Origin of the sequence: Streptomyces sp. NPDC091972, from assembly GCF_044756385.1 — a bacterium.
Lineage (GTDB): Bacteria > Actinomycetota > Actinomycetes > Streptomycetales > Streptomycetaceae > Streptomyces.
Genome location: NZ_JBIVSV010000012.1, coordinates 170,657 through 226,926, shown reverse-complemented (window position 1 = coordinate 226,926; position 56,270 = coordinate 170,657). Strand labels below are relative to the sequence as shown.

Below are 56,270 nucleotides of genomic sequence, written 5' to 3'. Positions count from 1 at the left end.
GATGACGACCGTCCGTGCGCTTCCGATCCCGAACCTGCGCACAACTTCGCGAAGAAAGCGCATTTCTTTCCGATAAGGCGTCAATTGCGACGGGGTGAGCGATCACCCTTTCGTGTGCTTTTCACCAAAGACCTCAAGGGAGTTGGGGGCGGCGCCGACAAAGGATCCGTGAGTACCCTTGCGCACACCATGATGACCGCCGCCCGCTCCGCCGACTCCGGTCTGGCCGGCCCGGGCGATCTCGACCGCTACCCCTATGCCGAGGCCCCGGCCGCAGGCCGCGTCGGAGCCCCCGTCTGGGACGGCTCGGACCCGGAGCTGGGCCGCGTGGGCCGACGGGCCGCGGGCAGCCGCGGGCGCGGACTGCACGGCCAACTCGTCCAGCAGCTCGGCCAGATGATCGTCTCCGGTGACCTGGGAGCCGACCGGCCGCTGGTCCCCGAGGAGATCGGCCAGCGTTTCGAGGTCTCCCGCACCGTCGTCCGCGAGTCGCTCCGCGTTCTGGAGGCCAAGGGCCTGGTCAGCGCCCGCCCGAACGTCGGCACGCGCGTGCGTCCCGTCAGCGACTGGAACCTCCTGGACCCGGACATCATCGAGTGGCGGGCTTTCGGGCCGCAGCGTGACGACCAGCGCCGCGAGCTGAGCGAGCTTCGCTGGACGATCGAGCCGCTCGCCGCGCGCCTGGCCGCGGGACATGGCAGGGAGGACGTCCAGCAGCGTCTCGGTGACATGGTCGAGATCATGGGGCACGCCATGAGCCAGGGTGACGCGCTCACCTTCTCCCGTGCCGACGCCGAGTTCCACTCCCTGCTCATCCAGCTCGCGGGCAACCGCATGCTGGAGCACCTCTCCGGGATCGTCTCGGCCGCCCTCCAGGTCTCCGGCAGCCCGGTCACCGGCTGTGACCGGCCGACCGAGTCGTCCTTGGCGCACCACGGCCGGATCGTCGACGCCCTAGCCACCGGCGACGCCGCGGCGGCCGAGGCGGCCATGCGGCAACTGCTCACCGTTCATCCCGAGGTGGAGCGTGTGGTGCCGGCACCGCGCGAGCACTGACCGCGCACCGCGGGCGGCGCGGTCGAGGATGCCCTTCCCCTTGCGGCACCGTTCGGCCGCCGAACCGTCCCCGTCGGACCCCGCAGGATCTCCAGCGATCCTGCGGGGTCCGACGGTGCGGCGCGGTGACGGTTCCCGGCGCTCTGCTGGTCCGGACGGGCGGGTGACCTCGTCTGTCCATGTCTGACCTTTTTTGTTCGCTTACGGGGTGTGACTCGGGCCACGCAGATTGGGCGTAACGCTCGCGGGAGCAGCGCGATGACCTAAGAGGTGACAGCCGCGGAGGGAATACGGACGCCGTTTCAGGCGCTGTGAATCCTCCCGGCCCCCCGCCCGCGCCGTCGGCCACTCCCAGGCCGGTGGTCGGCTCCTGTCCGCTGTGGACGGGGCCGGAAGCCGTTTCCAACGTTCCGAGAGGTTGTTCGTGTCGGCCAGCACATCCCGTACGCTCCCGCCGGAGATCGCCGAGTCCGTCTCTGTCATGGCTCTCATTGAGCGGGGAAAGGCTGAGGGGCAGATCGCCGGCGATGACGTGCGTCGGGCCTTCGAAGCTGACCAGATCCCGGCCACTCAGTGGAAGAACGTACTGCGCAGCCTCAACCAGATCCTCGAGGAAGAGGGTGTGACGCTGATGGTCAGTGCCGCGGAGCCCAAGCGCACCCGAAAGAGCGTCGCAGCGAAGAGTCCGGCCAAGCGCACCGCCACCAAGACGGTCGCGGCGAAGACGGTGACCACGAAGAAGGCCACCGCCACCGCCACCCCTGCGGCTCCCGCCGCTGAGCCCGCAGTCGAGGGCGAGGCGCCCACGAAGCCCGCCGCGAAGAAGGCCGTGGCCACCAAGAAGGCGGCCGCGAAGAAGACCGTCGCCACCAAGAAGACGGCGGCGGCCAAGAAGACGACCGCCAAGAAGGACGACGCCGAGGCCATCGAGGAAGAGGTCCTCGAAGAGATCAAGCCCGGCGAAGAGGAAGAGGAGGGAGCCGAGAACAAGGGCTTCGTCCTCTCCGACGACGACGAGGACGACGCGCCCGCCCAGCAGGTCGCCGTGGCCGGTGCCACCGCAGACCCGGTCAAGGACTACCTCAAGCAGATCGGCAAGGTCCCGCTGCTCAACGCCGAGCAGGAGGTCGAACTCGCCAAGCGCATCGAGGCCGGTCTGTTCGCCGAGGACAAGCTCGCCAACGCCGACAAGCTCGCCCCCAAGCTCAAGCGCGAGCTGGAGATCATCGCCGAGGACGGCCGTCGAGCCAAGAACCACCTCCTGGAGGCCAACCTCCGCCTGGTGGTCTCCCTGGCCAAGCGCTACACCGGCCGCGGCATGCTCTTCCTGGACCTCATCCAGGAGGGCAACCTCGGTCTGATCCGCGCGGTCGAGAAGTTCGACTACACCAAGGGCTACAAGTTCTCCACGTACGCCACCTGGTGGATCCGTCAGGCGATCACCCGCGCCATGGCCGACCAGGCCCGCACCATCCGTATCCCGGTGCACATGGTCGAGGTCATCAACAAGCTCGCGCGTGTGCAGCGCCAGATGCTCCAGGACCTGGGCCGCGAGCCCACCCCGGAGGAGCTGGCCAAGGAACTCGACATGACGCCCGAGAAGGTCATCGAGGTCCAGAAGTACGGCCGTGAGCCCATCTCGCTGCACACCCCGCTCGGCGAGGACGGCGACAGCGAGTTCGGTGACCTCATCGAGGACTCCGAGGCCGTCGTCCCGGCCGACGCGGTCAGCTTCACGCTCCTCCAGGAGCAGCTGCACTCGGTCCTCGACACCCTGTCCGAGCGTGAGGCGGGCGTCGTCTCGATGCGTTTCGGTCTCACCGACGGTCAGCCGAAGACCCTCGACGAGATCGGCAAGGTCTACGGCGTCACGCGTGAGCGCATCCGCCAGATCGAGTCGAAGACCATGTCGAAGCTGCGTCACCCGTCGCGTTCGCAGGTGCTGCGCGACTACCTCGACTAGGCCGTAGTCGTACGGAAGGCCCGGTTCCCCTCTTCGGGGGCCGGGCCTTCGTGCTGCGCGCGCAGGCGCCCTGCATGACTCTGGGTTTCCGATCACCACGCGGAGTGAGGAGCATGCATGCGTCACCCCATTGCCCGGGCGCTGGCCCGGCCGCTGGTTCTGGCGGCCCTGGCGGCGGCCATACCGCTGGCGTCGGCCGCCCCTGTGGCCGCCGACAGCATCGTCGTCGGGGGATTCCCGGTCGACGTCTCCAAGGCACCCTGGACGGTGGCCCTGTCCAGCCGTGACCGGTTCGGAGGTACGCGCGCCGGGCAGTTCTGCGGCGGAGTCGCCGTCGGCCCCACCACGGTGCTCACCGCGGCCCACTGCATGGGCGAGGACGTCCTCGGGGCCCCGCCCGAGCAGGTGAGTGACTTCCGTGTCATCGCTGGCCGTACGGATCTGCTCTCCACCCAGGGCAAGGAGATCGCCATACGTCAGGCCTGGGTGAATCCCGGCTACGACCCGCAGAGCAACGCCGGGGACTTCGCCGTCATCACCCTCGCGGAGCCGCTGCCGCAGAGCGCGGTCATCGCCATGGCGGCCGAAGGCGATGCCGCGTACGAGCCCGGCACCGAGGCCACGGTGTACGGCTGGGGCGACAGCACGGGCGGCGGCGACTACGCACGCAGTCTGCGGGCCGCACGCGTGCACGTGCTGGCCGACGCGGGCTGCGAGGCGGCCTATCCGGGGGGCGCCGACGGCACCTTCCGCGCCGACAGCATGCTGTGCGCCGGAGAGGACCGGGGCGGCCGGGACGCCTGCCAGGGCGACAGCGGCGGGCCACTGGTCGCCAAGGGCAAACTGATCGGGCTGGTGTCATGGGGGAGCGGCTGCGGGCGAGCGGGCCGGCCCGGTGTCTATGCCCGCGTGTCCGAGGTCGTGCGAACGCTGGGCCCGGACGGTCGCAATGCCGCCGGGGGAGGCCGAGGGGCCGCGTGACAGTGACGAGCGGCTCCCGGTGCCTTACAGCGTCATGAGGCGTCGTGAGCCCTCGTAAAACCACGAGCAAAGCCACGAGCAAGGGCGGCTGCCCCTGGGATCAGGGGCAGCCGCCCTTGTGCCGGCCTGTGCCGGAGCTGGCTCGTCGTGGACGCGAAGTGTCAGCGCTCTTCTTCTGAGGCGGATGCGGGAACGGCCGTGAGCCGCTCCGTCTCGTCCTGTATCTCAGCGGCGATCTTCTTGAGTTCCGGCTCGAACTTGCGACCGTGGTGGGCGCAGAAGAGCAGCTCTCCGCCGCTGAGCAGGACGACGCGCACGTACGCCTGGGCGCCGCAGCGGTCGCAGCGGTCAGCGGCCGTCAGCGGGCTCGCGGGGGTCAGAACAGTAGTCACGTCGCCTCTTCTCTAGCTCGACGAGCTGTCGTACCAGGGTCAACATCCAACCAGCCCCAAAACGTTCCCGCTCGAGGCTTCTCCCAGAGAGAAATTTTCCGGACGGCTGGCTGCTGCCGGTTTGGCGGCGAATGTGCCGTATTGCGTGTCTATGTGTCTTACGGTTTCGCGCTGTCGGTCAGGGGTCGGTCCTCCCGGCTGGGTTGCCGGTTGTTCATGAGGACGTGCCCGGAGCCTAAATGGTTCATGCCCCCAAGGGAACGTGATATGTACTTCACCCCATCGAGGGATCGAACAGGCATGCGACTCTGGACTACTCTGTGTTTCCGCACGAGGGTGGCGTTACAACGGCTCTACCAGGCCTCGGTACCCTCATGGCGGCTACCGAAGCCGCGCCCTTACCCACAAGGGCCCCATCTGAAATTCAGCGAGGAGCGAACCGCGTGACCGCCGAGACGTCCGTGCCGTCCACAGCTCTGCTGGCAGGAGCAGACCGGGACGGTTCCAACTACACCGCGCGGCACCTGCTCGTCCTCGAGGGGCTCGAGGCCGTACGCAAGCGCCCGGGTATGTACATCGGATCGACCGACAGCCGTGGCCTGATGCACTGCCTGTGGGAGATCATCGACAACTCCGTCGACGAGGCCCTGGGCGGGTACTGCGACCACATCGAGGTGATCCTCCACGACGACGCCTCCGTCGAGGTCCGGGACAACGGCCGGGGCATCCCGGTCGACGTCGAACCCAAGACGGGCCTGTCCGGCGTCGAGGTCGTCATGACCAAGCTGCACGCCGGCGGCAAGTTCGGCGGCGGCTCGTACGCGGCCTCCGGCGGTCTGCACGGCGTGGGCGCCTCCGTGGTGAACGCTCTGTCCGCGCGGCTGGACGTCGAAGTGGACCGTGCCGGCAACACCCACGCGATCAGCTTCCGGCGCGGCGTGCCGGGTGCCTTCGCGGGGAACGGCCCCGACGCCAAGTTCGAGGCCGCGAGCGGCCTGCGCAAGGCCAAGAAGATCCCCAAGACCCGGACCGGCACGCGCGTGCGCTACTGGGCCGACCGGCAGATCTTCCTCAAGGACGCCAAGCTGTCCCTGGAGAACCTCCACCAGCGGGCCCGCCAGACCGCGTTCCTGGTGCCCGGCCTGACCATCGTCGTCCGTGACGAGTACGGCCTGGGCGAAGGCGGCAGCAAGGGCGAGGAGTCGTTCCGTTTCGACGGCGGCATCAGCGAGTTCTGCGAGTACCTGGCCAGCGACAAGCCGGTCAACGACGTCCTCCGCTTCTCCGGCCAGGGCACCTTCAAGGAGACCGTCCCGGTCCTCGACGACCACGGCCAGATGACGCCCACCGAGGTCACCCGCGAACTCGGCGTGGACGTCGCGATGCGCTGGGGCACCGGCTACGACACGACCCTGCGGTCGTTCGTCAACATCATCGCCACGCCCAAGGGCGGCACCCATGTCGCCGGCTTCGAGCAGGCCGTCACCAAGACGATGAACGAGGTGCTGCGCGCCAAGAAGCTGCTGCGTGTCGCCGAGGACGACATCGTCAAGGACGACGCCCTGGAGGGCCTGACCGCGGTCGTCACCGTGCGCCTCGCAGAGCCCCAGTTCGAGGGCCAGACCAAGGAGGTGCTCGGCACCTCGGCGGCCCGCCGCATCGTGAACACCGTGATCTCCAAGGAGCTCAAGGCGTTCCTGACGTCCACGAAGCGGGACGCCGCGGCGCAGGCCCGGGTCGTCATGGAGAAGGCGGTCGCCGCCGCCCGCACGCGTATCGCGGCCCGGCAGCACAAGGACGCGCAGCGCCGCAAGACGGCTCTGGAGTCCTCCTCGCTGCCCGCCAAGCTCGCCGACTGCCGCAGCGACGACGTCGACCGCAGCGAACTGTTCATCGTCGAGGGCGACTCCGCGCTCGGTACCGCCAAGCTCGCCCGCAACTCCGAGTTCCAGGCGCTGCTGCCCATCCGCGGCAAGATCCTCAATGTCCAGAAGTCGTCCGTCACCGACATGCTCAAGAACGTCGAGTGCGGTGCGATCATCCAGGTCATAGGAGCGGGGTCCGGCCGGACCTTCGACATCGACGCGGCCCGGTACGGCAAGATCATCATGATGACCGACGCCGACGTCGACGGCTCTCACATCCGATGCCTGCTGCTGACCCTGTTCCAGCGCTACATGCGCCCCATGGTCGAGGCGGGCCGGGTGTTCGCGGCGGTGCCGCCGCTGCACCGCATCGAGCTCGTCCAGCCGAAGAAGGGGCAGGACAAGTACGTCTACACGTACTCGGACCGTGAGCTGCGCGAGAAGCTGCTGGAGTTCCAGAGCAAGGGGGTCCGCTACAAGGACTCCATCCAGCGGTACAAGGGTCTCGGCGAGATGGACGCGGACCAGTTGGCGGAGACGACGATGGATCCTCGGCACCGGACTCTGCGGCGGATCAACCTCGCCGATCTGGAGGCCGCCGAGCAGGTCTTCGACCTGTTGATGGGCAACGACGTGGCGCCCCGGAAGGAGTTCATCTCGGGCTCAGCGGCGACGCTCGACCGGTCGCGTATCGACGCGTAGGGAGGCTGGGCCGGGGCCGGCTGTCCGACAGGCCCCGGCTACATGTCGGGCCCGTTTCGCTGGGCCCAGGCTTCGGGTCGGCTGGTTCTCCGGCTGGGCTCCGTCTCTCCACGTCTGAGGAGTCGGCGCCCCGTGGTCGCACAGTCCTGAGGCCTTCGCGGTCGGCCGAGGGCGGGTCGCGTGGTCTCCCTGCGGCCACCCACGGCGGTCGTACGGTGGCGGCAGCACTCGTGGGCGGGTGGCGGCGGTCGTGTACGGCAGGGGGCGGCGGGCAGCCTACGGTGGTCATGCGCGGTGGCCTACAGAGGTGGTTCGCTGCGGCGACAGCGGGTCATGCGCGGTGGCCGACAGCGGTCGTTCGCTGCGGCCGACAGAGGTTCATGCGCGGTGGCTGACACCGGTCGTTCGCTGCGGCCGGCAGCGGGTCACGCGTGGTGGCCGACAGCAGTCATGCACACGGCCGACGGCGGTCAGGCCCTGCCGGCCAGTGGCGATCGGCACCCGACCCCGCACCCCGCAGGCTTGATGGCGGCGCTCTCCACCCGTGGGTGGAGCGTCCGCCCACCTGAGAATCCACCCGTGATCCACCTCGGCTCCGATCTCCCGACCTGCGGATCTCCGTAGCTTCGAAGGTGTCGGCGGCGTCCGCTGCCGGCAGACCCTTCCTTGCCCACGGAGGCTGTGATGTCCGGGCTCGTCGACGCGTTGCTGATCGTGGTCGCGGTGATCGTGGTGATCGCCCGGCAGTTCCGGGCGAGCCGGATCGACACCGACCGGCGCTGGTGGCTGCTCCCCGTCGTTCTGGCCGTCGTGGCCCTGCGTGAGCCGGGGCTCGTGGACGCCCATCACCGCACGGCATCGATCACCCTGCTCATCGCCGAGCTGCTCACCGGCCTCGCCATAGGGGCCGGCTGGGCGTGGACGAGCCGGATATGGACGGAGCCGGACGGCGCGGTATGGAGCAGGAGCACCAAGGCGAGCGGGGCCGTGTGGGCCGTCGGCATCGCACTGCGCGTCGGTCTCTTCGCGCTCGGCGCGGCGATCGGTGTCCACCAGGACTCCTCCGCATTGCTGCTCGCCCTGGCGGCCACCCTGCTCGTGCGTTCCGGGACCCTCGTCCGGCGAGCGCACTCCCTGCACCCCGCCCCCGCCCCCGCTCCGGCGTACGGTGAGCCCATGGTCAGGTCCACGGGGAAGGAACGTGTGTGACGGCCAATACCTGGACCCGCTGGCCCTCCCGGGAGGCGCTCGCGCGTGAGGCGACCACGCGTCCTCGGCGCCTGCTCGGCTGGATCACCAGGTCGCTCGTGCTCGTCGTGCTTCTCTGGGGCGCGTTCAACAGCAGCCATGTGCGCGGCTGGGGCGTGCTCGGGGCGGTGGCGGGAATCCTCCTCTGCGCCGCCGTCGCCTGGGCGCTGTTCCGCACCACTCTGGCGCACCGCCTCTGGCCCTCACTGGCGCTCTACGGCATCCTCCTGGCGATCGCGGTCGCCGCCCAGGCCGCAGACTTCAGGGCCATCGCCCTCGTCATCTGGTGCGGCTGCGCCATCACCGCTCTGGAGCGGCTGCCCATCGCCGCCGCCCTGCCCGTGACCGTGGTCGCCCTCGCCCTCTACGCCGCCGTCAACGACGACGTGTGGCTGACCACCCTGGCCACGACCGCGGGACTCGCCCTGGCCGGCTACGTCCTGCGGCTGGACGCGGAGGCCCGTGGCAACGCCCAACGGCTGCTCAACCAGGAGCGGGCCGCGCGGGCGGCCGAGGCGGAGTCGGCGGCACTCGCGGAGCGGGCCCGGATCGCCCGCGAGATCCACGACGTGCTGGCCCACAGTCTCTCGGCCCAGCTCGTCCACCTGGAGGCGGCCCGGTTGCTGATCGAGGGCGGCGCGGACCGGGACCAGATACTCGAAAGGGTGGTAGCCGCCCGGGGCATGGCCCGGGACGGTCTCGCGGAGACACGGCAGGCGCTCTCGGCTCTGCGGGGGGACATGACCCCGCTGGAGGAGTTCCTGAGCCGGCTCGTCGGGACGGCCGACGGAGCCGAGGCCACCATTTCGGGTGAGCGCAGACCGCTGCCGGCCGAGGCGTCGCAGGCGGTGCGCAGGGTCGCGCAGGAGGCCCTGACCAATGTCCGCAAGCATGCGCCGGGGGCCAAGGTCCGGATGCGGCTGGAGTACGGCGAGGAGCAGGTGACGCTCGTCGTGCGGGACTCGGGCGGTTCGGCGGGCGAACTCACCACCAGCGGCGGGGGGTACGGTCTGCTGGGCATGCGGGAGCGGGCCGAACTGCTGGGCGGTTCGCTGGACGCCGGGCCGGACGACGAGGGGTTCGTGGTGACGTTGAAGGTGCCGGTATGACGGTGGGGGCGGAGACGAAGCCCGCGCGGGTGGTGGTCGCGGACGATCAGACCGTGGTGCGCGAAGGCATCGTGATGTTGCTCGGACTGCTGCCCGGTATCGAGGTCGTGGGCGCTGCCGGGGACGGCGAGGAGGCGGTGGCGCTCGTCGCCGAACTCGCCCCGGACGTGGTGCTGATGGACCTGCGCATGCCCCGCTGCGACGGGGTGGAGGCGACCCGGAGGATCCGGGCCGAGTATCCGGGGACGCAGGTCGTGGTGCTGACGACGTTCGGGGACGACGAGTCGCTGTTCCCCGCGCTCAAGGCGGGGGCCCGCGGATATCTCACCAAGGACGCGGGAGGCGAGGAGATCGTGCGGGCGGTGCAGAGCGTGCTCTCCGGTGACGCCGGGCTGTCGCCGAGCGTCCAACGGCGGCTGCTGGAGCGGCTGGCGGACCCCGAGCCCCCGCAGCCGGCCCCCGCGGAGGCGCCCGACGGGCTCACCGCCCGGGAGGTCGAGGTGCTGGCGCTGATCGCCGAAGGGCTGACCAATCAGGAGATCGCCCGCGAGCTGCACGTCTCCACCGCCACGGTGAAGACCCACATCAACAACCTCTTCGCGAAGACGGGCATCAAGGACCGTGCACAGGCGGTGCGTTACGCCTATGCGAACGGGCTTGTAAGGCCACCGACGAGAGGAATCACCTGATGGGGTGAAGAGCGCTGGGAAGAAGAGTCGGGGATCTTCCCGTTCTGTCCATCCTTGGGCATGCAGTCAAGCAACGCTCGTCCCCGCGGAAGCGGGGGTGATGCCGAGAGCCCGGCCGAGAACCACGACGGTCACGACGTGACCCGCGCCGAAGCGTCCGCCGGGGTCCGGTACGACGACCCCTGGTACGACGAACTCGCCTCCGGCTGGGGCGAGACGGCCGGGGACGGCACCTCCGTGGTCCCGGTCCCGACGGCACGTGAGGCGCGCGAGGAGCGGGCGGCCGCGGCGGCCGACGTCTACCTCGAGGTGCAGCGCAGCGCGGCCTTCCAGGAGGTGCGCAGCAGGTACCGGAGGTTCGTGGTGCCGGCGGGCATCGGTTTCTTCGCCTGGTACGTGGCGTACGTCGTGACGGCGACGAGCGCACCGGGACTGATGGCACGCCCGGTGGCCGGCGCGGTGAACGTGGCGATGCTCGCGGGACTCGGGCAGTTCCTCACCACCTTCCTGCTGACCTGGGCCTACGCCCGGCACGCGAGGCTGCGCCGGGACCGGGCCGCCCTCGAACTGCGGTGGGACACCCAGGAACTGACGCGCACGGCCCGGGGCGGTGCGTCGTCGTGACGGGGGACCACCAGACTCTGGCGCTGCTGCTGTTCAGCGCGTTCGTCGCGGTCACGCTGGGGATCACGACGTGGGTGAGCCGCCACCGGCACGGTTCGGCGGAGGAGTTCTACGCGGGCGGGCGTTTGTTCTCGCCGATGGAGAATGGTTTTGCCATCGCGGGCGACTACATGTCGGCCGCGTCCTTCCTGGGCATCTCCGGACTCATCGCGCTCTTCGGGTACGACGGGATGCTCTACTCGGTGGGCTTCCTCGTGGCCTGGCTGGTGGTGCTGTTCCTCGTCGCCGAACTGGTGCGCAACTGCGGGCGGTTCACGCTCGCCGACGTGGTCGCCGCGCGGATGAGCGAGCGGCCGGTGCGGATCGCGGCGGGAACCTCCTCGGTCACCGTGTCCGTTCTCTACCTGGTGGCCCAGATGGTGGGCGCGGGCAGCCTGGTCGCGCTGCTGCTCGGCGGCACCAGCGAGGCGGCCCAGTCCTGGACGGTCATCGCCGTCGGAGCCCTCATGGTGATCTACGTGTCCCTGGGCGGGATGCGGGCGACGACCTGGATCCAGATCGTCAAGGCGGTCCTGCTGCTCGGTGGGACGGTCGCGTTGACGGTGCTCGTGCTGGTGCGCTTCCACGGCGACATCGACCAGTTGCTGCTCACGGCGGCGGAGCGCAGCGGCCACGGCCGGTCGTTCCTGGCACCCGGGCTGAAGTACGGCGGTGACTGGACCGCCCGCCTCGACTTCATCAGCCTGGGGCTCGCACTCGTGCTGGGCACGGCAGGGCTGCCGCACATCCTGTCCCGTTTCTACACCGTGCCCACGGCACGTGCCGCACGGCGTTCGGTGGTGTGGTCGATCGGGCTCATCGGCGGCTTCTACCTGATGACGATCGTCCTGGGCTTCGGTGCCGCGGCGATCGTGGGGCCCGAGACGGTCAGGGGATCGAACGCCGCGGGGAACACCGCGGTCCCCCTCCTGGCCCTCGATCTGGGCGGCGGCGCCGACTCCACGGGAGGAACGGTTCTGTTCGCGATCGTCGCCGCCGTCGCCTTCGCGACGATCCTCGCCGTGGTCGCCGGGATCACCCTCGCCTCCTCCGCCTCCGTCGCGCACGACCTGTACGCCTCGCTACGGCGCCGAAGGGCCAAGCCGCGCAGTGAGGTGGCCGTGGCCAGGACCGCCGCCGTGGGGATCGGCGTGATCGCGATCGCCCTCGGCCTGCTGGCCCGCGACCTCAACGTCGCCTTCCTGGTGGGCCTCGCCTTCGCCGTCGCCGCGTCCGCCAACCTGCCCGTGCTGCTCTACTCGCTGTTCTGGCGCGGCTTCACCACCCGGGGTGCCGTCTGGTCCGTCTACGGCGGACTGATCCCGGCGATGGCCCTGGTGCTGCTGTCACCCGTGGTGTCCGGCAGCCCCGAGTCCCTCTTCCCGGGCGTCGACTTCCAGTACTTCCCGCTGCAGAACCCCGGTCTCGTCTCCATCCCGCTGGGCTTCGTCGCGGGCTGGCTCGGCACGGTCACCTCGGCGGAGATCGCGGACGAGGCCAAGCACGCGGAGACGGAGGTGCGGTCACTCACCGGGGCGGGGGCCGTGTAGGGCGGCGCCGCGGCCGGACAGCGCCCTCGTCGTCGTAGGGCAATCGCTCTCGTCGTACGTAAGCGCCGTAGGAGCGAACCTCCGGCGTACGGAGCCGTGGTGCCGTGAGGACATCCCGCGGTGTACGGCTACGGCGTCACCCACGCGTACCGGTGTTCGGGGCGTCCCGTGTCGCCGTATCTGAGGGAGAGGCGGAGGCGGCCGGCCTGTTCGAGGTGGCGGAGGTAGCGCTGGGCGGTGGAGCGGCTCAGGCCCGTCTCGACGGCGACCTCGTGGGCAGACAGCGGGTGGCCGGCGTGGTGCAGGACGCGGCAGATCAGGTCCGTCGTCGGTTCTGAGTGACCACTGGGCAGGCCGGGGGAGGCCGGGGCGGGGGTGGTGCGCAGGGCGCTGAAGATCCGGTCGACCTGTTCCTGGCCGGCGATGCCGTGGCCGCCCACCCGGTCGACGGTGCGGCGCAGAGCGGCATAGGAGTCCAGGCGGGTGCGCAGGGCCGCGAAGGTGAAGGGCTTGACCAGGTAGTGGAGGGCACCCAGGCGCATCGCGGTCTGGACGGTCGTCACGTCCCCGGCTGCTGTGATCATGATGACGTCGGTGCCGTGGCCCTGTTCCCGCATGCGGTGGACGAGTTCGAGACCCGTCTGGTCGGGCAGGTAATGGTCCAGCAGAACCAGGTCGATGGTCCCGCGCTGCACACTGGCCAGTGCCTGGGCGGCGTTGTGGGCGCGGGCGGCCACCCGGAAGCCGGGAACCTTTCCCACGTACTTCGCGTTGATCTCGGCGACGCGGAAGTCGTCGTCCACGACCAGGACGTCAATCATCGGGCCTCTTTCCCTCAAGGCCTGGCGGGCGTCACGCCCGTGTCTCGGCTCCGCTGTTGTAGCGCGAGCAAAACGAGCACAACAGGCTGTTGCAGGCAAAAGAACGGCATGTGCCCAGAAGACTGATGCCGTGGCACAGGCCACATCTACCGTCCCCGGCCATGAGCGCAGACACCAGCCCCGCCATCGAGCTACGGGGCGCGAGCAAGACATTCCGGACCCCGTCGGGGGGGCTGCACACGGCCGTCAAGGGACTCGATCTCACGGTGGGGCGTGGGGAGTTCGTGGCGGTCGTAGGGCCCACGGGCTGTGGCAAGTCGACGACGTTGACACTGGTCAGCGGGCTGGAAGAACCCTCCGAGGGGGAGGTCCTGGTCGTCGGTGAGCCGGTCCGCGGAGTCGGTGACAAGGTCGGTTTCGTCTTCCAGCAGGACGCCACCTTCCCCTGGCGCACGGTCCTGTCCAACGTCATGGCAGGCCCCCGCTTCCGCGGGGTGCCGAAGGCCGAGGCAAGGCAGAAGGCGCGGGAATGGCTGGCCCGGGTCGGGCTCGCGGCCTTCGAGGACCGCTACCCCCATCAGCTCTCCGGAGGCCAGCGCAAGCGGGTCGCGCTCGCCGCGACCTTCGTCAACGACCCCGAGATCCTGCTCATGGACGAGCCGTTCTCCGCGCTCGACGTGCAGACCCGGGCCCTGATGTCCGACGAGCTCCTCGAACTGTGGGAGGGCACGGGAGCCTCCGTCGTCTTCGTCACCCACGATCTGGAGGAGTCCATCGCGCTGGCCGACAAGGTCGTCGTGATGACGGCCGGCCCCGCCACGGTCAAGCAGGTCTTCGAGATCGACCTGCCGAGGCCGCGCAAGGTCGAGTCGGTGCGTCTGGAACCGCGGTTCATCGAGATCTACCGCGAGATCTGGCAGTCCCTCGGCGAAGAGGTCCGCATCACGCGCGAGAGGGGTGCCGCCCGTGTCGCCTGACGTCATGCCCGAGGCCCAGGTCGCGCCGACCATGGCGGACCCCGGCAACAAGACCGACCGCGCGCACTCACGCGCGCGTGCCGCCCGCAGGCGCCGGATCGTCGTCGGCGCGTCCCGTGTGCTGCTCCTGGTGGCCGTCCTGGGCCTGTGGGAAGTACTCGCCCGGGCCGAGGTCATCGATCCCTTCAACTTCTCCATGCCCTCGAAGATCTGGGACCAGATCTGGACCTGGGTGACGCACGGGACCGCGCTCGGCTCGTTGGGCGAACAGATCTGGTACACGCTGTACGAGGCGCTGCTGGGCTGGGTCGTCGGCGTGGTGGCCGGTGTGGTGTTCGGTATTGCGCTGGGGCGGATCACCTTGCTGGCAGACGTCCTTGGTCCATACATCAAGGTGCTCAACTCGATACCGAGGATCGTCCTCGCGCCCATCTTCGTGATCTGGTTCGGACTCGGACCGGCCTCCAAGGTGGCCTCGGCCGTCGTCCTGGTCTTCTTCCCGGTCTTCTTCAACGCCTTCCAGGGGGCTCGCGAGGTCGACCGCAACCTGGTCGCCAACGCCCGCATCCTCGGCGCGAGCGACCGGAGGGTGACGCTCCAGGTCGTCATCCCGTCCGCGACCTCGTGGATCTTCACCAGCCTGCACGTCAGCTTCGGCTTCGCCCTCATCGGCGCGATCGTCGGCGAGTACATCGGGGCCACCAAGGGCATCGGCCTGCTCGTCGCCCAGTCGCAGGGCACCTTCAACGCGGCCGGTGTGTACGCCGCGATGGTCATCCTCGCCGTCGTCGCACTCCTCGCCGAAGGGCTGCTCACCTTCGCCGAGCGCCGCATCTTCCGCTGGAAGCCGACGAGTTCCGACGGCTGAGCCGTCCACGAGGGCCCCTCCCCGGCGTCCTCCCAGCTCCCGCCCCCGGCTCTCCCGCCGCCGCGGTCCGGGGAGCCCCGCAGCTCGCCCGCATCCCGGCTCCCGCATCCCCGGCTCCCGCCCCCCCGCACCGCCCCTCACAAGGACGTGAAACCCATGCGCAAGACCGCCCGGTACACCTCCCTGGCCGCCGCCGGCCTGCTCGCCCTCTCCTCGCTCACCGCCTGTGCCAACGACGCCGCCAGCTCGGCATCGGCCGACTCCGGCAGCAAGGGCGACGGCAAGGGAACCAAGGTCAAGATCATGGTCGGTGGCCTCGACAAGGTCATCTACCTGCCCGCGATGCTGACCCAGCGGCTCGGCTACTTCGACGCCGAGGGACTGGACGTGGAGCTGCTGAGCGAGCCCGCGGGCGTCCAGGCCGAGACCGCGCTCGTCTCCGGCCAGGTCCAGGGAGCCGTCGGCTTCTACGACCACACCCTCGACCTGCAGGTGAAGGGCAAGGACGTGGAGTCGGTCGTGCAGTTCTCGCACGCGCCCGGCGAGGTGGAGATCGTCTCGAACAAGGCGGCGGGCGACATCACCTCACCCAAGGACTTCAAGGGCAGGAAGCTCGGCGTCACGGGCCTCGGCTCCTCGACCGACTTCCTCACCAAATACCTCGCCGTCAAGAACGGCGTGAAGGTCAGCGACTTCACCCCCGTCGCCGTCGGCGCGGGACCGACCTTCATCTCGGCGCTCCAGCAGGGCTCCATCGACGGCGGCATGACGACCGACCCGACCGTCGCGACGATCCTGGACAAGAAGGCCGGGAAGATCCTTCTGGACATGCGGACGCCCCAGGGCTCGGACGAGGCGCTCGGCGGACCGTATCCCTCGTCAAGCCTGTACATGCAGACGGACTGGGTCAACGGTCACAAGGACACCGTCCAGAAGTTGGCCAATGCATTCGTCAAGACGCTCAAGTGGATGTCCACCCACAGCGCCACCCAGATCGCCGACAAGATGCCCGCCGACTACTCGCAGGGCAACAAGCTGCTGTACGCGGTGGCCATCAAGAACACGTTGCCGATGTTCACCAAGGACGGCGTGATGCCCCAGAACGGTCCCGAGACCGTCGAGAAGGTCCTCAAGGCGTTCAACCCCAACATCCAGAACGCCGACGTCGACCTCGACAAGACGTACACCACCGAGTTCGTCGAGAAGGCCGCGCAGAACGCGGGCTGATGCTCCTCACGCGCGGGTCGCCCACACGTAACGGTGTTCCGGGCGGCCCGCGTCGCCGTACTTGAGGGTGAGCCTGGCCCGCCCCGTGCGCTCCAGGAGCTTCAGATAGCGCTGGGCGGTCTGTCGGCTGACCCCGGTGCGCTCGGCGATCTCCTGCGCCGACAGCGGCCCTTCGGCGTTCATCAGAGACCTGCGGACGAGCTCCACCGTGGTCGGGGAGTGCCCCTTGGGCAGATCCGGCTCCGCGGGCGAGGAGAGCGCACCGAAGATGCGGTCGACCTCCGCCTGTTCCGCCTCCCCGCCGCCGTCCAGGGTGCGCCGCAGGTCGGCGTACGCCTCCAGCCTGGCCCTGAGACCGGCGAAGGCGAACGGTTTCACCAGGTACTGCAACGCCCCGTGGCGCATCGCCGCCTGCACGGTCGTCACGTCCCGCGCCGCCGTCACCATGATCACGTCGGTCTGGTGGCCCCGTCGGCGCATCTCCTGAACGACCTCCAGGCCCGTCTCGTCGGGCAGGTAGTGGTCCATGAGGACCAGATCGACGTGAGGGAGGCTCTCCATCTGGCGCAGCGCTTCCGCGGCGCTGTGCGCCTCGCCCGCCACGTGGAAGCCGGGCACCTTCTCGACGTAGGCGGCGTTGACGCGCGCCACGCGGGTGTCGTCGTCCACGACCAGGACCTCGATCATCACGACTCCTCCTCGGTGGCGGCCCGCCCGGTGGGCGGGGCGGTGAGTGCGGGCTGCGGCTCGGCCAGCGCGTCGGGCAGTACGACGGTGAACTCCGCGCCTCCGCCGCCGGCCTCCCCGACGGTCGCGCTGCCACCCTGGCGTTCGGCGAGCCTGCGCACGAGGGAGAGCCCGAGACCGCGCCCCCGGTGCGCGGGCGGTTCCTTGGTCGACCAGCCCTCGGTGAAGACGAGCTCACGCTGTTCCGCCGGGATGCCGGGCCCGGTGTCCCGCACCCTGAGGACGGCGGTACGGCCCTCTGTGCGCAGTTCGACCTCCACGCGCGCGTGCGGTGCGCCGGCGACGGCGTCCAGGGCGTTGTCCACGAGGTTGCCGACGATCGTGACCAGGCCGCTCGGATCGACCAGCCGGTCCGGCAGCCGGGTTCCGTCGGACACCCACAGGGCGACCCCGCGCTCGGCGGCGACGGTCGCCTTGCCCACGAGCAACGCGGCGAGCAGCGGGTCCTCGATCTTCTCGGTGACCTGCTCCGCGGTGGCCCGGTGGTCACCGACGACCTCCCCGACGAACTCCACGGCGTCGTCGTACATCTCCAGCTCCAGCAGCCCCAGGAGCGTGTGCATCCGGTTGGCGTGCTCGTGGTCCTGGGCGCGCAGGGCGTCGATGAGGCCGTGGGTCGAGTCGAGCTCCCGGCCGAGCTGCTCCAGCTCGGTGCGGTCGCGCAGGGTGGCGACGGCTCCGCCGTCGTCGGTGGGCATGCGGTTGGCGACGAGCACCCGCTGGCCCCGTATGGTGACCAGATCGGTGCCCGTCACACGTCCCGCCAGGACGTCGGCCGTACGTCCGGCCCCGAGCGCCTCGTCGGGGGAGCGCCCGACGGCCTCGTCGCCGATGCCCAGCAGGCGTCCGGCCTCGTCGTTGAGCAGGCGGATGCGTCCGGCCCGGTCCAGCGCGACGACGCCCTCCCGGATGCCGTGCAGCATGGCCTCGCGCTCGGCCAGCAGCGCCGAGATGTCGGAGAAGGCCAGGTCACGGGTCTGCCGCTGGACTCTCCTGGAGATCAGCCAGGCGGCCAGCGCGCCGACGGCGAGGGCGCCGCCCGCGTAGGCGAACAGCCCAGGGATCGCGTGGATCAGCCGGGCGCGCACGCTGTCGTAGGCGATGCCGACGGAGACCGCTCCGACGATCTTGTGCTCACCGTCGTACAGGGGCACCTTGCCGCGGGCGGTACGGCCCAGGGTGCCGCTGTCGATCTGCATGATCTCCTTGCCGGCCAGGGCCTGGCCGGGGTCCGTGGAGACGATCCTGCCCACCTCGCTGCGGGTGGGGTGCGACCAGCGGACACCTCGCCAGTCCATCACCACGACGTACTCGGCCCCGGTCGCCCTGCGGATCCTCTCGGCCTCCCGCTGGACGGGGCCGTCGGGCAGCGGGGGTGTGTCCTTGACCTGCTCGGCGATCCGCGACTCGGCGGCGGTGGTCTGGGCGATGGCCAGCGCGCGGCGCATCGCCTGGTCGTCGAGCTGGTCGCTCAGCGGCGCGAGGAACAGACCGGTCGCGAGCACGGCCACTCCCGCGGCGATCGCCAACTGCATCAGAAGCACCTGCGAGAACACCCGGCGGGGCAGTCCGAGGCGCAGGCGGCGGGCGGGGGGAGTGCGGCTCATACCCATGACGTTACGGGGAGGCCCCGGATCCACCGTAGGGGGTGTGGCATGGATCTCTTGATCAACCCGTTGATGAGCCGTACGGGCAGGAGACAGGGCTGTGGACGCACCCGCGCGAGCGCCCGGTCAGCACGCCAGCGCCGTCGAGGTGCTCAGCTCGCGCACCGCCACCACGTCCATCCGCGCGGGCGAGCCGAGCACCGACGCCCCACAGCTTTCCGGACGGGGCGGCAGAGAGGCGGTCTGGGCCACGAGGACGCGCCAGTGACGGCCGTCGACGTGGGCGACAGTCACCTCCCAGTGCGGGGCAGCGCCGTCCGTGCGGACGACCGTCAGGGCCTCGGCCGCGTATTCGCCCACCGTCGTGCGGACGGCCAGCTCGGCCGCCTGGCCGGGGCGCTCCCAGGCGGAGTTGCCGCGACAGCCCTCGACCACGATCCGGCCCTCCTGGACGCTGTGGAGGACCTGCTTGACGGCGTGGGCCTCGGCGCGGCCGTAGGCGTAGCCGTACGGCAGGACCAGCAGCGTCGGGGAGAACCGGTGACCACCCAGATGGGTGACCTCCCAAGCGCCCTCGACGCCCGAGGCGGCCAGTTCCGCGGCGAGCGGACGGCCGAGGAGCGCGCAACAGCGGTCCCGCTTGCCGTTGGTGCACACGAGCGCGAGCGGATCGCCGGTGTGCGGACGTCCGCCGAGCGCCGCGTCGAAGCTGCCGTGGTCCCCCCTGCCGAGCGCGGCGAGATCCAGGTCGAGCAGGTCGCGCGGATCACGCGTCGTCGCACTGCGCAGCCACACGTTTCCGGGGGCGGTGTGGGCGGCGTACACCTGCCGGGTGGTGGGAGTCCCGCTGTCGGCGTGCCGTCCGGGGCGGCGGATGAGCGCGACACGCACGCCCGTGTCCTTCGCCGCGGCCTCCAGGGCGCGGCCCAGTGCGGGGTCCAGGTGGCTCGAAGTGAGCGCCTTGGCACCCCAGGGGCCGGGCTGCTCGAGCAGCAGCCAGGTCCGCGCGGTGGCCGCGGTTCCGGAAACGGGCTCGTCGAGGTCGTGCGAGACCGTTGAGCAGGTACCCACAGAGGTGAGCCTAACCTGACTTGGCGCGCGGCGACTTCCGGCCGGGCCGTTTCAGTGCTCCGGCAGTGGTTGCGGTGGCTTCGGGCCCACATAAGTGCCGCTCGGGCGCATGCGCAGCGGACGTTCGCCGTACTCCTCCAGCGCGTGGGCGATCCAGCCCGCCGTCCGGGCGACGGCGAAGACCGTCTCGCCGGCCGTGGCGGGCATTCCGGAGGAGGCGGTGAACACGGCGAGGGCCAGGTCCACGTTGGCGTGCAGGGGGGCGTGGCGGGCGGCGGTGGCCACGATGTCGCGGGCCGCGAGGAGGGCGGGCTCGGCCCGGGGGATCTCCTCCAGGAGAGCGAACAGGGCACGCGCGCGTGGGTCCTCGCCCGGGTAGAGCCGGTGACCGAGGCCCGGGATGCGGCGGCCGGCGCGCAGTTCCTCCGCGATCACAGGGGCCGCGTCGCCGAGCTCGAGCACGTCGAGCAGCAGTTTGTGGGCGAGTCCGCTGGCCGCGCCGTGCAAGGGGCCCTCCAGGACGCCGAGTCCGGCGGACACGGCCGCGTACGCGTGCGCGCGAGCCGACGCGGCGACGCGTACCGCGAGCGTCGAGGCGGCGAGGTCGTGGTCGACGAGAAGTCCGAGTGCGGTGTCCAGGACCCGCAGGGAGGCCTCGTCGGGCTTGCGTCCGCTGAGTCGCGACCACAGCCGGGGGGCCAGCCGGCCGTCGTCGCGGCGGTGGTCGTGCAGCACGGGTGGCAGGGCGGCGACAAGGGTGGGGATGAGGGTCCGCGCGGAGCCGAGCACGGCCTCCTCGGACAGGTCGAAACGCAGCGGGTCGGCCGCCGCGGCGGCGATCGCGGCGACCCGCAACCGGTCGGTGGGGCCGGTGTGTTCGGGCAGCGCGTCCACCGCGCGACGTGCCGTGGCGACCGTGGTTTCCGGTGCGGTGAAGGTGACCCCGGGCAGCATGCGTCCGGTCCACAGCCACTCGGCGATCTCTTCGTAGGAGTGGCGCGCGGCCAGTTCGGTCGCGTCGACGCCCCGGAAGTAGTAGCGGTCCCGGTCGATGAAGGTGATCCGGGTCCGTACGGAGAGATCGCCGCCGGAGCCCGGACTCCCGCCGCCCTCGCGGCGGTTGCGCCGGGCGAGGGCCTCCACCTCCTTGGCGTCGAAGGTGCTGCCCCGGCCGCCCGGGACACGACGGCTGCTGAGCTGGCCGCGGCTCACGTAGGCGTAGACGGTCTCGGGTTTCACCCCGAGCAGTTCGGCGGCCTCCTTGGTGCTGAGCCGGTGGTCGGCGGGGGCCGGGAGCGGGTCTTGATCGCGCATAAGAGGTCACCGTATCCGCAGCCGGAGGGGTTGATCGGCGGTATTGAGTGCACATTGATCGGATCAATATTGACAGGAAATGAGTCAACCATGGACAGTCGAATCAAGTCCAGGGAGGAATCATGTCGGTCAACAGATCCGCAACCACACTCGTCGAGGTACCGCGAGGACTCGCCGGCGTCGTCGTCACCGACACCGAGGTCGGGGACGTGCGGGGGCGCGAGGGGTTCTATCACTACCGCCAGTACTCGGCCGTTGAGCTCGCGCAGACCCGTGGTTTCGAGGACGTCTGGCATCTCCTGGTCCACGGTGAACTGCCGGACGCCGGACAGGCCGAGGCGTTCCGAGCCGAGACCGCGCGGCTGCGGCGGCTCCCCGAGGAGGTCCGCGCCGCACTGCCGGCCGTCGCGGCGGCGAGCGGGAGGTCGGGGCCGCTGGCCGGCATGCGCACCGCGTTGTCGCTCCTCGGGGCGGCGAAGGGGTTCCGGCCGGTGTACGACATCGACCCGGAGGAGCGGCGCCGGGACACGCTCGTGGCGGCCGCCGCGGTGCCGACGCTGCTCACCGCGCTCCACCGGCTGGGCAAGGGGCTCCAGCCGGTGGAGCCGCGAGAGGATCTCTCGTACGCGTCGAACTACCTCTACATGTTGACGGGTTCGGAGCCGGAACCCCCGCGGGCCCGGGCGGTCGAGCAGTACTTGATCTCAACCATTGATCACGGCTTCAATGCATCGACCTTCACGGCACGGGTCATCGCGTCGACGGGCGCGGATGTGGTGGCGTGCCTCGTGGGGGCCGTAGGGGCCTTGTCCGGGCCACTGCACGGGGGAGCGCCGAGTCGGGCCCTGGACACCCTGGACGCGATCGGCACGCCCGACCGGATAGACCCCTGGATCCGTGAGCGGGTGCTCGCCGGTGAACGGATCATGGGCTTCGGTCACGCGATCTACCGCACGGAGGACCCGCGTTCCCGGATGCTCCGGGAGGTCGCCCAGCGGTTCGGCGGGCCCCGGGTGGACTTCGCCGTCGAGGTGGAACGCCGGGTGGAGGCGATCCTGGCCGAGCTGAAGCCGGGGCGGGAACTCCACACCAACGTCGAGTTCTACGCGGGCGTGGTCATGGAGCTGTGCGGGCTGCCGCGGGAGATGTTCACGCCCACGTTCGCGGCGGCGCGGGTGGTGGGGTGGAGCGCCAACATCCTCGAACAGGCGGCGGACCCGAAGATCATCCGACCGGTGGCGCGGTATGTGGGGGCGGAGGCGCCGGTGGCGGTGCCGGTGATGGCGTAGACGAGCGTGGGGCCCGGTGCCGTTCTGGCGCCGGGCTCACTGGGGGAGGGGAGCAGTGGCCGGATCGTCGATCTGCTCGGTCGGGCCCCGGTGTCGCTGGTCGATGGAGGCGGCGGGGCGAAGTGCCACGGGGCACGAGCGAGGGTGACTCAAGTGCCCTTGGCGGGACTCACGCGTCCGGGATGTCGGCCTTGGCGCGCAGCAGGGTCTCCCGGCTCACCACCACGATCCGCTCGTAGTCGGCGCGTGCCGCGTCGGGCGGGAGCTGACCGTCGAGCGCCGCAGTGGCCTCGGTCCCGATCACGGCGAAGTTGCCGTCACTCAGCTCGAAGATGTCGGGACAGGTGTCGCCGCTCATGCTCCCGCGTTCCCTGGGAGAGGCACCAATGCGACGCACGATTCTCAAGGGGGTCCCCGTTCTCACGATGTGGGTGTTGGGCGGGGGACAGGTTAGTCCCACCGCACCCCCCTGTTGTCACACCCGGCGTCCACCTGTTGAGACGGTCTACGCCAAACGGATCTGCCGCCCGGGTGATTCTCCTTGCCCCAACTGGGCTCATTCGACGGGAGGTTCACCCACCACCCACCACTCGTCCGTGTCGGCCTCGTCCAGATCGCGAATGAGGTTGTCCACCATCCGGCCGATGCGACCCTCCTCCGAGTCGTCCTTGAGGCTCGCGCGGTGCGGGCGGGTGGACTCCCAGTACCTGCGGAAGAGAGCACTCCGGCAGAGCACCCGCAAGTGGCCGTGCAGTTCCTCGAGCGTCGCGACACCGACGCGGAAGCCGAACAGCGCGTTGGAGTAGAGGGCGTTCGCGAACAGATGCTGCCGGAGGTGGGTCGGCGACTCCACCTCGAAGGTGCTCAGCACCTGGGCCAGCTCGGGATCGTCGATGGCGCGCTCCAGGAGGCCGAGCTGAAGCCTCTGGTAGTCCACCAGGGCGGCGCGGAACTCGCCGGTCCCGAGGGCTTCCTCGGGGTGGCGTCGCGACCCCTTGCGCCGTCGGCGGCGTGCGGTCAGCGTGGTGAGGACTCCCGCGGTGAAGGCGACCCCCGCCGCGAGCACGGAATCCAGCCCCGGCTTCCCAGATTTCTGTGTGGCCATGTCATCCCCGATCCAAACGGCCGTCCGCCGGTCGTCGGGGTGCGGGTCGACTGATGGGGACCGGCGAGCGGTGGGCGGCGCTTGCCGTCTCCCAGGGTGCCGAGCGGCTCTGATCGGCGGGGGAGGCGGAGAGGAGGCGCACGGAGGGAAGTGAGGGTCGCACGAACCGGCGCCTTCCCCAACGTCTGCCCCGCAAGCGCTGCTAACAATCGTTCACTTCGAGGGGATTGTTCCGGCTCGTATCCTGGTCCGGCATTCCCCCCACGTATGTGCGCCGGGACCGCGATCCGGTGCACGCAGCAGCGCGAAAGAGGTCGTACGTTGAGTCAGCCGAGCGGGAGCCCCCGGCAGATCCCGGTCGTCGTGCTCGCCGGGTTCCTGGGTTCCGGCAAGACCACGCTCCTCAATCATCTCCTGCACCGCAGCGGCGGCAGCCGTCTGGGTGCCGTCGTCAACGACTTCGGCGCCATCGAGATCGACGCCATGGCCGTCGCGGGCGCGCTCGGCGACTCCACCGTCTCCCTCGGGAACGGCTGCCTGTGCTGCGCCGTCGACGTCAGTGAGCTCGACGGCTGTCTCGCCAAGCTCGCCCGCCCGGAGGCCGGCATCGACGTCATCGTCATCGAGGCCAGCGGGCTCGCCGAGCCGCAGGAACTGGTCCGCATGGTGCTCGCCAGCGAGGAGCCCCACATCGTCTACGGCGGTCTAGTCGAGGTCGTCGACGCCGCCGAGTTCGACGACACCCGCGCCCGGCACCCCGAACTCGACCGGCATCTCGCCCTCGCCGACCTCGTCGTCGTCAACAAGCTCGACCGGGCGGCTCCGCAGGACGCCGAGCGCGTTCTGGCGGTCGTCCGGTCACTCGTCGACCGCGCCGCCGTCGTCCCGGCCACCTACGGCCGCATCGACCCCGAGTTCCTCTTCGACTGCCGACCCGACGAGGAGCGCGTCGGACAGCTCTCCTTCGACGATCTGCACGAGCACACCGACGAGCACGGCCACGAGGACCACCTGCACACCGGCTACGACAGCGTGTCGTTCCGTTCCGACGTGCCCATGGACCCCCGCCGCCTCATGGCCTTCCTCGACAGCAGGCCGGAGGGGCTCTACCGGATCAAGGGGTACGTCGACTTCGGGCCGTACGACGTCCGCAACCGTTACGCCGTCCATGCCGTGGGCAGCTTCCTGCGGTTCTACCCCGAGCCGTGGGGCGCCGGGGAAGACCGGCAGACCCAGCTCGTCCTCATCGGCCGCGGTATCGACTCCCACGCGCTGCACAAAAAACTGGGGGAGTGCGCGCAGGACGCCCCGCACACCGCCGACGAGGCCGGCATGTGGGGCGTCCTGCGCTTCGTCCAGGGCACCGAGGAGGAACCCGGGGAAGCAGGGGAACCGGCCTAGACCGGGCCCGCCACCACCGAGACCGTCTTCGCCAGGGACACGCCCGAGCCGTCGCGGCGCGGGTCGATCTCCGGGAGGTCGGCCGGGGTGCCGTTCTTCTGCGCGGCACGGGCCGGGACGGCGCCCGCCCAGGCCAGGGACAGGCAGTCCTCGCCCTTCAGGAACCGCTGGCAGCGCACACCACCCGTGGCGCGGCCCTTGCGCGGGTACTGGTCGAACGGGGTCAGCTTGGCGGTCGTCTGCACCGAGTCGTCGAGCGTGCCGCGCGAGCCCGCGACCGTGAAGACGACCGCGTCCGCCGCCGGGTCCACCGCGGTGAAGGAGATGACCTTCGCGCCCTCGGCGAGCTTGATGCCCGTCATACCGCCCGCCGGACGGCCCTGCGGACGGACCTGGGACGCCTGGTAGCGCAGGAGCTGGGCGTCGTCGGTGATGAAGACCAGGTCCTCCTCGCCGGTGCGCAGTTCCACCGCGCCGACGATCCGGTCGCCCTCCTTGAGCGTGATGACCTCCAACTCGTCCTTGTTGGACGGGTAGTCGGGGACCACGCGCTTGACGACGCCCTGCTCGGTGCCGAGCGCAAGGCCGGGCGAGGACTCGTCCAGCGTGGTGAGGCAGACCAGCGTCTCGCCGTCCTCCAGGGAGACGAACTCCGCCAGCGGGGCACCGCCCGAGAGGTTCGCGGCCGACTCCGGGAGCTGCGGCAGGTCGATGACGTTGATCCGCAGCAGGCGGCCCGCCGACGTCACCGCGCCGACCTCGCCGCGCGCGGTGGCGGGCACCGCCGAGACGATCACGTCGTGCTTGGCGCGCTTGCCGCCGGCCTCCTCCGGGAACGGCTCGCCGTTCGCCGTACGGGCCAGGAGCCCCGTCGAGGACAGCAGCACCCGGCACGGGTCGTCGGCCACCTGGAGCGGCACGGCGGCCACCGGGGCCGTCGCTCCGGCCTCCAGCAGCACCGTGCGCCGCTCGGTGCCGTACTTCTTGGCGACCGCGGCCAGTTCGGCGGAGACCAGCTTGCGCAGCTCGGCGTCCGACTCCAGGATCCGGGTCAGCTCCGCGATCTCCGCGTTGAGGCGGTCCTTCTCGGACTCCAGCTCGATGCGGTCGAACCGGGTCAGGCGCCGCAGGGGCGTGTCCAGGATGTACTGCGTCTGGATCTCGCTCAGCGAGAAGCGCTCGATCAGGCGCTCCTTCGCCTGCGCGGAGTTGTCGCTGGAGCGGATGATGCGGATGACCTCGTCGATGTCGACCAGGGCGGTGAGCAGGCCCTCGACCAGGTGCAGCCGGTCGCGCCGCTTGGTGCGCCGGAACTCGCTGCGCCGGCGCACCACTTCGAAGCGGTGGTCGAGGTAGACCTCCAGGAGCTCCTTGAGGCCGAGCGTGAGGGGCTGCCCGTCGACCAGCGCCACGTTGTTGACGCCGAAGGACTCCTCCATCGGCGTCAGCTTGTAGAGCTGCTCCAGGACGGCCTCCGGCACGAAGCCGTTCTTGATCTCGATGACCAGGCGCAGGCCGTGGGCGCGGTCGGTGAGGTCCTTGACGTCGGCGATGCCCTGGAGCTTCTTCGCGCCGACCAGGTCCTTGATCTTGGCGATCACCTTCTCCGGGCCGACCGTGAAGGGCAGCTCGGTGACGACCAGGCCCTTGCGGCGGGCGGTCACCGTCTCCACCGAGACCGTGGCACGGATCTTGAAGGTGCCGCGGCCCGTCTCGTAGGCGTCACGGATGCCCGTGAGACCGACGATCCGGCCGCCGGTGGGCAGGTCGGGGCCCGGGATGTGCTTCATCAGGGCGTCCAGATCCGCGTTCGGGTAGCGGATCAGGTGGCGGGCGGCCGCGATGACCTCGGTGAGGTTGTGCGGCGGCATGTTGGTGGCCATGCCGACCGCGATGCCCGAGGCGCCGTTCACCAGGAGGTTGGGGAAGGCGGCGGGCAGCGCGCCCGGCTCCTGCTCCTGGCCGTCGTAGTTCGGGGCGAAGTCGACCGTGTCCTCGTCGATGGACTCCGTCATCAGGCTCGCGGCCTCGGCCGCGCGGCACTCGGTGTACCGCATGGCGGCCGGCGGGTCGTCGTTGCCCAGCGAGCCGAAGTTCCCGTGGCCGTCGATCAGCGGCACGCTCATCGAGAAGGGCTGGGCCATGCGCACGAGGGCGTCGTAGATCGACGCGTCGCCGTGCGGGTGCAGCTTGCCCATGACCTCGCCGACCACGCGGGCGCACTTCACATAGCCGCGGTCGGGGCGCAGGCCCATCTCGTTCATCTGGTAGACGATGCGCCGGTGCACCGGCTTGAGGCCGTCGCGGGCGTCGGGGAGCGCGCGGGAGTAGATGACCGAGTACGCGTACTCGAGGTACGAGCCCTTCATCTCGTCCACGACGTCGATGTCGAGGATCCGCTCCTCGTACGAGTCGTCGGGCGGCGGGGTCTTCGTGCTGCGGCGGGCCATCGCTGCCGGCTCCTCTTTTCTGGTCGCTCGCCTACGGGTCGCTCACGTCGGCCCTTTGGCTCACTCTTGCTGAAGCGTGAACGGGATCTGACGCGGACCATTGTGGACCGCGGCACTGACAGTCCGGGCAGGGCCCGGCGGTGCCGCCCGGGCCCGGGGGCCGCGCAGCGCCTCCCTCACGGTTGCCCGCAGGCTACGCGATCCGCTGTGGGCGTACGCGCCCCGGGAACTTCACCGAGGGTCCGCACGCTTGCATACAGTGGCAGGACCGGCAGGAAAACAGCTCCACAACCCGCGGTTTCCACGACCGCGACCGCGATCGAAGGGACGTACATGCCCATGGGTCACACGGCCACAGACCAGGCAGGCACCGGGGGCCTGACAGCGACCGAGCACCGCCTGGCCAACGGGCTGCGCGTGGTGCTCTCCGAGGACCACCTGACCCCGGTCGCGGCGGTGTGCCTCTGGTACGACGTCGGCTCGCGCCACGAGGTCAAGGGGCGTACCGGCCTGGCTCACCTTTTCGAGCACTTGATGTTCCAGGGCTCGAAGCAGGTGCACGGCAACGGTCACTTCGAACTCGTCCAGGGCGCGGGCGGCTCGCTGAACGGCACCACCAGCTTCGAGCGCACCAACTACTTCGAGACCATGCCGACCCACCAGCTCGAGCTCGCCCTGTGGCTGGAGGCCGACCGCATGGGCTCGCTGCTGGCCGCCCTCGACGACGAGTCGATGGAGAACCAGCGCGACGTCGTCAAGAACGAGCGCAGGCAGCGCTACGACAACGTCCCCTACGGCACCGCGTTCGAGAAGCTGACCGCGCTCGCCTACCCGGAGGGCCACCCCTACCACCACACCCCGATCGGTTCGATGGCCGACCTGGACGCGGCCACGCTGGAGGACGCGCGCGCGTTCTTCCGCACCTACTACGCGCCCAACAACGCCGTCCTGTCGGTCGTCGGCGACATCGACCCCGAGCAGACGCTCGCGTGGGTGGAGAAGTACTTCGGCTCCATCCCCTCGCACGACGGCAAGCCCGCCCCCCGCGACGGCTCGCTGCCCGAGATCATCGGCGAGCAGTTGCGCGAGGTCGTCGAGGAGGAGGTCCCCGCGCGCGCGTTGATGGCCGCCTACCGGCTTCCGCACGACGGCACGCGCGAGGCGGACGCGGCCGACCTCGCCCTCACCGTCCTCGGCGGCGGCGAGTCCTCCCGCCTCTACAACCGGCTCGTCCGGCGCGACCGTACGGCCGTGGCGGCCGGCTTCGGCCTGCTGCGCCTGGCCGGTGCGCCCTCCCTGGGCTGGCTCGACGTGAAGACCTCCGGCGACGTCGAGGTGCCGGTCATCGAGGCCGCCATCGACGAGGAGCTCGCGCGGTTCGCCGCGGAGGGGCCCACGGCCGAGGAAATGGAGCGCGCCCAGGCCCAGTTGGAGCGCGAGTGGCTGGACCGGCTGGGCACCGTCGCGGGCCGCGCCGACGAACTGTGCCGCTACGCCGTCCTGTTCGGCGACCCGCAGCTCGCCCTGACCGCCGTGCAGCGCGTCCTGGAGGTGAGCGCCGAGGACGTGCAGGCGGTCGCCAAGGCCAGGCTGCGCCCCGACAACCGCGCGGTGCTGGTCTACGAGCCGCTCACCCCGGCCGAGATCGCCGACAGCGCCGAGGAAGCCGCCGAGGACCCCGAGGCCGCGGCAACCGTGGAAGCCAGCGACGACAACGAGGAGGCGGCCAAGTGAGCGAGCTCGCCGCGATGGAGTTCCACCCGCAGCCGCAGGCGGGCGAGCCCAAGGTCTGGGCCTTCCCCGCCCCCGAGCGCGGGACGCTCGACAACGGCCTGACCCTGCTGCGCTGCCACCGCCCCGGCCAGCAGGTCGTCGCCGTGGAAGTGCTCCTGGACGCACCCCTGGACGCCGAACCCGCCGGCCTGGACGGCGTCGCCACGATCATGGCCCGCGCCTTCTCCGAGGGCACCGACAAGCACTCGGCCGAGGAGTTCGCCGCCGAGCTGGAGCGCTGCGGAGCCACCCTCGACGCGCACGCCGACCACCCGGGCGTCCGCCTCAGCCTCGAAGTGCCGGCCTCCCGCCTCGCCAAGGCGCTCGGTCTGCTGGCCGACGCGCTCAGGGCGCCCGCGTTCGCGGACAGCGAGGTCGAGCGGCTCGTCCGCAACCGCCTCGACGAGATCCCGCATGAGCTGGCCAACCCGTCCCGCCGTGCCGCCAAGGAGCTCTCCAAGGAGCTGTTCCCGGCGGACTCGCGCATGTCGCGCCCGCGCCAGGGCACCGAGGAGACCGTCGGGAACATCGACTCCGCGGCCGTACGCGCCTTCTACGAGAAGCACGTGCGGCCCGCCACCGCGACCGCCGTGGTCGTCGGCGACCTCACCGGCATCGACCTGGACGCGCTGCTCGCCGACACGCTCGGTGCCTGGACCGGTTCCCCGGCCCAGCCGCGGCCCGTGCCGCCGGTGACCGCCGACGACACCGGCCGCGTCGTGATCGTGGACCGCCCCGGAGCCGTCCAGACCCAGCTCCTGATCGGCCGTATCGGCGCCGACCGGCACGCACGCGTGTGGCCCGCGCAGGTGCTCGGCACGTACTGCCTCGGCGGCACCCTCACCTCCCGCCTTGACCGCGTCCTGCGCGAGGAGAAGGGCTACACCTACGGCGTACGGGCGTTCGGCCAGGTCCTCCGGTCCGCGCCGGACGGCTCGGGCGCCGCGATGCTCGCCATCAGCGGCTCCGTCGACACCCCGAACACCGGTCCCGCCCTGGACGACCTGTGGAAGGTGCTGCGCACGCTCGCCGAGGGCGGCCTCACCGACGCCGAGCGCGACGTCGCCGTGCAGAACCTCGTGGGTGTGGCACCGCTCAAGTACGAGACGGCCGCGGCCGTGGCGAGCACGCTGGCCGACCAGGTCGAGCAGCACCTGCCCGACGACTACCAGGCGACCCTGTACCAGCAGCTCGCCGCGACCGGCACCGTGGAGGCCACCGCGGCCGTCGTGAACGCCTTCCCGGTGGACCGGCTGGTGACGGTCCTGGTCGGCGACGCGGCGGCCATCAAGGAGCCCGTCGAGGCCCTCGGTATCGGCGAGGTCAAGGTCGTCAGCGCCGAGTAGCCGAGCACCGGCACGGGCGTGGAGGGGCCCTGGTGACGGCGGCGTCACCAGGGCCCCTTGATGTCCGAATTGGGTGGGAGGTTGCCTGTCTGCCCTGTGGGATGCGCTACAAACACCCTGATCCGTTTGGGTCCTGAAAGCCGCCCCGCTTAGCGTCTTGCGGGCTGTCCGTCAGGCACTGCGCCGCGCCCGCGGCACCGGACAGTCATCGCCGAGTCCCCGTACGGCGCGAGCCAGGGGAGCCGGGGACCCACACCACGTCCCTGGGGTGAATCGGACGCCCACGCGACCGCGAGGGGGTCCGTAGGAGACCTTCCTGCTCCGAACCCGTCAGCTAACCCGGTAGGCGAGAAGGAAGGAAAGGACCAGCCACCACATGGCGTTCACCTGCGCCACCGGGAAGCACCGCCGTCCCAGCCGCATGAAGCGCACCACCGCCCGCGCCGCGGGCGTCGCCGCCCTCGCCACCACCGGCGTCATCGGCACCATCGCCGCCCCGGCGCTCGCCGCCGAGAACTCCGTCGAGCAGACCGGCCTCATGCCCGTCGTCTCCGTCGGCGACTCCCTCGCGGACCAGCTCGACGCCCAGGCCGAGGCCCAGGCGCAGGCCGCCGCGCAGAAGAAGGCGGAGGCGGAGGCCAAGCGCAAGGCCGAGGCGCGTGCCAAGGAGATCCGCGAGGCCAAGGAGCGCGCCGCCCGCGAGGCCGAGCGCAAGCGCCTCAACGCCTTCGTCGCCCCGATCTCCGGCTCCTACGTCTCCACCGGCTACAAGAGCGGCGGCTCCATCTGGTCCTCCGGCAGCCACACCGGTATCGACTTCCACGCCGCCAGCGGCACCTCCGTGCACGCGGTCGGCCGCGGCACGGTCGTCGAGGCCGGCTGGGGCGGGGCGTACGGCAACAACGTCGTGATCAGGATGGCCGACGGCACGTACACCCAGTACGGCCACCTGTCGTCCATCGGCGTCTCGGTCGGCCAGTCCGTCACTCCCGGTCAGCAGATCGGCCTCTCCGGCGCGACCGGCAACGTCACCGGCCCGCACCTGCACTTCGAGGCACGCACCAGCCCCGAGTACGGCTCGGACATCGACCCCGTCGCCTACCTGCGCTCGCACGGCGTCGACGTCTGACGATCGCCCCGCGGCCTCCGCGAGAACCCCGGCTCCCCGAGCCGGGGTTTCGTCGTTTCCGGCACCCCGTTGTCCAAAAAATATCCCTGGATTCCGGTCCGCCGTCGGAAATTCCCGCTCATTGCAATAGAGTCACTGAACACACGTCAATCGGCGACGTTTCACGGGGATTAAGACGGAGGTCGGACATGCGTATTCCGGCGCACTCGGTATGCACGGCGATCCGGGACGACATCGTCGCCGGTGTCCACGCGCGCGGGAGCCGGCTCACCGAGGAACTGCTCGCCCGCCGCTACGGCGTCTCCCGGGTCCCCGTCCGTGAGGCCCTGCGCACGCTGGAGGCCGAGGGCTTCGTGGTGACCCGGCGGCACGCGGGCGCGTGCGTCGCCGAACCGACCGAGCAGGAGGGCGCCGACCTCCTGGAGATGCGCATGCTCCTCGAACCGCTGGGCGCCTCCCGGGCCGCCCAGCGGCGCACCGAGGCCCATCTGAAGGTGCTGCGCGGCCTGGTCAGGCTGGGCCAGGAGCGGGCCAGGCGGGGCAACAGCGACGATCTGCGCTCCTTGGGGGGCTGGTTCCACGAGACGCTCGCGCAGGCCACCGGCAGCCCGGCGCTGACCTCGCTGCTGACCCAGTTGCGGCACAAGATCGCCTGGATGTACGTCGTGGACGCGCCGGCCGACCCCGTGGAGTCCTGGGCGGAGCACGGCGCGATCGTGGACGCGGTGGCCCGCGGGGACGGCGAACGGGCGCGTGCGATCACGGCGCTGCACACCGAGCGCTCGGGCGCGGCGCACCGGCTGCGGTTCACCTCAGGACAGGACCGCGCGGACCGTGTGAGGAGTTCGCAACATCCCGTAAACGTGACGGGTGTGCGGCATTAACACGGGCACCGTATACAAAGAGGGAGTAATTCGCGGGGGCTCTTTCCGCTGCCCGTAAAAGGATAAAGCGAAGGGCCCGCCCGATAATTCGGACGAGCCCTTGCCTGCTTTTCAGGACACCCGTGCTCAGACGGTCTCGGGAAGTTCCTCGAGTCCCTCGGCGACCAGCTTCGCGAGCCGGTCGAGAGCCGCGTCCGCGCCCTCGGCGTCGGAGGCGAGGACGACCTCCTCGCCGCCCTGGGCGCCCAGGCCGAGAACGGCCAGCATGGAGGCCGCGTTGACGGGGTTGCCGTCGGCCTTGGCGATCGTCACCGGGATGCCTGCGGCCGTGGCGGCCCGGACGAAGATGGAAGCGGGGCGGGCGTGGAGGCCCTCGGCCCAGCCGACGTTGACGCGGCGCTCAGCCATGTGATGCTGCCCTTCGGTGTTCAGGGTTGTCTAGACCAGTTTCCCACACGTGAAGCGTCTCCCGGGAGGGCGTGCAGCCTCCCGGGGTGAGACGTCGGACCGCGGCCTCGGCCCGACTTCCGTCCTTGTGCGCTCTCGCGCGTTCTCCACAGACTGCCTCGCGCCGTTGTCGTACGCGAGCCGTACTCTGGGGCCCATGCAGAGCGCGTCGGACCGGCACGAGTACCCCGCCCACTGGGAGGCCGACGTGGTGCTGCGCGACGGCGGCACCGCGCGCATCAGGCCCATCACCGTCGACGACGCCGATCGCCTGGTCAGCTTCTACGAGCAGGTCTCGGACGAGTCGAAGTACTACCGCTTCTTCGCGCCCTACCCACGCCTGTCCGCCAAGGACGTCCACCGCTTCACGCACCACGACTTTGTGGACCGGGTGGGACTCGCCGCCACCATCGGCGGCGAGTTCATCGCCACCGTACGCTACGACCGCATCGGCGCCGACGGCATGCCCGCGTCCGCCCCCGCCGACGAGGCCGAGGTCGCCTTCCTCGTGCAGGACGCCCACCAGGGGCGCGGGGTGGCCTCCGCCCTCCTCGAACACATCGGCGCCGTCGCCCGCGAGCGCGGCATCCGGCGCTTCGCCGCCGAGGTGCTGCCGGCCAACGTCAAGATGATCAAGGTGTTCACCGACGCCGGGTACACCCAGAAGCGCAGCTTCGAGGACGGCGTCGTCCGCCTGGAGTTCGACCTGGAGCCCACCGACCGCTCGCTCGCCGTGCAGTATGCGCGCGAGCAGCGTGCCGAGTCGCGGTCCGTGCAGCGCCTGCTCACCCCCGGCTCCGTCGCGGTCGTCGGCGTCGGACGCGCCCCCGGCGGCGTGGGCCGCAGCGTGCTCGGCAACATCCGGGACTACGGCTTCACCGGCCGCCTGTACGCCGTGAACAAGGCCTTCCCCGAGGAGACGAAGGAGGTCGACGGCATCCCCGCGCACCGCTCGGTGCGGGACGTCGACGGCCCCGTCGACCTCGCGGTCGTCGCCGTCCCCGCCGAGCAGGTCCCCGAGGTCGTCGCCGAGTGCGGGGCCCACGGCGTGCAGGGACTCGTCGTGCTCTCGGCCGGGTACGCCGAGAGCGGCCCCGAAGGACGCGAGCGCCAGCGAGAACTCGTACGGCACGCACGCGCGTACGGCATGCGGATCATCGGCCCGAACGCCTTCGGCGTCATCAACACCTCGCCGGACGTCCGGCTCAACGCGTCACTGGCCCCCGAGACCCCCCGCCCCGGCCGGATCGGCCTGTTCGCCCAGTCCGGCGCCATCGGCATCGCCCTGCTCTCCCGGCTGCACCGGCGCGGCGGCGGTGTCACCGGCGTGACCGGCGTCTCCACCTTCGTCTCCGCAGGCAACCGCGCGGACGTCTCCGGCAACGACGTCCTCCAGTATTGGTACGACGACCCCGACACCGACGTCGTCCTCATGTACCTGGAGTCCATCGGCAACCCCCGCAAGTTCACCCGCCTCGCCCGGCGCACGGCGGCGGCGAAGCCCCTGGTCGTCGTGCAGGGCTCGGGCACCGCCCCGCAGGGCCACGCCGTCCGCGCCACGCGCCTGCCGCACGCGACCGTCTCCGCGCTGCTCCGCCAGGCCGGGGTGATCCGCGTGGACACCATCACCGAACTCGTCGACACCGGCCTCCTGCTGGCCCGCCAGCCGCTGCCCAGCGGACCCAGGGTGGCGATCCTCGGCAACTCCGAGTCGCTCGGCCTGCTCACCTACGACGCCTGCGTGGCCGAAGGCCTGACGCCCTCACCCCCGCTGGACCTGACCACCGCCGCCGCGCCGGAGGACTTCCACGCGGCCCTCGCGCGCGCGTTGGCCGACGACGCGTACGACGCGGTGATCGTGACGGCCATCCCCGCGGTCGGCGAGGGGTCCGCCGGCGACGCCGCCCTCGCCGAGGCGCTCAGGTCCGCCGCGGAGCAGGTCCCCGGCAAGCCGGTCCTCGTGGTCCACGTCGAGCTCGGCGGCCTCGCGGAAGCCCTGTCGGCCGCGACCAGCACCGCGCCCCAGGCCGCCGCCGGACCGCCGAAGATCCGCGCCGACCACCCGTTCCGCGCCCTGGACCGGCTGCGCGCCACCCAGGCCCCGGCGGAACCGCCCGCCCCCGGGAACAGCGACCGCCTCATCCCCGCCTACCCCGCCGCCGAGCGCGCGGTGCGGGCCCTCGCCGACGTCGTGCAGTACGCCCAGTGGCGCCGGGAGGCCGCCGAGCCCGGCAAGGTGCCCGAGTACGAGAACATCGACGAGAAGGGTGCAGCCGCCCTGATCGACGGCCTGCTCACCCGCGGCCAGGGACTCACCCTCGGCACCGAGGAGACCTGCGAGCTGCTCGCCAGGTACGGCATCCAGGTCCACCGCGCCCTGCCCGCCGCGAGCCCCGACGCCGCCGTCGAGGCCGCGGCCGCCCTGGGGTACCCGGTCGCCCTCAAGGCCACCGCCCCGCACCTGCGCCACCGCGCCGACCTCGGCGGCGTCCGCCTCGACCTCGCCGACGAGGAGCAGTTGCGGCGGGCGTACGCCGAGCTGACCGAGCTCTTCGGGCCGCCCGACGAACTGCGGCCCGTGGTGCAGGGGATGGCACCGCGCGGGGTGGACACCGTGATCCGGGCCGTCATCGACCCCGCCGCCGGCGCCGTGCTCTCCTTCGGGCTGGCCGGAGCCGCCTCGCAGTTGCTCGACGACACCGCGCACCGGCTGATTCCGGTCACCGACCGGGAGGCCACGAGCCTGGTCCGCGCCATCCGCACGGCTCCGCTCCTGTTCGGCTGGCGCGGTTCCACCCCGGTCGACACACCCGCGCTGGAGGAGCTCCTGCTGCGGGTGTCCCGGCTGGTCGACGACCACCCCGAGGTCGTCGCGGTCACCCTGGAGCCGGTCGTGGTCGCCCCGCGCGGCCTGAGCGTCCTCGGCGCCTCCGTACGGCTCGCGCCGCCGCCCGCCCGCGACGACCTCGGCCCGCGGACGCTCCCCGCGTACTGAGCGGGGGCGATCGGTGCCTCGCAGTCAGCGCGCCCCCGTAGGATGGACGTCATGGCCAAGACCAGTACGACGACCCAGGGGCTGCGTGCGGCGATCGAACGCAGCGGCTACTACCCGGCCCTCGTGGCCGAGGCGGTGGAGGCCGCCGTGGGCGGCGAGCCCATCCGGTCGTACCTGGTCCACCAGGAGACGACGTTCGACCAGAACGAGGTGCGGCGGCACGTGACCGTGCTCGTCCTCACCGGCAACCGCTTCATCGTGAGCCACACCGACGAGCAGAACGCGGACACCACCTCCCCGACGCCGTACGCCACCACCTCCACGGAGTCCGTGAAGCTCGGCCGGATCTCGTCGGTCGTGGTCAGCCGGGTCGTCGCCAACCCCGAGCAATACCAGCCCGGCACCCTGCCCCGCGAGGTCGTGCTGACCATCGGCTGGGGCGCGGTCTCCCGCATCGACCTGGAGCCCGCCGCCTGCGGCGACCCCAACTGCGAGGCGGACCACGGCTACACCGGAAACTCCACGGCCGACGACCTCAGCCTGCGGGTCAGCGAGGCGGGGGACGGCCCGGACACCGTGCGCCAGGCGCTCGCCTTCGCCCAGGCCATCTCCGAGGCGACCGCGGACGTCACCCGCTGATGGTGCAGCACGCCTGGGACCATCCCGAACCCCTCGCCCTCGACACCGCGCCCGTTCCCGAGTACGGCACCGGCTCCCTCGCCGACCTGCTGCCCACGCTCGCCGCCGGCATGGCCGTACCGGGCACCACCGCCGCGATCCGCGAGCTCACCCCCGCCGACCGGAACTGCGTGTTCCTGATCGACGGCCTCGGCTGGGAGCAGCTCAGGGCGCACCCGGACGAGGCGCCCTTCATGACGTCCCTGCTGGCCAGCTCGCGCGGCGGCACCGGCCGCCCGCTGACCACCGGCTACCCGGCGACCACCGCGACCTCCCTCGCCTCGGTCGGCACCGGCCGCCCGCCCGGCGCTCACGGCCTGCCGGGCTACACCGTGCGCAACCCGGACACCGGCGAGCTGATGAACCAGCTCCGCTGGCAGCCGTGGACCAAGCCGCAGGCCTGGCAGCCGTACCCCACCGTCTTCCAACTCGCCGACCGGGCCGGGGTGCACGCCGCCCAGGTCTCCTCGCCGACCTTCCAGAACACCCCCCTGACCAAGGTCGCGCTCAGCGGCGGAACGTTCCACGGACGGCTGTCCGGCGAGGAGCGCATGGACCTGGCGGCCGCGGAACTCGCCGGCGGCGACCGCTCGTTGGTCTACACGTACTACTCGGAGGTCGACGGCGCCGGCCACCGCTTCGGCGTCGACTCCGACACCTGGCGCGGCCAGCTCATGTACGTCGACCGCCTGGTGCAGCGCCTCGCCGAGCAACTGCCGCCCCGCAGCGCGCTGTACGTCACGGCCGACCACGGCATGGTCGACATCCCCTTCGACGAGCAGCACCGCATCGACTTCGACGAGGACTGGGAACTGCGCGCCGGGGTCGCCCTGCTCGGCGGCGAGGGCCGGGCCCGTCACGTCTACGCCGTGCCCGGTGCCGCGGGCGACGTGCTGACCTGCTGGCGTGAGGTCCTCGGCGAGCAGTTCTGGGTCGCCTCCCGGGACGAGGCCATCTCGGCGGGCTGGTTCGGGCCGCCGGACCACGTCGACGAGCGGGTGTACGACCGGATCGGCGACGTGGTCGCCGCCGCCCGCGACGACGTCCTCCTCATCGCCTCCGAGCGGGAGCCGAAGGAGTCGGCGATGGTCGGCAACCACGGTTCGATGACCCCCGCCGAGCAACTGGTACCGCTGCTCGAAGTACGCTCCTGAGGCCGACCCGGCCGCCCCGCCCCGCACAGAACCGAAAGGTGCTCGACCTCCCATGCCCGAGCTGGTGTTCTTCTCCGGAACCATGGACTGCGGGAAGTCCACGCTGGCTCTCCAGATCGAGCACAACCGTTCGGCGCGCGGCCTGACCGGCATGATCTTCACCCGGGACGACCGGGCCGGCGAGGGCAAGCTGTCCTCGCGGCTCGGCCTGGTCACCGACGCGGTCGAGGTCGAGGACGGCCAGGACCTGTACGCCTACCTCGTCGACCACCTCTCCCGCGGCGGCCGCGCGGACTACGTGATCGCGGACGAGGCGCAGTTCCTGGTGCCGGAGCAGATCGACCAGCTCGCCAGGATCGTGGACGACCTGGACCTCGACGTCTACGCCTTCGGCATCACCACGGACTTCCGTTCCAAGCTGTTCCCCGGCTCCCAGCGCCTGGTGGAACTGGCCGACCGGGTGGAGGTCCTCCAGGTCGAGGCGCTGTGCTGGTGCGGGGCCCGGGCCACGCACAACGCCCGTACGGTCAACGGCGAGATGGTCGTCGAGGGTGCCCAGGTGGTCGTCGGTGACGTCAACCAGGCCGACGACATCGGCTACGAGGTCCTGTGCCGCCGGCACCACCGCCGCCGTATGACCGCCGGCACGGCACGCGCGGCCGCCCTCTCCCCGGACGTGCTGCCGGTCCCGTCGGCCGGGGCGGGTTTCTGACCGGAGGCCGGCAGGGCCTCAGCGCGGGTCCTCGATCAACGAGAAACGCGCCCCCTCCGGATCCGCCACCGTCGCCACCCTGCCGTGCGGGCTGTCGTGCGGCGGGCGCAGCACATGACCGCCCAGCTCGACGAGGAGCCGCGTGGCGGCGGTCGCGTCGGCCACCTCGAAGTACGTCATCCAGTGCGGCCCCCGGTCACGGGGGAGGGCGTGCCCGACGCCGTGCAGACCGGCCACGGGACGACCGCCGCTGTGGAGGGTGACGTAGTCGAAGTCGGCGGAGACCACCGGCTCGCCCTCGCAGCCGAACACCGTCTCGTAGAACTTCATCACGCTCACCGTCTCGAAGGTGAGCAGCTCGTGCCACGCGGGTGTACCCGGGACCCCGGCGACGGACGTGCCCAGGTGGGCCGCCGCCTGCCACACCCCGAAGACGGCACCGGACGGGTCGGAGCCGATCACCAGCCGCCCGGCGTCCCCGGCGTCCAGCGGGCCCACGCCCACCGTGCCGCCGCACAACCGCACCGACTCGGCCGTCAGGTCGATGTCGTCGGAGGCGAAGTAGGGCGTCCAGGCGATCGGGAGCTGGCGGTCGGGCGGCAGTTGGCCGATCCCGGCGACCTCCTGGCCGCCCAGCAGGGCCCGGACGTAGGGCCCGAGCTGCTGCGGTCCCGGCACGAACTCCCAGCCGAACAGCGATCCGTAGAACTCCTGGGTCGCGGCCGTGCCGTGCACCATCAGACTCACCCAGCAGGGCGTACCGGGCGTGTGCCGAGCGGGCGGGGCGGCCGACCCCCTTGCCTCGGTCATCGTCACTCTCTCCTCGGCCCCTCGCGGTGGCCGTGTCGTGTCCGTGGTCCGGACCTCCGTGCCGATGCTCGCACCACCCGCGGTCCCGCGCGCTCCGGGCGCGCCGGGCGGCCTCCCGTGTCGGGGTGCCGGTCGCACGGCTGTCTGACCGTTGCCGCGCGACGGCCGACGGATGTCGATCGGCGGTACAGCATGTGCCCGTTCCCGTACGCATGGTGACCGGGCCTGTCCGGCGGAGCAGAGTAGCCGGACCTGGACGACGCGGCCACCCCGTGCGCGAGGATGGTGGCCATGAACGCCATCATCTCCGCATCCGAACTCGCGAGCGACCTGGCCGGCCCCCACCCGCCCGTCCTGCTCGACGTCCGCTGGCAGTTGAGCGTGGCCAAGGCGGCCGGCGAACCGCCCTTCGACGGCCGGGCCGAGTACGCGGCCGGGCACATCCCGGGCGCCGCATACGTCGACCTGGACCGGGAGTTGGCCGGGCCGGCCGGCGGCGGTGGCCGGCATCCGCTGCCCGACCTCGCGGAGTTCGGCGCCGCGATGCGCAGGGCGGGTGTCTCCTCGAACAAGCCGGTGGTCGTGTACGACGGCGGACAGGGCTGGGCGGCCGCCCGCGCGTGGTGGCTGCTGCGCTGGACGGGTCACCCGGACGTGCGAGTCCTCGACGGCGGGTTGCCGTCCTGGCAGGGGCCGATCCAGTCCTCGGTGCCGGGTCCCGCCCTCGCCGAGGGCGACTTCGTGCCGGTGCCCGCGACGGCCGGTCTGCTGGACGCCGACGCGGCCGCGGCGCTGGCCCGCTCGGGGGTGCTGCTGGACGCGCGCGCGGGGGAGCGGTACCGCGGCGAGGTGGAGCCGATCGACCGCGTCGGCGGCCACATCCCGGGCGCCCGGTCCGCGCCCACCACGGACAACGTCGGCCCGGACGGCCGCTTCCTGCCCGCGGAGGAACTGAACGCCCGCTTCAAGGCGCTCGGCGCCACCGACGGCACCGAGGTCGGCGTCTACTGCGGTTCCGGCGTCTCCGGCGCCCACGAGGTCCTGGCCCTGGCGGTCGCGGGCATCCCGGCGGCGCTGTACGTCGGTTCGTGGTCGGAGTGGTCCTCGGACCCGGAGCGGCCGGTCGCGGTGGGCCCCGACCCTCAGTAGCGGACAGCGGAAGGGCCCGCCTCTGCAAGAGACGGGCCCTCACGGCCGGCAGGACCGGCTACTCCTGCTTCTTGCGGCGGGTGCCGAACACGATCTCGTCCCAGCTCGGGACCGCCGCTCTGCGGCCCGGGCGGACACCGTCGGCCTCGGCCTGACGGTCGGTCGCACCGATGAGGCGGTCGCGGTGGCTCGCCACCGAACGCGGCATGAGGACGTCCGCGTAGGCGGAACCGGCCGAGGCCGCGGGAGCCGGCGGCTCCTCCACCTCGGGCTCCTCCTCCAGGGCGGGCGGTTCCTCGATGCTCGCCGTCTCGGAGGGCCGCTCCGGTACGACCATGTCGCCCCGGAAGCTCGGCACCGCCTCCAACAGGCTGGTCAGCGAGTCCCGTTCAGCGACGACCTCCTCGGCCGGCTCGGCCGGGGGCAGGCTGGGCCGGTCGAGGGCGCGGTCCAGCGGACGGTCGCGCGGCAGCCGTGCGATACGCGGCACGAACGGGAAGCTGGGCTCCGGCGCGCCGAGGTCCTCGGACTCGCCGATCAGCGAGCGGGCCTCCTCGTCGACGGCCTGGACGAGCCGCCGGGGCGGGTCGTAGGTCCAGCTCGCCGAGTGCGGTTCGCCCGCGACGCAGTAGACCAGCAGCACCTCCCAGGTGCCGTCGTCACGACGCCACGAGTCCCACTGGACGGTGTCCTTCTCGGCGCCGCGCAGCAACAGCCGCTCCTGCACGGCCTCGCCGAGCTGGGGTCCGGCGTTCTCGCCGGGCCGGCGGACCGGGGTCTTGCGGGCCCGTTCGGCCATGAAGGCGCGCTCGGCGAGCACGGGGCCCTCGAAACGCCGTACACGGTCGACGGGGATGCCTGCGAGCTGGGCTACCTCTTCCGCGGTGGCACCGGCGCGTATACGCGCCTGGATGTCGCGGGGACGGAGATGGCTTTCGACCTCGATCTCGATCTGGCCGAGGCGCGGACGGTCGCCGCGCACCGCTGCGCGCAGCCGCTCGTCGATCGGAAGCGTGTACTCCGTTGAGTCGGCAGCCTTCAGCACCAGCCGTGTGCCGTCATTGGAGACGGCCACGACACGCAGTTCGGGCATGGGGACCTCCCGGGTGGTGCCTGCCGACGTCACGTGCGTCGCTGCTTCCGCTAGTCGAGTGTGGCCTGCCCGGGTGCAGCCTGCCACAACCTTGCCGAGTTGCCCGGCGTGTCGGGCACGGGCCCTGGATCGCCGTTATGGCACGGTTACCTATTCGCAACGCTAAGTGACCAACTCCGTCACCCTGTGCAACTAGCCCCCTCCCGGCCGCCCTTGAAGGCCACGGACGCCCTGGCGGGAGACCGGACCCAGGGCTCGCAACAGTACTCCATTTGGGCCACGTGCGTGGATTGGCGCGCCACTCAACTTCGTTCAAGAAACGCTGCCCGGCCCTTCGTTGAGCGGATTCCGCGATCTTGAACGTGGTGTACTTCACGGAATCACCAGAAACGGAACTATCGGCTTCGGACTTATGTCCGGCCACCGTCCGCTTATGCCCCCAACACCCTGCGCAGATAGTCGTTCTGGAACCGCCGGTCGGGATCGAGCCGGTCCCGGAGCGCGGTGAACTCGCCGAAGCGAGGGTAGACACCGTCGAAGTACTCGGCGTCACGCGTGTGCACCTTGCCCCAGTGCGGGCGCCCCTCGTGCGCCGTGAAGATCCGCTCCGCGGCCGTGAAGTACGCCTGGTACGGAGTCCCCTTGACCATGTGGACGGCGATGTACGCGCTGTCGCGGCCCGATGCGGTGGACAGCGTGATGTCGTCGGCGGGCGCGGTGCGCACCTCGACCGGGAAGCTGACCCGCAGCCCGGAGCGGTCGACCACCGCCTTCAGTTCGCGCAGCACCCCGACCACGGCCGCGCGCGGCACGGCGTACTCCATCTCCACGAAACGCACCCGGCGCGGCGATGTGAAGACCTTGTACGGGATGTCGGTGTACGTCCGCGCCGACAGCGCCTTGCTGGAGATCCGCGCGATCGAGGGGATCGTGCCCGGTGCCGCCCGGCCGACCCACTGGGCCACCTGGAAGACGCCGTTGGAGAGGAACTCGTCCTCGAACCAGCCCTGGAGCTGCGGCACCGGCTTCTCCGGGCCCGCGCTGCGGTTGTTGCGCTTGGTGTTGGTGGAACCGGTGTGCGGGAACCAGTAGAACTCGAAGTGTTCGTTCTCGGCCCAGAGTTCGTCGAACGCGCTGGTGACCTTGTCGAAGCTCATGGGCTCCTCGCGGGCCGTGAGCAGGAAGACCGGCTCGACGGCGAACGTGATCGCGGTGACGATGCCAAGGGCGCCCAGGCCGATCCGGGCGGCCGCGAAGACCTCGGGGTTCTCCTTCTCGGAGCAGGAGAGCACCGAGCCGTCGGCGGTGACCAGCTCCAGGCCCCTGATCTGGGCGGCTATCGAGCCCGACTCCCGGCCCGTGCCGTGGGTCCCGGTGCTGGTGGCTCCCGAGACCGTCTGCTCCATGATGTCGCCCATGTTGGTGAGCGACAGGCCCTCGCGCGCGAGAGCCACGTTGAGCCTCTTGAGCGGGGTACCGGCCTCCACCGTGACCGTCATGGCGTCCCGGTCGATGTTGCGGATGCCGGTCAACAGTTGAGGGCGGATCAACACGCCGTCGGTCGCGGCGATCGACGTGAAGGAGTGCCCGGTGCCGACCGCCTTCACCCGGAGACCGTCCTCGGCCGCCTTCCGCACGGCAGCGGCCAGCTCGTCGACCGAGGCGGGCGTGACCTCCCGCGCGGGACGCGCGGTGACATTGCCGCCCCAGTTACGCCACGTGCCGTTCCTCGCGCTCGCTGCCGTGCTCAACGCTGCCTCCCCGACGTGGAGCCGGCCTCTTGAGCCGGCGGTACCCCAGCAAACCGACCACGACCGCGACGGCCCCGGACACCGCCGGAACCCCGTACCCGGCACGTGCCCCGGCCGCGTCGATCACCCAGCCGGCCACGGAGGAGCCGAGCGCGACCCCGACCGCGAGCCCGGTACTGATCCAGGTCATGCCCTCGGTCAGTTGCGCGCGTGGTACGTGCTGCTCGATCAGGGACATCGTCGTGATCATCGTGGGAGCGATGGACAGGCCCGCAACGAACAGCGCCACGGCCAGAAACGGCAAGTTCCCGACCAGTAGGAGGGGGATCATACTCACGGCCATCGCGCATATGCCCAGCAGCCAGCGAGGTTCGGGACGTCCCCCGAAGTGCAGCAGCCCGAACACGAGGCCCGCCACGCACGACCCCGCCGCGTAGAGGGCGAGCACGACGCTCGCCGCCGCCTTGTGGCCCTGCTCGTCGGCGAAGGCCACGGTGACCACGTCCACCGCCCCGAAGATCGCCCCCGTCGCCACGAAGGTGGCCACGAGGACCTGGAGACCCGGCGAGCGCAGCGCCGTACGGCCGCCGTCCTGCTCGCGCGGGTGCGGGGCCGGCTCGGTGGCCCGCTGCGCGGTCAGCCAGAACACGCCCACCGCCAGGAAGCAGGCGGCGAGCAGCGGACCCGCCTCCGGGAACCAGGCCGTGGACAGCCCGATGGAGATGATCGGCCCGAAGATGAAGCAGACCTCGTCGACCACCGACTCGAAGGAGTACGCGGTGTGCAGCTGCGGGGTGCCCCGGTACAGGGCCGCCCACCGCGCGCGGATCATCGCGCCGAGGCTCGGCACCGAGCCGATGCCCACGGCGCACACGAACAGCACCCAGTCCGGCCAGCCGAAGTGCGCCGCGAGCAGCATCCCGGCGGACGCCGCCAGCGCCACGAGCGTCGCCGGGCGCAGCACCCGGCGCTGGCCGTGCAGGTCCACCAGCCGGGAGACCTGCGGGCCGATCGCCGCGGCGGCCAGCGCGATGGTCGCCGACAGCGAGCCCGCGAGCCCGTACCGGCCGGTGAGCTGGGAGATCATCGTGACCACGCCGATGCCCATCATCGACAGCGGCATCCGGCCGACGAAGCCCGCGGCGGCGAAGCCCTTGGAGCCGGGGGCGGCGAAGAGGGCGCGGTAGGGGCTGGGCACAGGGGTCTCCGGTCGGCCGACGAGCAGCGGCTCGTGCAGGTAAGGCGCGAATGCGCCTCATACAGCTTACGGGTGAGCGGCGCCGACGCACCCGCCCGGGCGCCCGGGAACCCGGCCGGCCACCCCGCCGTTTCGTGGCTGTCAGTACCGGATGACAGGATCGACCCATGCGAGACGCGCTCGACGCCACCCCCTACGACGCCCTGCTCCTGCTCTCGTTCGGAGGCCCCGAGGGCCCGGACGACGTGGTCCCGTTCCTGGAGAACGTGACGCGCGGGCGCGGCATCCCCAAGGAACGCCTGAAAGAAGTCGGGCAGCACTACTTCCTGTTCGGCGGGGTCAGCCCCATCAACGACCAGAACCGCGCCCTGCTGGACGCCCTGCGCAAGGACTTCGCGGACCACGGCCTGGACCTGCCGGTCTACTGGGGCAACCGCAACTGGGCGCCCTACCTCACCGACACCCTGCGCGAGATGGTCGCCGACGGCCGCCGCCGCATCCTGGTCCTGGCCACCAGCGCCTACGCCTCCTACTCGGGCTGCCGCCAGTACCGCGAGAACCTCGCCGACTCACTGGCCGCCCTGGAGGCCGAGGGCCTTCAGCCGCCGAGGATCGACAAGCTGCGGCACTACTTCAACCACCCCGGCTTCGTGGAGCCCATGATCGACGGGGTGGTCCAGTCCCTCGCCGAGCTCCCCGAAGAGGTGCGCGACGGTGCCCACATCGCCTTCTCGACCCACTCGATACCGAACGCGTCCGCGGACACCTCGGGGCCGGTGGAGGGCCACGGCGAGGGCGGCGCGTACGTAGCGGAGCACCTGGAGGTCGCCCGGCTGATCGCGGACGCCGTCCGCGAGCGCACCGGCGTCGACCACCCCTGGCAGCTCGTCTACCAGTCGCGGTCCGGCGCCCCGCACATCCCATGGCTGGAGCCCGACATCTGCGACCACCTGGAGGAGCGCCACGCGTCCGGCGTCCCGGCCGTGGTGATCGCGCCCATCGGCTTCGTCTCCGACCACATGGAGGTCCTCTACGACCTCGACACCGAGGCCAGGGCCAAGGCAGAGGAGCTCGGCCTGCCGATGCGCCGCTCGGCGACCGTCGGGGACGACCCGCGCTTCGCCGCCGCCGTCCGCGACCTGGTCCTGGAGCGGGCCGCGGTCGAGCGGGGACAGCAGGTCACGCCCTGTGCCCTCGGCACGCTCGGGGCCTCCCACAACGTCTGCCCGGTCGGCTGCTGCCCGGCCCGCGCCCCCAAGCCCGCCGCCGCGGGCGCCGACAGCCCGTACGCGTGAGGAGCCCCGTGACCGACCCCCTGCACGCGGAACTGCTGCGGCTGGCCCGGGAGGCCGCCGGTCGCGCCGGTGCCCTGCTGCGCGACGGCCGCCCGGCCGACCTCGAGGTCGCCAGGACCAAGTCCAGTCCCATCGACGTGGTGACCGAGATGGACATCGCGGCCGAGAAGCTGATCACGAACCTGATCTCCGAGCACCGCCCGGACGACGGCTTCCTCGGCGAGGAGGGCGCCTCCACCGAGGGCACCAGCGGCGTCCGCTGGGTCATCGACCCCCTCGACGGCACGGTCAACTACCTGTACGGACTTCCGACTTGGTCCGTCTCCATCGCCGCCGAGCAGGACGGTGAGACGGTCGTCGGGGTCGTCGCGGCGCCGATGCGCGGCGAGACCTACCACGCGGTCCGCGGCGAGGGCGCCTGGGCCACGGGCGCGTGGGAGGGCGAGCGCCGGCTGGCCTGCCGCCCGGCGCCGCCCCTGGACCAGGCCCTGGTGTCGACGGGCTTCAACTACGTCACCGAGGTCCGCGCCCACCAGGCCGAGGTGGCCCAGAGGCTGATCCCCCTGCTGCGCGACATCCGCCGCGGCGGCTCGGCGGCGATCGACCTGTGCGACCTGGCCGCGGGCCGCCTGGACGGCTATTACGAGCGGGGCCTGAACGCCTGGGACTACGGGGCGGGCGACCTCATCGCCCGGGAAGCGGGCGTGCTGACCGGTGGCCGCCCCGGAGAGCGCCCCAACCCGGCCCTGACCGTCGCCGGTACCCCGGGGGTCTTCGAGCCCCTCCAGCAGCTCCTGGAGGACTTCGGCGCCTGGCACGACTGACGGGCCGACTCCGGGCGAACACGAGGTGAACGGACCCGTGCGCCCACGCGGCGGGCCCCCGGCGCTGGATTCGCCGGGGGCCCGCCGTCGTGCGTGAAGCTGTCGTGCGTGAAGCCGATCAGACGCTAGGCGCCGACCTCCACACCGTGTTCGGCAGCGAGGCGGCGCAGGTCGTCGAGCTCGCCCTGTTCCACCTCGACGAGGAAGTCGTCGCCCTCGTCACGAGCCCGCGTCAGGTCGGTCTCGGTCGCCCTTATGCGCTGCAGAAGTCCTGCGGTGAATGCGTCCATCCTGCGCCCCCTCGTCCTGGGTCGTGGGTCGGTGGCACGGGGGTGTGCCGTCGGGAGGGGCGATCACGTCTCTTTGCAGGTGCCCAGCGCTGCCCTGGCCGGGCGGCGACGGTGCCGGACACCACGCCCGCTCTGCGGAAGCGGATCGCACCATGCCGCATGGTGGTACGGCACATGCAGAGCGTGATCGCGGGGTGTAAAGCCGTCCTCCCCCCGCTCGTTTCGACGGAAACCTCAACCACGCGAGAAAATCCCGCATTCCCGTTCCCGCATCTGTCTTTCAGTCGCCCCTCGCCCGCCTTACAGCCGACTTATGGCCGAAAAGGGCAGGATGGAGGCAACACTCACCCGGATCCCTGCCCGCGCGTGCCCAAAGCGCGCTACGCGGGTGGACACAGGAAGGACAAGCGACGTGCGCGTACTCGTCGTCGAGGACGAGCAACTGCTCGCCGATGCGGTGGCCACCGGACTGCGCCGGGAGGCCATGGCCGTCGACGTCGTGTACGACGGTGCGGCCGCCCTGGAGCGCATCGGCGTCAACGACTACGACGTGGTCGTCCTCGACCGTGACCTCCCCCTGGTCCACGGCGACGACGTCTGCCGCAAGATCGTCGAACTCGGCATGCCCACGCGCGTGCTGATGCTCACGGCCTCCGGTGACGTCAGCGACCGCGTCGAGGGACTCGAGATCGGCGCCGACGACTATCTGCCCAAGCCGTTCGCGTTCAGCGAGCTGACGGCACGCGTGCGTGCCCTCGGCCGGCGCACCAGCGTGCCGCTGCCGCCGGTCCTGGAGCGTGCCGGGATCAAGCTCGACCCCAACCGCCGCGAGGTGTTCCGCGACGGCAAGGAGGTCCAGCTCGCGCCCAAGGAGTTCGCCGTCCTGGAGGTGCTGATGCGCTCCGAGGGCGCCGTCGTCTCCGCCGAGCAGCTCCTGGAGAAGGCCTGGGACGAGAACACCGACCCCTTCACCAACGTCGTGCGGGTGACCGTCATGACGCTGCGCCGCAAGCTGGGCGAACCCGCGGTGATCGTGACCGTCCCCGGCTCGGGCTACCGGATCTGATACCCGTGGCCTCCACTCCCGCGCCTCCCCAGGCGCCCCCGAAGCCCACCTGGGACCCCAGGAGGCCGGCCCCGCCGCTGCCCTGGCTGCGCCCGACCATCCGCATAAGGCTCACGCTGCTGTACGGCGGCATGTTCCTGATCGCGGGCATCCTGCTGCTGTCGATCATCTACCTGGTGGCCGCGCAGGCGCTGAACGTCGGCAGCAAACTGCCCTTCGAGATCAACACGGGCAGTGTCACCAGCGACATCTGCCGCAACCTGCCCTCGAGCGGCACCTCGGAGGTCATGAACAAGGCCATCAACGCCTGCGTCAACGACCAGCGTCAGCACGCCCTCGACGACCTCCTCAGCCGCTCGCTGCTGGCCCTGCTCGGCCTCGCGATCATCGCCTTCGCGTTCGGCTACGCCATGGCGGGACGTGTCCTGTCCCCGCTCGGGCGGATCCTGCGCACCGCGCGCGCGGTGGCCGGCTCGGACCTCTCCCGCCGCATCGAGCTGGACGGCCCGGACGACGAGCTCAAGGAGCTGGCCGACACCTTCGACGACATGCTGGAGCGCCTGGAGCGGGCCTTCACGGCCCAGCAGCGCTTCGTCGGCAACGCCTCGCACGAGCTGCGGACACCGCTCGCGATCAACCGCACGCTCCTGGAGGTGCACCTGTCCGATCCGGGCGCCCCGGTGGAGCTCCAGCAGCTCGGCAAGACCCTGCTGGCCACCAACGAGCGCAGCGAGCAGCTCGTGGAGGGCCTGCTGCTGCTCGCGCGCAGCGACAACCAGATCGTCGAGCGCAAGCCCGTGGACCTCGCCGAGGTGGCCGGGCAGGCGATCGACCAGGTGCACGGCGAGGCGGCGGCCAAGGGCGTGGCCATCCGCGGCGAGCAGAGGACGGCGGTCGTCCAGGGCAACGGCGTCCTGCTGGAGCGCATCGCCCTGAACCTGGTGCAGAACGCCGTGCGCTACAACGTCCCCGAGGGCGGCTGGGTCGAGGTGACCACGGAGGTCCAGCACGGCCAGGCCGTGCTCACGGTGACCAACACCGGCCCCGTCGTGCCGGCGTACGAGGTCGACAACCTCTTCGAGCCCTTCAAGCGGCTGCGCGGCGCCGACCGCACCGGCAGCGACAAGGGCGTCGGACTCGGACTGTCCATCGTGCGGTCCGTGGCGCGGGCGCACGGCGGGCACATCACCGCTCAGCCGCGCGAAGGGGGTGGACTCGTGATGCGAGTCACCCTTCCGGTCTGAGATCATGGCCCCCGCACCGAGACCGACATACAGGGATGTTCGCTTTGCGCGGAATTTTCTGGGCACTTGGAGGACTGCCCCCTGTGTGATCGATCACAAGGGAGAATTTCCAGCCATCCACTCTCCGTGATCATGCACCCTGTCGGAAAGCCGGGAAAATCCGGGTTTTCAGGGGTCCTGATCACGGGAAGTACACGGTGAGACGCCTTTGAAGTGCGGGATTCGGACCGTGTACGGTCCCGATCGCCATCCAACCCGATCACTCAAGAGGAGTCCGGTTGGGTGTCGATTGAGTAACAGACCTTGATGTGAGGCAAAATCTCCGCCTCGGGTCGGGCACAAGTCCGGCCTCTCACGCGTTACGTGCGCTGGAGACACCGCAGACACCCAGAGGGGGAGAGCGACATGGCAACGGATTACGACACCCCACGCAAGACCGACGACGACGTCGACTCGGACAGCCTTGAAGAGCTCAAGGCGCGTAGGAACGACAAGTCGACCTCCGCAGTGGACGTCGACGAGTTCGAGGCCGCCGAAGGCCTGGAACTGCCCGGAGCGGACCTCTCGAACGAAGAGCTGGCCGTCCGGGTGCTGCCCAAGCAGCAGGACGAGTTCACCTGCATGAGCTGCTTCCTGGTGCACCACCGCAGCCAGCTGGCCCGCGAGAAGAACGGCCAGCCGATCTGCCGCGACTGCGACTGAGGGCGGGTCGGGCATGACTGGCTCGACCCCTCCCTGGAAGCGCCGCTCTCTCCGCAGGGGAGCGGACCAGGGGCCGTCCGACGGCCCCCACCGCGCGCGTGACGACGAGCGGGGCTCCGCCGATCCGGGAGCCTCGCTCGAACCGGTCGCCGGCCGGGCTGACCTCCCGGCGACGACCGGATCGACCGGACCGGCCGCGCCCGTCGCCAGACGACGGGTGGCGGCGATCCGGGACAGGGCCCGGGAAGGGGCCCGCAAGGGCGGCAGCCGGGCCAGGGCGGGCCTGGCGTATCTCGCCGACCGGATCATCGAGAACGCCCCGCGTATCCCCGTACGCGACCTCGCGACCCTCCGGCGCCAGTTCCCGGGGCTGGGCCCCGAGGAGCTCGCGGACAAGCTCGTCACGGGCGCCGCGAGCGCCACGGCGACGGTCGGAGCGGGGATCGGCGCCGCGGCGATGCTCCCCGTGCCGCCCGCCATGCCGACCGAACTGGCCGCCGAGATCACCGGTGTGGCCGCCATCGAGCTGAAGCTGATCGCCGAACTCCACGAGGTCTACGGCGTACGACCGCCCGGCAACCTCAAGGAGCGCAGCACCGCGTACCTGAACTCCTGGTCGGGGGAGCGCGGGATCGACGTCAAGAAGCCGGCGACGGTGAGCGGTGCCCTCAACAGCCAGATGAAGCAGCAGTTGCGGCAGCAGATCATGAAGCGGATGATCCGCGACCTGCCGAACCTCATGCCGTTCCTGGTCGGCGCGGCCGTCGGGGCGGTCATGAACCGCCGGGACACCAGAAAGCTCGCCGGGCGGATCCGCAAGGACCTGCGCAAGGTCCAGGTGCCCTGGAGCGACCTGCCGGCACTGCCGGCCCTGGAGGTCCCGAAGAACCCGCTGGAGCTGGAGAAGTAAGACTTCCGTGAGAAGTCGGGGCCGCACCGACCCGACGGTCGGGTGAAGCCGTGCACGAACGTTCTAGGCGGCGGCCGTGCGGGCCGTTCGCAGCGCCTCGGCCAGCCGCTCCGGCTCGCGCGTCGACAGGTACAGGTAGGGCGTCGGGTCGTCCGGGTCGGTGACCTCCACCTTCAGCGCCCTCGGGATGTAGGCCCGCAGCAGCAGAAAGGCGCGGGTGTCGGCCTTGTAGGTCCGCCAGGCGCGCGCCTCCTCCGGGTCGAGGATCTCCGCCTCGCCCAGCGCCGACACCGGGATCTTCGCCTCGCCCGCGATCAGCGAGTCACCCACGACGCGGATGCGCAGCGAGCCGTAGGAGCTGGCGACGACCGCCGCCGCGGCGGTGCCGCCGACCAGACCGCCGAGCAGCGGGAGCGTCCCGAAGGGGAGCAGGATCAGCGCGAAGGAGACCCCGACCAGGAAGGAGATCAGCCACCAGGAGCGGGGGGCGGTGAGGCGTTCGTCGTACGGGACGGCGGAGGGCTGCATGGAACCAAGCTTGGCACGGTGTCCGGACACCTCCGACGCGCGGGTAAGGTCTGCGCCTGTGAGTGGTACTTCCCCGGCTCTCCAGCCTCCCGCCGACGCGTCGCAACCTGTGCGACACCCGGAAGCCCCTGCGCCCGGTGAGCTGCTCGGTGCGCACTACGGCCAGTGTTTCGGCTGTGGCGGCGAGCAGCCGCACGGGCTGCACCTGGAGGCGCGGGCCGGCGAGGGGGTCTCGGTCACCGCCGAGTTCACCGTGCGCCCCGCCCATCAGGGTGCTCCCGGCCTCGCGCACGGCGGCGTGCTCGCCACCGCCCTCGACGAGACCCTGGGCTCGCTCAACTGGCTGCTGCGCACGATCGCCGTGACCGGACGCCTGGAGACCGACTTCGTACGGCCGGTGCCGGTCGGCACGGTGCTGTACCTGGAGGCCGAGGTGACCGCGGTGGCCGGACGGAAGATCTACTCGACCGCGACCGGCCGGATCGGGGGTCCCGAGGGGCCCGTCGCGGTCCGCGCCGACGCCCTGTTCGTCGAGGTCAAGGTCGACCACTTCATCGACAACGGCCGCCCGGACGAGATCCGGGCCGCCATGGACGACCCGGACCAGGTCCGTCGTGCCCGTGCCTTCGAGGTGAACCCGTGAGCCGTGACCCCCTGAACGTGCTGATCCGGCGCGTCGACCCCGACGTACCGCTTCCGTCGTACGCGCACCCCGGTGACGCGGGGGCCGATCTGCGGACCACCGAGAGCCGTGAACTCAGGCCCGGCGAGCGGGCCGTGCTGCCCACGGGGGTGTCTGTGGCGCTGCCGGAGGGGTACGCGGCCTTCGTGCACCCACGATCCGGTCTCGCCGCCCGCTGCGGTGTCGCTCTCGTGAATGCCCCGGGGACGGTTGATGCCGGGTACCGTGGGGAGATCAAGGTGATCGTGGTGAATCTCGACCCGCACGAGTCGGTGCGGTTCGAGCGTTTCGACCGGATCGCCCAACTCGTCGTCCAGCAGGTCGAGAGGGTCCGCTTCCAGGAGGTCGCGGAGCTTCCCGAGTCGGCACGGGCCGAGGGGGGCTTCGGGTCCACCGGCGGTCACGCCGCCGTGGGCGACGGGGGCGATACAGGCGATGCGGCCGCCGCGGGCGGTCATACGGGTGGGAATCGATACGCTTCGGTCGTATCCGACCGGGAAGGACAGTGACGTGTTCGGACGTCGCAAGAAGAAGGGTGCCGCCGAGGACGCGGCCGGCGAGGCCGAGCAGGTCGTCGACAGCGTCGACACTGAGGCGGACGACGTGGAGCGCGAGCGCGTGCGGCTGGAGCCGGAGCCGCGGCCCGACGGGCCCTGGGACAGCACCGAGGTGCGCGACCCGGCCGAGGGCCGGGTGGACCTGGGCGGTCTCTTCGTGCCCGGCGTCGACGGCATGGAGCTGCGGGTCGAGGTCGCGGGCGACGCCATCGTCGCGGCCACCGTCGTGCTGCGCGACAGCGCCATCCAGCTCCAGGCCTTCGCCGCGCCCAAGCGCGAGGGCATCTGGGGCGAGGTGCGCGAGGAGATCGGCTCCGGCATCACCCAGCAGGGCGGCATCGTCGACGAGGTCGAGGGTCCGCTGGGCTGGGAGCTGCGTGCCCAGGTGCCGGTGCAGCTGCCGGACGGCACGGGCGGCTTCCAGGTCGTGCGGTTCGTGGGTGTGGACGGCCCGCGCTGGTTCCTGCGCGGTGTGATCTCGGGTCAGGGCGCGGTGCAGCCGCAGGCGGCCGGGCTCCTGGAGCAGATCTTCCGGGACACGGTCGTGGTCCGCGGCGAGGGCCCGATGGCGCCCCGCGACCCGATCGTCCTCAAGCTGCCGAACGACGCCCAGATGGTCCCCGAGGGCGTCCAGCAGCAGGAAGAGGGCTCCCGCTTCTCCGGCGGCATGGGCCAGCTCCAGCGCGGCCCGGAGATCACCGAGGTCCGCTAGGCGTACGACATCGAGGGCCGCCCCCCGTCTCGGGGTGCGGCCCTTCCGCATGCACGGGGCGTTTTCGTGCGCGGGGCCTTGACGCGGGATTGGTCTGTACCTACCTTCTCGGCTCAACGCGTCTGTTCACAAAGGCGCTTCACGTTCATATACGAGAACGGAAGGCCCCCCACGTATGCGCAGAACCGCTCTCCTGGCCGCCGTCGCGGCCCTCGCCGCCGGTGCTCTCGCCGTGCCCGCCGACGCGGCGCCCGCCACCTTCGCCCACCCCGGAGTCACTGTCTCCCAGGGGCAGTTGGACTTCGCCCGCAGCAAGGTCAACGCGGGTGCCCAGCCCTGGAAGGGCGCCTTCGACGCCATGCTGGCGAGCAAGTACGCCGACCTGAACCGCACGCCCAAGCCGCGGGCGGTCGTCGAGTGCGGCTCGTACTCGAACCCCAACTACGGCTGCACCGACGAGCGCGAGGACGCGATCGCCGCCTACACCGACGCGCTCGCCTGGTACATCACCCGCGACGAGCGGTACGCCAAGAAGTCCATCCAGCTCATGGACGCCTGGTCGGCCGTGATCACGGACCACACCAACAGCAACGCGCCCCTCCAGACCGGCTGGGCGGGCTCCACCTGGCCCAGGGCCGCCGAGATCATCAAGTACACGTACAGCGGGGGCTGGGCGAACTCCGGACGCTTCGCGACCATGCTCCGGAACGTCTACCTGCCCGAGGTCATCAACGGCTCGAACTCCAACGGCAACTGGGAGCTGTCGATGATGGAGGCGGCCGTCGGGATCTCCGTCTTCCTGGAGGACAGGACGTCGTACGACAAGGCCATGGCGAAGTTCCGCACCCGTACCGCGGCCTACGTGTACCTCGCCTCCGACGGTGAGCTGCCGAAGACCGTGCCGAGCCAGAACCTCAACACCCGGGACAAGATCGTGGGTTACTGGCAGGGGCAGTCCACCTTCGTCACCGGGCTCACCCAGGAGACCTGCCGGGACTTCACCCACACCGGGTACGGCATCTCCGCGATCTCGCACGTCGCCGAGACGAGCCGGATCCAGGGGGAGGACCTGTACGGCACGGACGTGGGCGAGCGGCTGCGGCAGGCGCTGGGGTTCCAGTCCAAGTACGAGCTGGGGACGGCCGTGCCGAGCTGGCTGTGCGGCGGGTCGCTGAAGCTGGGGCTCGGGCCGGTCACCGAGGTCGGGTACAACGCGCTGCACAACAGGCTCGGCGTGGCCATGACCAACACGCAGACGCTGACCGAGCGGAACCGGCCGGCGGGCAGCAACAACCTCTTCGTGGCCTGGGAGACCCTCACGCACGGGGACAACCCGAGCTGAAGCTGTTGAAGGCCGGGCGCCGGACGGTGATACTGGCGCCCGGTTTCGCGGGTTCGCGGGTGTCGCGGTCTCGTGGTCTCACGGGGGAGGACGCATGACGCAGGTGGTCACCGAGACCATGGTGCGGGTCGAGGACATCCACAGGTCGTTCGGTGAAGGGGCCGCGGCGGTGCACGCGCTGCGCGGGGTCTCCTTCGAGGTGCCGCGCGGTGAACTCGTCGCCCTCAAAGGGCGTTCGGGCTCCGGGAAGACCACGCTCCTCAACATCGTCGGCGGGCTCGACCGGCCGGACCGGGGACGGGTCGAGCTCGACGGGGTCGACATCGCGGAGCTGGACGAGGACGGGCTGCTGGCCCTGCGCCGGGACCGTATCGGCTTCGTGTTCCAGTCCTTCGGGCTCATCCCGATCCTCACCGCGGCCGAGAACGTGGGCGTGCCGATGCGGCTGCGCCGGATGGACGCACGCGCGCGTGAGGAGCGCGTCGAACTGCTGCTGGCCCTGGTCGGACTCGCGGACCACGCCGGGCAGCGGCCCGGAGAGCTCTCCGGGGGCCAGCAGCAGCGGGTCGCCATCGCCCGAGCGCTGGCCAACAACCCCTCCCTCCTCGTCGCCGACGAGCCGACCGGCCAACTGGACGCGGAGACCGGCCACGCGGTCATGGAGCTGCTGAGGGCCGTCGTACGCAGCGAGAACGTCACGGCCCTGGTCGCCACACACGACGCGACCCTGCTGGACCTGGCGGACCGGGTGCTGGAGTTGGGGGACGGGGAGATCGTGGGGGCTTGAGACGCCTCGCCCGAGGAGCCGGCCGCGCGGCGGGTTCGGCCTGGACGGGGTCGGCTTCCGTGGGCGCGGGGGGTGGCGGTAGTGGTCCGGGAGGGCTGCGGAGCGGTTCCGGTGCGTGCGGGGTCGCTTGCCGGGTTCGGGTTGCCGCCCGGCAGTGGGGGCGCGGCGGTGGTCGCCGGTCATGGCCGTGGGGCCCGGGGACGCGGCTTTTTCCGGACGGGACATCGAGGCCGGCCAGCAGCAGTCGAGGGCCGTCTCGCGGCGCGCGGGGCTGGGGGACTTTCCGGGCTGGGGAGCGAGCCGCGGTCCGGGGTTCCGTCACGTGAGTGGGGGCTGTGGAGCCCATTGCAGGGGGTGGACGGGGCTCAACGTGCCGGGGCCTCGCCGAGACCTCGCGGCGCCCTCACCGAGGCTGTGCGGCGCGGTTCCCTCCCGACGGCGGGTAGGGCTGTAGCGCCTTCTGCCGAGGGGTGGCGCCGTCATGAGCCCCCGAACCGCTCAGGGTCTGTCCCGAGGTCTCCGGCGTGTCCCACGAGGACGGGTCGGGCTGTGCAGCCCGTTGCCGGGCGGCCGGGGGCACCTCAGGGTTCGATGCCTGACGCGCCCAGCGTCTCCCTGTGGTCTCCGTGCCTCCCTGTGAAATGACAGCTGTGCCGCCGGGAGGATCGGAGCGCCTGGTGCCGTTCCGGGGCGACCGGCCGGGCCGGTGAGTCCAGTGCCTTCACTGGGCGCTCGAAGCGTCCGGTGCCCTGAGGCCCCCGCCGCCGCCCCCGTCAGGGTCTCGTCAAAGACCGCTCGTGGGGCCTCTCCCGGGCGCCCCCGTGGCGTCGGCGGTCGTAAGGTCGTCGCTGGGCAGGTGGTGGTGACCGGAAGACGATGGGGACATGGGACGCGGCAGGCTTCGGATCTATCTCGGCGCGGCGCCGGGCGTCGGGAAGACGTACGCGATGCTGGCCGAGGCGCACCGCAGGAGTGAGCGGGGCACCGACTGTGTCGTGGGGGTCGTGGAGCATCACGGTCGGCCGCGGACCGAGGCGATGCTGCACGGGCTGGAGCAGGTGCCGCGCCGGGAGGCCGGTGTCGTCACCGAGATGGACGTGGACGCCGTCCTGCGCCG

52 protein-coding genes and 1 riboswitch (2 of these 53 running past the window's edge) are annotated in these 56,270 nt (G+C 71.1%); of the genes, 36 read left to right on the top strand and 16 right to left on the bottom strand.

Features of this window, described 5'->3' with window-relative positions; all coding sequences use genetic code 11:
• The 4 genes from ACIQJT_RS31410 to ACIQJT_RS31395 all read left to right on the top strand — a co-directional run.
• A protein-coding gene (locus ACIQJT_RS31410) for an ATP-binding cassette domain-containing protein (RefSeq protein WP_402649231.1) crosses the window boundary here: on the top strand, positions 1-5 show its end. The gene continues 1,963 nt to the left of window position 1, outside the view; the window shows 5 of its 1,968 coding nt (coding positions 1,964-1,968); its start codon lies off the left edge, out of view; it ends in the stop codon at positions 3-5.
• A 163-nt stretch (positions 6-168) separates the two neighbouring features.
• Positions 169-1,056 carry an FCD domain-containing protein gene (locus ACIQJT_RS31405; protein WP_365456450.1) on the top strand — a complete coding sequence of 296 codons (888 nt, stop codon included), beginning with the start codon at positions 169-171 and terminating at the stop codon, positions 1,054-1,056.
• Between the two features lie 424 nt (positions 1,057-1,480).
• Entirely contained in the window at positions 1,481-3,019 is a 1,539-nt protein-coding gene (locus ACIQJT_RS31400) for an RNA polymerase sigma factor (RefSeq protein ID WP_356596212.1), read from the top strand.
• A gap of 117 nt (positions 3,020-3,136) precedes the next feature.
• Positions 3,137-4,000: a serine protease gene (locus tag ACIQJT_RS31395; RefSeq protein ID WP_402649226.1), complete on the top strand. Its 864-nt coding sequence runs from the start codon at positions 3,137-3,139 to the stop codon at positions 3,998-4,000.
• A gap of 161 nt (positions 4,001-4,161) precedes the next feature.
• On the opposite strand, the gene ACIQJT_RS31390 is transcribed toward ACIQJT_RS31395, so the two are convergent.
• Positions 4,162-4,392 (bottom strand): hypothetical protein, encoded by a 231-nt coding sequence (locus ACIQJT_RS31390; RefSeq protein WP_053848812.1) that lies wholly within the window; start codon positions 4,390-4,392, stop codon positions 4,162-4,164.
• Positions 4,393-4,835: 443 nt separating this feature from the next.
• Between ACIQJT_RS31390 and ACIQJT_RS31385 the strand changes: the two genes are divergently transcribed.
• The 6 genes from ACIQJT_RS31385 (at position 4,836) to ACIQJT_RS31360 (ending at position 12,218) form a co-directional block, all read left to right on the top strand.
• Complete coding sequence (locus tag ACIQJT_RS31385) at positions 4,836-6,959, top strand: DNA topoisomerase IV subunit B (RefSeq protein WP_365456456.1); 2,124 nt, start codon at positions 4,836-4,838, stop codon at positions 6,957-6,959.
• 684 nt (positions 6,960-7,643) lie between these two features.
• Positions 7,644-8,168: a DUF1453 domain-containing protein gene (locus ACIQJT_RS31380; protein ID WP_402649224.1), complete on the top strand. Its 525-nt coding sequence runs from the start codon at positions 7,644-7,646 to the stop codon at positions 8,166-8,168.
• Positions 8,165-9,316, top strand: coding sequence for a sensor histidine kinase (locus ACIQJT_RS31375; protein ID WP_402649221.1), 1,152 nt, complete (start codon positions 8,165-8,167; stop codon positions 9,314-9,316). The genes ACIQJT_RS31380 and ACIQJT_RS31375 overlap by 4 nt, the downstream gene beginning before the upstream one ends.
• Positions 9,313-10,005 (top strand): response regulator, encoded by a 693-nt coding sequence (locus ACIQJT_RS31370; RefSeq protein WP_402649218.1) that lies wholly within the window; start codon positions 9,313-9,315, stop codon positions 10,003-10,005. The genes ACIQJT_RS31375 and ACIQJT_RS31370 overlap by 4 nt, the downstream gene beginning before the upstream one ends.
• Positions 10,006-10,065: 60 nt before the next feature.
• Complete coding sequence (locus ACIQJT_RS31365; protein WP_402649215.1) at positions 10,066-10,629, top strand: DUF485 domain-containing protein; 564 nt, start codon at positions 10,066-10,068, stop codon at positions 10,627-10,629.
• Positions 10,626-12,218 (top strand): cation acetate symporter, encoded by a 1,593-nt coding sequence (locus ACIQJT_RS31360; protein WP_053848806.1) that lies wholly within the window; start codon positions 10,626-10,628, stop codon positions 12,216-12,218. The genes ACIQJT_RS31365 and ACIQJT_RS31360 overlap by 4 nt, the downstream gene beginning before the upstream one ends.
• 128 nt (positions 12,219-12,346) lie before the next feature.
• Here ACIQJT_RS31360 and ACIQJT_RS31355 read toward each other — a convergent pair whose 3' ends face one another.
• The gene (locus tag ACIQJT_RS31355) at positions 12,347-13,039 is read right to left on the bottom strand and encodes a response regulator (protein ID WP_365456474.1); all 693 of its coding nucleotides are present in this window, start codon (positions 13,037-13,039) and stop codon (positions 12,347-12,349) included.
• Between the two features lie 161 nt (positions 13,040-13,200).
• Between ACIQJT_RS31355 and ACIQJT_RS31350 the strand changes: the two genes are divergently transcribed.
• The 3 genes from ACIQJT_RS31350 (at position 13,201) to ACIQJT_RS31340 (ending at position 16,111) form a co-directional block, all read left to right on the top strand.
• Entirely contained in the window at positions 13,201-14,016 is an 816-nt protein-coding gene (locus ACIQJT_RS31350; RefSeq protein ID WP_402649211.1) for an ABC transporter ATP-binding protein, read from the top strand.
• Between the two features lie 4 nt (positions 14,017-14,020).
• Positions 14,021-14,884: an ABC transporter permease gene (locus tag ACIQJT_RS31345; protein ID WP_402649301.1), complete on the top strand. Its 864-nt coding sequence runs from the start codon at positions 14,021-14,023 to the stop codon at positions 14,882-14,884.
• A 156-nt stretch (positions 14,885-15,040) separates the two neighbouring features.
• A complete protein-coding gene (locus ACIQJT_RS31340; protein ID WP_402649208.1) occupies positions 15,041-16,111 on the top strand; it encodes an ABC transporter substrate-binding protein in 1,071 nt (356 codons plus the stop codon).
• A gap of 6 nt (positions 16,112-16,117) precedes the next feature.
• On the opposite strand, the gene ACIQJT_RS31335 is transcribed toward ACIQJT_RS31340, so the two are convergent.
• The 4 genes from ACIQJT_RS31335 to ACIQJT_RS31320 all read right to left on the bottom strand — a co-directional run bounded on the left by ACIQJT_RS31335 (position 16,118) and on the right by ACIQJT_RS31320 (position 20,850).
• Positions 16,118-16,798, bottom strand: coding sequence for a response regulator (locus tag ACIQJT_RS31335; protein ID WP_365457199.1), 681 nt, complete (start codon positions 16,796-16,798; stop codon positions 16,118-16,120).
• Positions 16,798-18,465, bottom strand: a complete 1,668-nt coding sequence (locus tag ACIQJT_RS31330; RefSeq protein ID WP_402649205.1) for an ATP-binding protein — start codon at positions 18,463-18,465, stop codon at positions 16,798-16,800. The genes ACIQJT_RS31335 and ACIQJT_RS31330 overlap by 1 nt, the downstream gene beginning before the upstream one ends.
• A 126-nt stretch (positions 18,466-18,591) precedes the next feature.
• Positions 18,592-19,536 (bottom strand): sucrase ferredoxin, encoded by a 945-nt coding sequence (locus tag ACIQJT_RS31325; protein ID WP_402649203.1) that lies wholly within the window; start codon positions 19,534-19,536, stop codon positions 18,592-18,594.
• A gap of 51 nt (positions 19,537-19,587) precedes the next feature.
• Complete coding sequence (locus tag ACIQJT_RS31320; protein ID WP_402649201.1) at positions 19,588-20,850, bottom strand: citrate synthase; 1,263 nt, start codon at positions 20,848-20,850, stop codon at positions 19,588-19,590.
• Between the two features lie 122 nt (positions 20,851-20,972).
• Here ACIQJT_RS31320 and ACIQJT_RS31315 point away from each other — a divergent pair, with 122 nt between their 5' ends.
• A complete protein-coding gene (locus ACIQJT_RS31315) occupies positions 20,973-22,139 on the top strand; it encodes a citrate synthase/methylcitrate synthase (protein WP_402649198.1) in 1,167 nt (388 codons plus the stop codon).
• Positions 22,140-22,308: 169 nt separating this feature from the next.
• Here ACIQJT_RS31315 and ACIQJT_RS31310 read toward each other — a convergent pair whose 3' ends face one another.
• A complete protein-coding gene (locus ACIQJT_RS31310; protein WP_402649195.1) occupies positions 22,309-22,545 on the bottom strand; it encodes a hypothetical protein in 237 nt (78 codons plus the stop codon).
• Between the two features lie 150 nt (positions 22,546-22,695).
• On the bottom strand, positions 22,696-23,244 hold the full coding sequence (locus tag ACIQJT_RS31305) for a DUF6082 family protein (RefSeq protein ID WP_402649192.1): 549 nt from the start codon (positions 23,242-23,244) through the stop codon (positions 22,696-22,698).
• Between the two features lie 321 nt (positions 23,245-23,565).
• Here ACIQJT_RS31305 and ACIQJT_RS31300 point away from each other — a divergent pair, with 321 nt between their 5' ends.
• The gene (locus ACIQJT_RS31300) at positions 23,566-24,645 is read left to right on the top strand and encodes a CobW family GTP-binding protein (protein ID WP_402649189.1); all 1,080 of its coding nucleotides are present in this window, start codon (positions 23,566-23,568) and stop codon (positions 24,643-24,645) included.
• On the opposite strand, the gene ACIQJT_RS31295 is transcribed toward ACIQJT_RS31300, so the two are convergent.
• Positions 24,642-27,095 carry a DNA topoisomerase (ATP-hydrolyzing) subunit A gene (locus tag ACIQJT_RS31295; protein WP_402649186.1) on the bottom strand — a complete coding sequence of 818 codons (2,454 nt, stop codon included), beginning with the start codon at positions 27,093-27,095 and terminating at the stop codon, positions 24,642-24,644. The two genes, ACIQJT_RS31300 and ACIQJT_RS31295, sit on opposite strands and share 4 nt — an antisense overlap.
• A 333-nt stretch (positions 27,096-27,428) precedes the next feature.
• Between ACIQJT_RS31295 and ACIQJT_RS31290 the strand changes: the two genes are divergently transcribed.
• The 4 genes from ACIQJT_RS31290 to ACIQJT_RS31275 all read left to right on the top strand — a co-directional run bounded on the left by ACIQJT_RS31290 (position 27,429) and on the right by ACIQJT_RS31275 (position 32,227).
• Positions 27,429-28,829, top strand: coding sequence for a M16 family metallopeptidase (locus ACIQJT_RS31290; protein WP_402649183.1), 1,401 nt, complete (start codon positions 27,429-27,431; stop codon positions 28,827-28,829).
• Positions 28,826-30,214, top strand: a complete 1,389-nt coding sequence (locus ACIQJT_RS31285; RefSeq protein ID WP_365456519.1) for a pitrilysin family protein — start codon at positions 28,826-28,828, stop codon at positions 30,212-30,214. Before ACIQJT_RS31290 ends, ACIQJT_RS31285 begins: the two co-directional genes overlap by 4 nt.
• A gap of 199 nt (positions 30,215-30,413) precedes the next feature.
• A riboswitch (cyclic di-AMP (ydaO/yuaA leader) is annotated at positions 30,414-30,577 on the top strand.
• A 13-nt stretch (positions 30,578-30,590) separates the two neighbouring features.
• Entirely contained in the window at positions 30,591-31,343 is a 753-nt protein-coding gene (locus tag ACIQJT_RS31280; RefSeq protein ID WP_402649180.1) for a M23 family metallopeptidase, read from the top strand.
• Positions 31,344-31,531: 188 nt separating this feature from the next.
• Positions 31,532-32,227 carry a GntR family transcriptional regulator gene (locus ACIQJT_RS31275; RefSeq protein WP_365456525.1) on the top strand — a complete coding sequence of 232 codons (696 nt, stop codon included), beginning with the start codon at positions 31,532-31,534 and terminating at the stop codon, positions 32,225-32,227.
• Positions 32,228-32,353: 126 nt separating this feature from the next.
• On the opposite strand, the gene ACIQJT_RS31270 is transcribed toward ACIQJT_RS31275, so the two are convergent.
• Positions 32,354-32,635 carry an HPr family phosphocarrier protein gene (locus tag ACIQJT_RS31270; protein ID WP_020139189.1) on the bottom strand — a complete coding sequence of 94 codons (282 nt, stop codon included), beginning with the start codon at positions 32,633-32,635 and terminating at the stop codon, positions 32,354-32,356.
• A gap of 196 nt (positions 32,636-32,831) precedes the next feature.
• Between ACIQJT_RS31270 and ACIQJT_RS31265 the strand changes: the two genes are divergently transcribed.
• The 4 genes from ACIQJT_RS31265 to ACIQJT_RS31250 are packed head-to-tail and all read left to right on the top strand — an operon-like array spanning position 32,832 to position 38,213.
• The gene (locus ACIQJT_RS31265; protein WP_402649175.1) at positions 32,832-35,669 is read left to right on the top strand and encodes a GNAT family N-acetyltransferase; all 2,838 of its coding nucleotides are present in this window, start codon (positions 32,832-32,834) and stop codon (positions 35,667-35,669) included.
• Positions 35,670-35,711: 42 nt separating this feature from the next.
• Positions 35,712-36,308, top strand: coding sequence for a DUF5998 family protein (locus tag ACIQJT_RS31260; RefSeq protein WP_123992071.1), 597 nt, complete (start codon positions 35,712-35,714; stop codon positions 36,306-36,308).
• On the top strand, positions 36,308-37,501 hold the full coding sequence (locus ACIQJT_RS31255; RefSeq protein ID WP_402649172.1) for an alkaline phosphatase family protein: 1,194 nt from the start codon (positions 36,308-36,310) through the stop codon (positions 37,499-37,501). The genes ACIQJT_RS31260 and ACIQJT_RS31255 overlap by 1 nt, the downstream gene beginning before the upstream one ends.
• Positions 37,502-37,553: 52 nt before the next feature.
• On the top strand, positions 37,554-38,213 hold the full coding sequence (locus ACIQJT_RS31250) for a thymidine kinase (protein WP_280848863.1): 660 nt from the start codon (positions 37,554-37,556) through the stop codon (positions 38,211-38,213).
• 18 nt (positions 38,214-38,231) lie between these two features.
• On the opposite strand, the gene ACIQJT_RS31245 is transcribed toward ACIQJT_RS31250, so the two are convergent.
• On the bottom strand, positions 38,232-39,023 hold the full coding sequence (locus ACIQJT_RS31245) for a VOC family protein (protein ID WP_402649168.1): 792 nt from the start codon (positions 39,021-39,023) through the stop codon (positions 38,232-38,234).
• 291 nt (positions 39,024-39,314) lie between these two features.
• Between ACIQJT_RS31245 and ACIQJT_RS31240 the strand changes: the two genes are divergently transcribed.
• Entirely contained in the window at positions 39,315-40,172 is an 858-nt protein-coding gene (locus ACIQJT_RS31240) for a sulfurtransferase (protein ID WP_402649165.1), read from the top strand.
• A 58-nt stretch (positions 40,173-40,230) separates the two neighbouring features.
• On the opposite strand, the gene sepH is transcribed toward ACIQJT_RS31240, so the two are convergent.
• From sepH to ACIQJT_RS31225, 3 genes are all read right to left on the bottom strand, one after another.
• Positions 40,231-41,265 carry a septation protein SepH gene (gene sepH, locus ACIQJT_RS31235; RefSeq protein ID WP_365456542.1) on the bottom strand — a complete coding sequence of 345 codons (1,035 nt, stop codon included), beginning with the start codon at positions 41,263-41,265 and terminating at the stop codon, positions 40,231-40,233.
• A 431-nt stretch (positions 41,266-41,696) separates the two neighbouring features.
• Positions 41,697-43,016 (bottom strand): D-arabinono-1,4-lactone oxidase, encoded by a 1,320-nt coding sequence (locus ACIQJT_RS31230; protein ID WP_402649162.1) that lies wholly within the window; start codon positions 43,014-43,016, stop codon positions 41,697-41,699.
• Positions 42,976-44,214 carry an MFS transporter gene (locus tag ACIQJT_RS31225; RefSeq protein ID WP_365456548.1) on the bottom strand — a complete coding sequence of 413 codons (1,239 nt, stop codon included), beginning with the start codon at positions 44,212-44,214 and terminating at the stop codon, positions 42,976-42,978. Before ACIQJT_RS31225 ends, ACIQJT_RS31230 begins: the two co-directional genes overlap by 41 nt.
• Positions 44,215-44,381: 167 nt before the next feature.
• Here ACIQJT_RS31225 and ACIQJT_RS31220 point away from each other — a divergent pair, with 167 nt between their 5' ends.
• Positions 44,382-45,509, top strand: a complete 1,128-nt coding sequence (locus ACIQJT_RS31220; RefSeq protein WP_365456551.1) for a ferrochelatase — start codon at positions 44,382-44,384, stop codon at positions 45,507-45,509.
• 8 nt (positions 45,510-45,517) lie between these two features.
• Positions 45,518-46,333 (top strand): inositol monophosphatase family protein, encoded by an 816-nt coding sequence (locus ACIQJT_RS31215; protein WP_365456554.1) that lies wholly within the window; start codon positions 45,518-45,520, stop codon positions 46,331-46,333.
• Positions 46,334-46,458: 125 nt separating this feature from the next.
• On the opposite strand, the gene ACIQJT_RS31210 is transcribed toward ACIQJT_RS31215, so the two are convergent.
• Positions 46,459-46,623, bottom strand: a complete 165-nt coding sequence (locus tag ACIQJT_RS31210) for a hypothetical protein (protein ID WP_176729907.1) — start codon at positions 46,621-46,623, stop codon at positions 46,459-46,461.
• A 412-nt stretch (positions 46,624-47,035) separates the two neighbouring features.
• Between ACIQJT_RS31210 and ACIQJT_RS31205 the strand changes: the two genes are divergently transcribed.
• From ACIQJT_RS31205 to ACIQJT_RS31190, 4 genes are all read left to right on the top strand, one after another.
• Positions 47,036-47,689, top strand: coding sequence for a response regulator transcription factor (locus ACIQJT_RS31205; RefSeq protein ID WP_030605557.1), 654 nt, complete (start codon positions 47,036-47,038; stop codon positions 47,687-47,689).
• Positions 47,690-47,694: 5 nt separating this feature from the next.
• The gene (locus ACIQJT_RS31200) at positions 47,695-48,933 is read left to right on the top strand and encodes a HAMP domain-containing sensor histidine kinase (protein ID WP_365456558.1); all 1,239 of its coding nucleotides are present in this window, start codon (positions 47,695-47,697) and stop codon (positions 48,931-48,933) included.
• A gap of 405 nt (positions 48,934-49,338) precedes the next feature.
• Positions 49,339-49,635, top strand: a complete 297-nt coding sequence (locus ACIQJT_RS31195; protein WP_005481602.1) for a DUF4193 domain-containing protein — start codon at positions 49,339-49,341, stop codon at positions 49,633-49,635.
• Between the two features lie 13 nt (positions 49,636-49,648).
• Entirely contained in the window at positions 49,649-50,545 is an 897-nt protein-coding gene (locus ACIQJT_RS31190; protein WP_402649155.1) for a hypothetical protein, read from the top strand.
• Between the two features lie 63 nt (positions 50,546-50,608).
• On the opposite strand, the gene ACIQJT_RS31185 is transcribed toward ACIQJT_RS31190, so the two are convergent.
• Entirely contained in the window at positions 50,609-51,073 is a 465-nt protein-coding gene (locus ACIQJT_RS31185) for a DUF3093 domain-containing protein (protein WP_053848497.1), read from the bottom strand.
• 58 nt (positions 51,074-51,131) lie between these two features.
• Between ACIQJT_RS31185 and ACIQJT_RS31180 the strand changes: the two genes are divergently transcribed.
• The 6 genes from ACIQJT_RS31180 to ACIQJT_RS31155 all read left to right on the top strand — a co-directional run.
• A complete protein-coding gene (locus ACIQJT_RS31180) occupies positions 51,132-51,716 on the top strand; it encodes a PaaI family thioesterase (protein ID WP_402649152.1) in 585 nt (194 codons plus the stop codon).
• Positions 51,713-52,264: a dUTP diphosphatase gene (gene dut, locus ACIQJT_RS31175; RefSeq protein ID WP_402649149.1), complete on the top strand. Its 552-nt coding sequence runs from the start codon at positions 51,713-51,715 to the stop codon at positions 52,262-52,264. The genes ACIQJT_RS31180 and dut overlap by 4 nt, the downstream gene beginning before the upstream one ends.
• Before the next feature lies 1 nt (position 52,265).
• Positions 52,266-53,024, top strand: coding sequence for a DUF3710 domain-containing protein (locus tag ACIQJT_RS31170; RefSeq protein ID WP_365456571.1), 759 nt, complete (start codon positions 52,266-52,268; stop codon positions 53,022-53,024).
• A gap of 175 nt (positions 53,025-53,199) precedes the next feature.
• A complete protein-coding gene (locus ACIQJT_RS31165; protein ID WP_402649145.1) occupies positions 53,200-54,366 on the top strand; it encodes an alginate lyase family protein in 1,167 nt (388 codons plus the stop codon).
• Positions 54,367-54,460: 94 nt separating this feature from the next.
• Positions 54,461-55,153, top strand: a complete 693-nt coding sequence (locus ACIQJT_RS31160) for an ABC transporter ATP-binding protein (RefSeq protein ID WP_365456577.1) — start codon at positions 54,461-54,463, stop codon at positions 55,151-55,153.
• A gap of 884 nt (positions 55,154-56,037) precedes the next feature.
• Positions 56,038-56,270 carry the 5' portion of an ATP-binding protein gene (locus ACIQJT_RS31155; protein WP_402649141.1) on the top strand. Its footprint extends 2,311 nt past the window's final position, so only the first 233 of its 2,544 coding nucleotides appear in the window; it begins with the start codon at positions 56,038-56,040; its stop codon lies off the right edge, out of view.

Bases quoted from the DNA above. Each gene is read 5' to 3' on its own strand.
- ACIQJT_RS31395 (WP_402649226.1), top strand. From the start codon at position 3,137: ATGCGTCACCCCATTGCCCGGGCGCTGGCCCGGCCGCTGGTTCTGGCG.
- ACIQJT_RS31380 (WP_402649224.1), top strand. From the start codon at position 7,644: ATGTCCGGGCTCGTCGACGCGTTGCTGATCGTGGTCGCGGTGATCGTG.
- ACIQJT_RS31370 (WP_402649218.1), top strand. From the start codon at position 9,313: ATGACGGTGGGGGCGGAGACGAAGCCCGCGCGGGTGGTGGTCGCGGAC.
- ACIQJT_RS31365 (WP_402649215.1), top strand. From the start codon at position 10,066: ATGCAGTCAAGCAACGCTCGTCCCCGCGGAAGCGGGGGTGATGCCGAG.
- ACIQJT_RS31355 (WP_365456474.1), bottom strand. From the start codon at position 13,039: ATGATTGACGTCCTGGTCGTGGACGACGACTTCCGCGTCGCCGAGATC.
- ACIQJT_RS31350 (WP_402649211.1), top strand. From the start codon at position 13,201: ATGAGCGCAGACACCAGCCCCGCCATCGAGCTACGGGGCGCGAGCAAG.
- ACIQJT_RS31345 (WP_402649301.1), top strand. From the start codon at position 14,021: ATGCCCGAGGCCCAGGTCGCGCCGACCATGGCGGACCCCGGCAACAAG.
- ACIQJT_RS31340 (WP_402649208.1), top strand. From the start codon at position 15,041: ATGCGCAAGACCGCCCGGTACACCTCCCTGGCCGCCGCCGGCCTGCTC.
- ACIQJT_RS31335 (WP_365457199.1), bottom strand. From the start codon at position 16,798: ATGATCGAGGTCCTGGTCGTGGACGACGACACCCGCGTGGCGCGCGTC.
- ACIQJT_RS31330 (WP_402649205.1), bottom strand. From the start codon at position 18,465: ATGAGCCGCACTCCCCCCGCCCGCCGCCTGCGCCTCGGACTGCCCCGC.
- ACIQJT_RS31320 (WP_402649201.1), bottom strand. From the start codon at position 20,850: ATGCGCGATCAAGACCCGCTCCCGGCCCCCGCCGACCACCGGCTCAGC.
- ACIQJT_RS31315 (WP_402649198.1), top strand. From the start codon at position 20,973: ATGTCGGTCAACAGATCCGCAACCACACTCGTCGAGGTACCGCGAGGA.
- ACIQJT_RS31305 (WP_402649192.1), bottom strand. From the start codon at position 23,244: ATGGCCACACAGAAATCTGGGAAGCCGGGGCTGGATTCCGTGCTCGCG.
- ACIQJT_RS31295 (WP_402649186.1), bottom strand. From the start codon at position 27,095: ATGGCCCGCCGCAGCACGAAGACCCCGCCGCCCGACGACTCGTACGAG.
- ACIQJT_RS31290 (WP_402649183.1), top strand. From the start codon at position 27,429: ATGCCCATGGGTCACACGGCCACAGACCAGGCAGGCACCGGGGGCCTG.
- ACIQJT_RS31280 (WP_402649180.1), top strand. From the start codon at position 30,591: ATGGCGTTCACCTGCGCCACCGGGAAGCACCGCCGTCCCAGCCGCATG.
- ACIQJT_RS31275 (WP_365456525.1), top strand. From the start codon at position 31,532: ATGCGTATTCCGGCGCACTCGGTATGCACGGCGATCCGGGACGACATC.
- ACIQJT_RS31270 (WP_020139189.1), bottom strand. From the start codon at position 32,635: ATGGCTGAGCGCCGCGTCAACGTCGGCTGGGCCGAGGGCCTCCACGCC.
- ACIQJT_RS31265 (WP_402649175.1), top strand. From the start codon at position 32,832: ATGCAGAGCGCGTCGGACCGGCACGAGTACCCCGCCCACTGGGAGGCC.
- ACIQJT_RS31260 (WP_123992071.1), top strand. From the start codon at position 35,712: ATGGACGTCATGGCCAAGACCAGTACGACGACCCAGGGGCTGCGTGCG.
- ACIQJT_RS31255 (WP_402649172.1), top strand. From the start codon at position 36,308: ATGGTGCAGCACGCCTGGGACCATCCCGAACCCCTCGCCCTCGACACC.
- ACIQJT_RS31250 (WP_280848863.1), top strand. From the start codon at position 37,554: ATGCCCGAGCTGGTGTTCTTCTCCGGAACCATGGACTGCGGGAAGTCC.
- ACIQJT_RS31245 (WP_402649168.1), bottom strand. From the start codon at position 39,023: ATGACCGAGGCAAGGGGGTCGGCCGCCCCGCCCGCTCGGCACACGCCC.
- ACIQJT_RS31240 (WP_402649165.1), top strand. From the start codon at position 39,315: ATGAACGCCATCATCTCCGCATCCGAACTCGCGAGCGACCTGGCCGGC.
- sepH (WP_365456542.1), bottom strand. From the start codon at position 41,265: ATGCCCGAACTGCGTGTCGTGGCCGTCTCCAATGACGGCACACGGCTG.
- ACIQJT_RS31220 (WP_365456551.1), top strand. From the start codon at position 44,382: ATGCGAGACGCGCTCGACGCCACCCCCTACGACGCCCTGCTCCTGCTC.
- ACIQJT_RS31210 (WP_176729907.1), bottom strand. From the start codon at position 46,623: ATGGACGCATTCACCGCAGGACTTCTGCAGCGCATAAGGGCGACCGAG.
- ACIQJT_RS31195 (WP_005481602.1), top strand. From the start codon at position 49,339: ATGGCAACGGATTACGACACCCCACGCAAGACCGACGACGACGTCGAC.
- ACIQJT_RS31190 (WP_402649155.1), top strand. From the start codon at position 49,649: ATGACTGGCTCGACCCCTCCCTGGAAGCGCCGCTCTCTCCGCAGGGGA.
- ACIQJT_RS31185 (WP_053848497.1), bottom strand. From the start codon at position 51,073: ATGCAGCCCTCCGCCGTCCCGTACGACGAACGCCTCACCGCCCCCCGC.
- ACIQJT_RS31165 (WP_402649145.1), top strand. From the start codon at position 53,200: ATGCGCAGAACCGCTCTCCTGGCCGCCGTCGCGGCCCTCGCCGCCGGT.
- ACIQJT_RS31160 (WP_365456577.1), top strand. From the start codon at position 54,461: ATGACGCAGGTGGTCACCGAGACCATGGTGCGGGTCGAGGACATCCAC.